The following is a 56,118-nucleotide window of genomic DNA, read 5'->3' as shown; positions in this document are numbered from 1 at the left end:
TGGCCGAGGATCTGCGCGTCCTTCCGGGTCGTGCCGGACTTGCGGCGGCGGTGATGGGGCTTCTGGCGCTGGCCGCAGCCCTTCAGCCCTATTCCGAGGCCGGGGCGCGGTCCACGCTTGTGGCGGGGCTGGCGCTTCAGGCGGCGCTGGCGGTGACGGTGGCGGTGCTGATCCTGCGCAGCCCGCCCGAGGCGCGCAGCGTGACCCCGGTCTTTCATCTGCATTTTGTGGGGTTCATCGTCGGCGGCCTGTCGGCTGATGCGGTGGGCTGGCCGATGCTGGGGGTGGGGCTGATGCTGGCCACCCTGCCGGTCGCGCTGGCGATCTGGGTGGCCTCGCTGGCGCAGATCGTGGCCAAGGTGCCGCCCGCGCCGCTGCGGCCGCTGCTGGCGATCCATCTGGCGCCGGCGGCGCTGCTGGGGATGGTGGCGCAGGGGCTGGGGTTTGCGGTCTTTGCCACGATCTGTGCCGCGATTGGCGGGCTGATCCTTCTGGCGCTGATCGTGTGGGCGCGCTGGCTGCTGGCTGCGGGGTTCAGCCCGCTCTGGGGGGCGCTGACCTTTCCGCTGGCGGCCTATGCCGGGCTGATGCTGGCGCTGTGGCCGATGGCGGGTGCGGTGCTGCTGGCGGCCGCGCTGCTGGCCATTCCGCCGATTGCGGTCAGGATCATGCAGGATTGGGCCAAGGGCGGGCTGGCGGCCAGAACCAACGCCGCGACCGCCTGATCCGAGGGGCAGTGGGGGCCGATTTCCCCCTTGCCTTCGCCTCGGCCCCATGAAACAGGGAACCGCCAAACGATCCCATCCAAGGAACACCCCATGGAGATTCGCGAGGCGCTCACCTTCGACGACGTCCTTCTTGTCCCCGCGGCCAGCAGTGTGCTGCCGTCGGACGCGGACACCTCAACCTTCGTCACGAAGGCGATCCGCATGAACATCCCGCTGCTCTCCTCGGCGATGGATACAGTGACCGAGGGCCGCATGGCGATCGCCATGGCACAGGCCGGCGGCATCGGCGTGATCCACCGCAACCTCGGCATCGAGGAACAGGCGCGCGAGGTCAGCCGCGTGAAGCGGTTCGAAAGCGGCATCGTCTATGCCCCGATCACGCTGCGCGCCGACCAGACGCTGGGCGACGCCAAGGCGCTTCAGGAACGCTACAACGTCACCGGATTCCCGGTGGTGGACGAGACCGGCCGCGTCGTCGGCATCGTCACCAACCGCGACATGCGCTTTGCCGATGATGACAAGACGCCGGTCCGGGTGATGATGACCGCGGACAATCTGGCGATCCTGCAAGAGCCTGCCGACCGCGATACCGCGATCAGCCTGATGAAGGCGCGCCGGATCGAAAAGCTGCTGGTGACCGACGGTCAGGGCAAGCTGACCGGCCTTCTGACGCTGAAGGACACCGAAAAGTCGGTGCTGAACCCCCATGCCTGCAAGGACGAACTGGGCCGGCTGCGCGTCGCCGCCGCCTCGACCGTGGGCGAGGCCGGATTCGAGCGCAGCCGCGCCCTGATCGAGGCCGGCGTCGACATGGTGGTGATCGACACCGCGCATGGCCATTCCGAAGGCGTGGCACGGGCGGTCGAGCGGATCAAGGGCTTCTCGAACGCGGTTCAGGTGGTGGCGGGCAACGTGGCCACGGCCGATGCCACCCGCGCGCTGATTGCGGCCGGCGCCGATGCGGTCAAGGTGGGGATCGGGCCGGGCTCGATCTGCACCACGCGGATCGTGGCGGGCGTGGGTGTGCCGCAGCTGACCGCGATCATGGATTCGGCCCGGGCGGCCGGGGATGTGCCGGTGATCGCCGACGGCGGGATCAAGTATTCCGGCGATTTCGCCAAGGCGATCGCGGCCGGCGCCTCTTGCGCGATGGTGGGTTCGGCCATCGCCGGCACCGACGAGTCCCCCGGCGAGGTGATCCTGTATCAGGGCCGCAGCTTCAAAAGCTATCGCGGCATGGGCAGCCTCGGGGCGATGGCGCGCGGCTCGGCCGACCGCTATTTCCAGAAGGATGCGGCCTCGGACAAGCTGGTGCCGGAAGGGATCGAGGGGCAGGTGCCCTACAAGGGGTCTGTCTCGGCGGTGATCCACCAGATGGTCGGCGGCCTGCGCGCCGCGATGGGCTATACCGGCTGCCGCACGGTGGCCGAGATGCGCGCGAATTGCAACTTCGTGCGGATCACCGGCGCGGGCCTGAAGGAAAGCCATGTCCATGACGTGCAGATCACGCGGGAAAGCCCGAACTACCGCCTCGGCTGACCCCTTATTTTATTGACTGAGATGAGGCCCGGGCGATGCCCGTCCCGGGCCTTCGTCATTGAACAAGACCGGAACTGGACGGAGCATACCAAGAACCGGACACTGCATCAGTTGCCGGACTGATGCAAAAAAGGATAGCAGCGGCTTGTAACTGATGCAGTCAAAACGAGGCCGGCCTCAGGCGGTGAGGAAGTCCGCGTGTGAGAGCGGCGGAGGGACATGCACCGCTCACGAGCGACGGTGCAGGTTCTCCGGGGATCACGAGGCCAGCAGCCGCTCCAGCGCCCGGGCCCCAGCCGCCGCATCGAGGATCTTCAATCGAGCTTCGGTGAATGTCTGCGCGAGGTAGATCACTGTCGTCAGCTCTTCGCCCAACTGGTCATAGACCGGCTTCGGATCAGGTGGAGTCACGCAGCACTCGTCCAGCCATATGCCGTCGTCGTAGCCAATGACGTGCTCGCGCATGTTGCGGATGGCGTCGGCGATCAGGTCGGCGATCGGATCGCCGTCGAGCTCATCAAAAGCCTCTCCGACAGCAAGCCTGATGAGCGTCGGCTTCGGAAGAAATGCGGATCGCTCCGCTCTCCGCCGATCTGATCCTCCATCTCATGCGGCAGCTTGAGATCGGCGCAGTCCGCGGTGAGTCTGCGCTGTCGCAGCACTGCTGCCCTTCGCATTCGCTCTCCATCTCACCTTGGAGCCGTCAGGGAATATGGCAACCTCGACCTCTTGCAGCATGTGCATGATCTCGGCCTTCGCCGCGCCTTCGTCGGCCTCTGCACCTTTCTTCCTGGCGGCCGCAGCGGTCGCATCCGCGATGAGCCGCATGGCTCTTTCGTGGATCTCAGGCGGCATGGCTGCGCGAGGATCCAGGTCCGGCGGCGACCGAGATCGCCCGCCGCGATGACTTCAAATTGTGAAACGGCCTTAGCGCATGACATACGTCATGACGTATGTCATGAAACCAAGCCCCGGCAGGCGGCCCTCGGCGGAGCCTTACTCAGAATGTCACATCAGCCAGATGTGAATCGTTCAAGGCCATCGCCGCCAGTTCCCGGTGATCGTGACGCGCCGGCCGAAATATGCCTGCCGGTCCTGCACTGATGGCGTTGTGCAGGCGCCCGCCCCGGATCCACGTATCCCGGGTGGCCGGCCGAGCGAGGCCTTGGTCGTCGATGTGCTGGTCTCGAAATACGCCGATCACCTGCCCTTGTGCCGTCAGGCCCAGGTCATGGCCGTCAGGGCCTAGACCTTGGTCGCTCCACGCTGGCGGACTGGGGGCCGGTCCGAACGCGTGGTTCCCGTGCCAGTCGCGTCACGTCCGCCGGGCAGGCGGCGACGCCGCGTCCGGATGCAAAAGGTCATGGGCGCGCAGCCGTTGCATCAGCGACATCCCGCATGGAGACGCGTGACCGCCAGTTCCTGCCGATGATTGTGACGGCTTTCCTTGCGACTGCGGATCTTCTCTGCATCCTGCGCCGTCTGACGACGACCCGGATCGTCTGCCGCGCAGGCCGAATTCTGTGAAACGATGCTGGCGCAGCTCAGACAGCCCGACGCCGGCAGCGGACTATCGGCAGAAGCCTATCCCCCGGGGGGGGGGGGCGTTGCCATTGGCGCCAACCGGCCTTTGCAGACCCAGTCAACAAAGTCCGCCCCACAGGATAATTTCGTCGGCACCGCGCGCCCGGCAATCACCGTTGCCGCGAAGGGCGCGCTCAGGCGCCCCAGTGGCGGATCGGGCCGCAATCCATATGCACGAAGTCAGACCGGGAATAGCGCCCGACCCCACCCGAGGCGCAGGCCTCGGCGGCCTTGGCCATCTGACCGACCGAGCGGGATTTCAGCCGAAGGTCGGCGGCCTGACCCTTCAGATGCAGCGAATTGCGCGCCACCCCGCGCGAGCGCGAACTGAGCATGGCGTTGGTCTTGGGGCAGCGATAGCCCGACAGCAGCATGTAAGGTTCGCTGACATCCATCAGCCGGTGCGAGGCCGCCATGATGTCCACCGTCCGCGGGTCCATGCGCATCACGTCATTCGTGCGCCAGTCCCGCATGAAGTGATTGATCTCTTTCAGGGCCTCGGGGATGTATTCCCCTTCGATCCAGTAGATCGTGTCCATCGACTCGCCGGTGCGGCCGGAATGCATGCGGATGCGCCGGATGTCCCCCGCGCCCCGAAGCAGCCCGAAGGCATTCGAATAGGTCGGAGCCGCGATCACGGCTGTTGCGGCGAATGCGCCCAGAAGGCCGCGCCGCGAAATGAGCGTGTTCGTCGAGGTCATGATGAGAGCCTGTCCCGTCGTCTGGTCTTCGACCGCCTGTGTCGGCGGCTTCGTTTGCTACTCGTCCCCAAGTGCCATCTCCTATGCCATAAGGATGTGTGCAACAGAAGTGCCGCATTGGCCGCACGCGGGCAGATTGCGCGCAATCGGCAAAAATTCGCTGAACGAGCGGGGAACTTTCGGCGGCATCGGGAAACTTCGCAGGCGTGACGAAAAAGCGACATCGTGGCGCCGCATCCTGGCAGATCGATTTACAGCGCCCCGCAAATGACGGAAGTTGGGGAATAATGCGCCGCGCTTTCGCCCTCGGGGATCAGATGTCACGCCTTTACCGCCGCAGATCGAGCGTTCGGCTCGCCCTTGGCCTGTCCATGCTGGTGGCGGCGGGGGCAGGGGTGATTCCCGCCCCCGCGCTGGCCGAGCTGACAGCCTATACCCGGTCAGTCGCCGAGGCCGCGGGCCGCAGCGATCTGATCTCGGGCTGGTATCGCGAACGCGGCTATCGCACGCTTTGGACCGGCCCCGGGGACGCGGCCCGGCGCGAGGCGTTCCTGTCCGCGATTACGCAGGCCGCGGCGCATGGCCTGCCGGTTCAGCGTTACGATGCGGCCGCGCTGGCCGCGCGCTTTCGCGCCGCCGCGACCGAAGGCGACCGCGGGCGTCTGGAAGTGGCGATGACGCAGGCGCTGCTGGACTGGGCGCATGATCTGCACAGCGGGGTGCTGGACCCGGCCAAGGTCGATCCGGGTATCAAGCGCGAGGTGCCAAAGCTGGACCCCCGCGCCGTTCTGGCCGCGTTCGAGACCGACCCGGTGCGCTTTCTGAACGGTCTGGCGCCGCGCAATCCGGAATATGCCCGGCTGATGCGCGCCAAGCTGGATCTGGAACGCCGGATCGCCCGTGGCGGCTGGGGCGCCGAGGTGCCGCTGCGCCCGATGAAGGCCGGCGCGTCGGGGCCGGATCTGATCGCGCTGCGCGACCGGCTGGCGGCGATGGGCTATCTTGGCCGCACCGCAACCAATACCTTCGATGACACCGTCCGCGCAGCCTTGCGCGTCTTTCAGCACGACCACGGCCTGACCCCCAGCGGCGTGGCGGACGAGGCCACGATCCGCGCGCTGAATGTCGCCCCGTCCGCGCGGCTTGGCGCGATCCTTGTCGCGATGGAGCGCGAGCGGTGGCTGAACATCGACCGCGGCGAGCGTCACATCTGGGTAAACCTGCCCGAATTCACCGCCCGCATCGTCGAGGGCGGGAATGTCACATTCGAGACCCGCTCGGTCATCGGCAAGGACAGCGCCGACCAGCGCAGCCCCGAATTCTCGGACCAGATGGAATACATGGTGATCAACCCGTCGTGGAACGTGCCACGTTCGATTACCACAAAGGAATATCTGCCGCTGCTGCAACGCAATCCGAATGCGGCGGGGCATCTGAAGCTGATCGACAGCCGCGGGCGGGTGGTCAACCGCGGGGCGGTGAACTTCAACGCCTATAACGCGCGGAACTTTCCGTTCTCGATGCGCCAGCCGCCCTCGGACGGCAATGCGCTGGGGCTGGTGAAGTTCATGTTCCCGAACCCGTGGAACATCTATCTGCATGACACGCCGTCGAAATCCCTGTTCGACCGCGAGGTGCGGGCGTTCTCGCATGGCTGCATCCGGCTAGGCCAACCGTTCGATTTCGCCCATGCGCTGCTGTCGGCGCAAACCGACGATCCGCAGGCGCTGTTTCAGTCGCAACTCGGGACCGGCAAGGAGAGCGTGATCCGGCTGGAGGTGCCGGTGCCGGTGCATCTGGTCTATTTCACCGCATGGGCCGGGCCGATGGGGCGGATGAATTACCGTGCCGACATTTATGGCCGGGATGCCGCGATCTTCGACGCGCTGTCCCGCGCCGGGGTGGTGCCGGGCGCGGTTCAGGGCTAGATCTGGGCCGAGGGGTGGCGCGGGGCCGCCCGCAGCCGTCGGAGCCGACCATGGGCCACACCATCCGCGATATCGCCACGGCGCTTGGGGCCGAGGCCGAGGGCAACCTTGACCTGATCGTGACCCATGCGGCCGAACCGGCCGGCGCGGGGCCCGATGCGCTGGCGCTGGCGATGGACCCGCGCTACGCCGAGGGGCTGGCCCGGGGGGCCGCCCGCGCAGCGATGCTGTGGCAGGGCGCCGACTGGCGCGCGATGGGGCTTCAGGCCGCGATCTTCGCGCCGCGTGGGCGGCTGGCGATGGCGGGGCTGTCGCGGATCTTCGATCCCGGCCCCGAGATCGCGCCGGGCATCCATCCGCTGACCGTGATTGATCCCACGGCCGAACTGGCCGAGGGCGCGGCGGTTGGTCCCTTTGTCACCATCGGCCGTGGCGTGCGCATCGGGCCACGGGCGCGGATCGCCAGCCACGTTTCGATTGCCGAGGGCGCGGTGATCGGTGCCGATGCGCTGATCCTGCAAGGCGCGCGGATCGGCGCGCGGGTGCGGATCGGTGATCGCGTCATCTGCCATCCGGGTGCGGTGATCGGCGCCGACGGTTTCTCATTCGTCACCCCCGAGAAGTCCGGGGTCGAGGAAATCCGCGAAACGCTGGGCGAACGGGCCGAGATCCGTGCGCAAAGCTGGGTGCGTATCCATTCGCTGGGCTCGGTCAGCATCGGCGACGATGTCGAGATCGGCGCCAATTCGACCATCGACCGCGGCACGATCCGCGACACCTCGGTGGGGTCGGGCAGCAAGCTGGATAATCTGGTGCATGTCGGCCACAACGTGCAGGTCGGCCGCGATTGCCTGCTGTGCGGTCAGGTGGGCATTGCCGGCTCGTCCCGGATCGGGGATCGGGTGGTGCTGGGCGGGCAGGTGGGTGTGTCCGACAACATTTTCGTCGGCGACGATGTTGTGGCGGGCGGTGCCACCAAGATCCGCACCAACGCGCCCGCCGGCCGGGTGCTGCTGGGCGACCCGGCGGTGAAGATGGAAACCCAGATCGAGATCCAGAAAGCGATGCGTCGTCTGCCCCGGATGGCCGCCACGGTGGCCGAGCTTCAGAAAGCTGTTTCAAACAAGGGACAGAGTGACTAAATCACCGCCACAAAGTCGGTGGCGCAGGGGGAAGACCATGACGCAGAGCGTTCAAGAACGGGTCATCGCGATCATCGCCGAACAGGCGGTGATCGACCCGTCCGAAGTGGGGATGGACCAGACGCTGGAAGATCTGGGGATCGACAGCCTTGGGCTTGTCGAGTCGATCTTCGCCATCGAGGAAGCCTTTGACATCTCGGTTCCGTTCAACGCCAACGACCCGAAGGAAAGCAGCTTCGACATCTCGTCGGTGGCCTCCATCGTGGCGGCAATTGAAGGTCTGGTGGCCGCGCAGGCGGCTTGAAAACACATGAAAAGAGTTGTCATCACGGGCGCCGGCACGATCAACCCGCTGGCGCACGACGTTGCCGGCACACTTGCGGCCTTCCGCGAAGGGCGCTGCGGCATTTCCGATCTGGATATCCGCGACAAGGACCGGCTGGCGATCCAGATCGGCGGGCAGGTCCATGACTGGAACCCCGAAAGCCACTTCAACCGGCAGCAGATCGTGCTTTACGATCGCTTCACCCAGTTCACCCTTCTGGCCGCGCGCGAGGCGGTGGCGCAATCGGGGCTGAATTTCGCCGGCGATCTTTCCTATGAAAGCGGCGTGATCCTTGGCACGGCCGGCGGCGGGCTGACCACCTCGGATGAGAATTACCGCGCGGTCTATGAGGAAGGGAAAAACCGCGTCCATCCCTTCGTCGTGCCAAAGCTGATGAACAACGCCGCCGCCTCGCATCTGTCGATGGAGTTTCAACTGAAGGGGCCGTCCTTCACCGTGGCCACCGCCTGTGCCAGTTCCAACCATGCCATGGGGCAGGCGTTCCACATGATCCGCTCGGGGCTGACGCGGGCGATGCTGACGGGCGGTTCGGAAGCGATGCTGTGTTTCGGTGGCATCAAGGCATGGGAGGGGCTGCGCGTGATGTCGAAAGACGCCTGCCGGCCGTTCTCGGCCAATCGCAATGGCATGGTGCAGGGCGAGGGCGCGGCCGTCTTCGTGTTCGAGGACTATGACCATGCGCGGGCCCGCGGCGCCGAGATTCTGGCCGAGGTGATCGGCTTTGCCATGACGGCGGATGCGTCCGACATCGTGCTGCCGTCCAAGCACGGCGCGGCGCGGGCGATGGCGGGGGCGTTGCGCGACGCACGGCTGAACCCCGAGGATGTGGGCTATATCAACGCCCATGGCACCGGCACGGCGGCGAACGACAAGACCGAATGTGCCGCGGTGGCGGATGTGTTCGGCCATCATGCCGACCGGCTGATGATCTCGTCCACCAAGTCGATGCATGGTCATCTGATCGGCGGAACCGGCGCGGTCGAGCTTCTGGCCTGCATCATGGCGCTGCGCGAGGGGGTGATCGCCCCCACCATCGGCTATGAGGAACCCGACCCGGAATGTGCGCTGGATGTGGTGCCCAATGTGGCGCGTCAGGCGAAGGTGGATGTGGTGCTGTCGAATGCCTTCGCCTTTGGCGGTCTGAACGCGGTTCTGGCATTGCGGCGGGTCTGACAGAAAAGCGCCGCCCCGGTGGGGGCGGCGCGATGGGGTGCCGGTGGCAGGATCAGTCCTGCGCGGGTTTTGCCTCGTTCGCGGCCTTCACGGCGTCATAGCCCGCGGTAAAGCCCTTCAGAGACACGTCAAGCGCCACTTTCTGATCCGGTGCCACGGCGGGAACGATGGTGATCACCGCCTTGTTGCCCTTCTTGAACGACTCGACTTCCGCGGCGGTGAAGCCCACACGCGCCATGCAGCCAGCCCGGTTGCACATGGTGAACGGGTAGACCTTGGGCTGCGCCGCGTCGATCTTCAGCGACAGATTGGCGGTCAGCAGCGTTTCCAGCGGCGCGATGATCGTGGCGCCAGCGGCGGCCTTCTGGCCGTCGGGCAGCGCGAACATGCTGATTTCGGCGACGGAATTGCCCTCGCCGTCTTTCAGAAGCTGGTACAGCTGGCACGGGTCGGCGCCGTCTTCGGTGCGGACGCACCGCTGTTCCCAGTCGCCGTGGGTGGCGGCCACAAAGACCGTGCCCGGGCCATCGGGCGCCGCTTGCTCTTTGCCCATCGACAGGGCGTCCGCGCCGGCTTCGGCGGCGGGGGCCGCGTCAGGCGCGGGGGTCTCTTGCGCCCAGACGGCCTGTGCAAGGCCAAGCCCAAGGGCCATGACGCAGAGTGTGTTCAGATGCTTGCTCGACATGCGCGATCCTGTCCTCACATGATGTCGGGCGCGCTGTAGCATGGCAGCCCGGTGCTGTCAGGTGCCATTCGTGCAAAGCACGAAGCCGGGCAGGCGATCGGCGCCGGGCAGGGGCCTTGCTGCGGGCAACAGGATCGGCGGGTACCCGACGCAAGGCAAGGATGGTCTGTCCTGTCGGGGCCACCATCGTGCCGGAAAGCGAAAAGGGCCGGCAATGCGGCCCTTTTCTGCGTCAATTTTGCTCCCTGTCGGACTGGCCGACATCTTCTGAACGGACGCTAAGGGCTAAATCAGGGTGCGTCAACCGCGAATCGGCAGGGGGCCAACTGGCGAAAAGACAAGAAAAACCGCGCCTTCGGAAAGGCGCGGCAAGTTCAGTTCCAGCAGGAAGGAACGTCGGGGCAAGGCACGAAACCCCGACAAGGCCCATACTGGCAGGAATGATTTAAGGATGTATTGTTGCCGCGAACGGAACTTGCGCGGGGGGCGTCATGGGCGACAGCATCTTCCTTGGCGGTGGCGGCGAGGGCCATGCCGAGCCGCAGCGGCTGTTGTTGCGAACCGCCAATCGGCACGGGCTGGTGGCGGGCGCGACCGGCACCGGCAAGACCGTGACGCTTCAGGCGCTGGCCGAGGGCTTTTCGGCGGCCGGGGTGCCGGTGTTTCTGGCCGATGTGAAGGGCGATCTGGCCGGCCTTGCGCTGCCGGGCAGCCCCATGTCGAAACTGCATGCGCCGTTCCAGCATCGCGCGGCCACTATCGGGCTGGATCTGCACTATACCGCCTTTCCGGTGACCTTCTGGGACATCTTCGGCGAACAGGGCCATCCGGTGCGCACCACCGTCACCGAGATGGGCCCCCTGCTGATCGCCCGCCTGCTGGACCTGACCGAGCCGCAGGAAGGCGTGCTGAACGTGGCCTTCCGCATGGCCGACGACGAGGGGCTGGCGCTGCTGGATCTGAAGGATCTGCAATCGATGCTGACCTTTGTCGCGGAAAATGCGGCGGCGGTCTCGGCGCGTTACGGGCTGGTGTCGACCGCCTCGGTGGGTGCGATCCAGCGCCGGCTGTTGATGCTCGAAGGCGAGGGCGGCGCCCGGCTCTTTGGGGAACCCGCACTGGATCTGGCCGATCTGATGCGGCTTGCCCCCGACGGGCGAGGGCGGATCGGCATCCTTGCCGCCGACCGGTTGATGCAGGCGCCGCGGCTTTATGCGACTTTCCTGCTATGGCTTTTGTCGGAACTGTTCGAGGAACTGCCCGAGGTGGGCGACCCCGACAAGCCGAAGCTGGTGCTGTTTTTCGACGAGGCGCATCTGCTGTTCGACGATGCCCCCAAGGCGCTGGTGGACCGGATCGAACAGGTGGCCCGGCTGATCCGCTCGAAAGGGGTGGGGGTGTTCTTCGTGACTCAAAGCCCGGGCGATGTGCCGGCCGATATCCTTGGCCAGCTTGGCAACCGGGTGCAGCACGCGCTGCGTGCCTTCACCGCCAAGGATCAGCGCAATCTGCGGCAGGCGGCCGAAACCTACCGGCCGAACCCGCGCTTTGCCACCGAAGCGGCCATCCGCGAGGTCGGCACCGGCGAGGCTGTCACCTCGTTTCTGGATGCCAAGGGCGCGCCGGGCATGGTGGAACGCACGCTGATCCGCCCGCCGTCGTCGCAGCTTGGCCCGATCCCGCCGGCCAGCCGTGCCGCGCTGATCGCCGCATCGGATCTTGCGGGGAAATACGACCGCGCCCTTGACCGCGACAGCGCCTTCGAGCGCCTGTCAGCCCGTGCCGCCCAGGCCGCGCAACAGGCGACCGACGAGCGCGAGTTCCGCTTGGCCCGCCGATATGACGGCACCGCCGCGCGCCCCCCCCGGCCAAGGACCGGCCGGGGCGATTCGGTTGCGGATGCCTTTGCCAAAAGTTTCGCGCGTCAGATCGGATCGCGGGCCGGGCAGGCGCTGGTTCGCGGGGTGCTGGGCGCATTGTCCCGCCGCCGCTAGGGGGCCGCCATCCGTCGTATCAATCCCCGCAAGCGGGCTGGCTTCCGCGACCGCGGCGGATTATATCGTCACCGACCGTCGCCAAGAGGATCGGAAAAGCTGTGCGCGACCTGAAGCTCCCCGACCAGCGCCACCCCGAAAAAGCGCATCGCCCCGACAATGCGCAGCCGAAAAAGCCCGCGTGGATCCGTGTGAAGGCCCCCGGATCAGAGGGCTACCGCGAGACGCGCGACATCATCCGCGGCCAGAAGCTGTCCACCGTCTGCGAGGAAGCCGGCTGCCCCAATGTCGGCGAATGCTGGAGCCTCGGCCACGCCACCATGATGATCATGGGCGAGATCTGCACCCGGGGCTGTTCGTTCTGCAACGTCGCCACCGGCAAGCCCGAGGCCCTTGATGCGTTCGAGCCGGGCCGGGTCGCCCATGCGGTGGCCCAGCTTGGGCTGAAACATGTGGTGGTGACCAGCGTCGACCGTGACGATCTGGACGATGGCGGCGCCGAGCATTTCGCCCAGACCATCCGCGCCATCCGCCACCGCGCACCGGCGACGACCATCGAGGTTCTGGTGCCCGATTTCCTGAAATGCGGCCCGGCCGCGCTGGAAACCGTGGTGGCGGCGAAACCGGATGTGTTCAACCACAACCTGGAAACCGTGCCGGGCCTTTACCCCGAAGTGCGTCCCGGCGCGCGCTATTTCCACTCGCTGCGGTTGCTGCAACGCGCAAAGGAACTCGACCCGTCGCTGTTCACCAAATCGGGCATCATGGTCGGTCTGGGCGAGGATCGTCAGGGCGTCTTGCAGGTCATGGACGACATGCGCGCCGCCGACATCGATTTCCTGACCATCGGCCAGTATCTTCAACCCACGCCCAAACACCACCGCGTCGACCGTTTCGTGACCCCCGAGGAATTTGCCGGCTACGAAAAGGCGGCCTATGGCAAGGGCTTCCTGATGGTTTCGGCCACGCCGCTGACACGGTCTTCCTATCACGCGGGCGACGATTTCGACCGGCTGCGCGCGGCCCGTCTGGCACGGCTGGGCGGTTGACGCCACCTGCTCCCGGGCGCCCCTGTCCTTGAGGGGCGTCGGCCGCAGCCGGTGCATGTCGTTTTGGTAATTCCCCCGCTGCGCCCCGTCCTCATGCCCCTTCGGCGGCAGTGCCGGGGCGGCCACCGGCCCCGCGTCAGGGCGCGGACAATCGCGCGGCAAGGCGCCAGCCGCCGATCCCATGCGTAGGGTCGGGCGAGATGTTCGGCACCATGACGGTGCCGAACGCGCTTGTCCGCCGAAGCCCGCCCGACAGGATCAGGCGATCCTCGCCCACAGCGCCCGGCGCCGCGTGACAGGACGCACAACCCCGCGCCCGGAACACCCGCTTGCCGCGCCCGGCATCGCGCGGCAGACCGGCAAGCGATACGGGACCGCCGCGTTCGGGCAGGCCAAGCCAAACGGCACCCGCCGCGGCAACGGCCAGCCCCGCCAGCAAGAGGCGCACCGGCGCCGACCCTCTCGGCCTTGCTGCCGATAGGTCTCGTGACAGGCGCCGCAGGCAGCCCCCAGATCACGCATTGCACCCTGACCCGCAGCCAGATCGCTGCCCGGCGCCGCCGCCCGCATCGCATCCGCCGCTGTGGTCAACTGCCCGATCTTCGTCGCGAAATCCTTGGGCTTCTCCCAGATCGCGGGCCGCGCCTCGCTGCCCTCGGCCGCGCCTGCGCCCGATCCTTGTCGGAACACCTCGGGGCTCAGCACCGAGGAGAGCGCCAGAAGGTTCGCCTCCGCCCGCGCCGCCGTCGCGGCGTCATAGGGGGGGCCTGCCTGGCCATCGCGCCAAGCTTGCCCCGATCATGCGCCATCAGCGTCATCAGACCCTGCCGGCCCTCGATCATCCGCTCGATCTGGCGGGCATCGGGGGCAGAAACGAGCGGACAAGGGTCAGGACGAGAACGGACATCGGTCGCATCGATACGGTCTCGTGGCTGGGTTGGCTTGGGCAGAAGGCACGCCCGGTCCCGCCCATAAACCTTATCCCCGGACGCCACATTGTCGTGATCCGCGCCGATGCCCTCAGGGCCGGGCGATCCGATGAACCTCCAGCGCCTCGGGCCAGCCCACCGCCCACTCGACCGCGACCAGCACCAGACAGGCCGCGACCACCCCCAGCACCAGTTTCACCCGCGCCACCGACGGCGGCCTGCGCAGCCAGCGCACCATGCGCAACAGCCAGACCGGGTTCATGCCTGTTCCAGAAAGCGCACTTTGCCGATAAAGGGCAGATTGCGGTTCCGTTGCGCGAAATCGATGCCATAGCCCACGACGAACTCGTCGGGGATCTCGAACCCGGTCCAGGTCGCGCGAATGTCCACCTCGCGCCGCGATGGCTTGTCCAGCAGCGCACAGACCTCCAGTCGCTTCGGCTCGCGCGACCGCAAAAGCCGCACGACATGGGACAGCGTAAAGCCGGTATCGACGATATCCTCGACCACCAGCACATCACGCCCCGCAATCTCGCCGCGCAGATCCTTCAGAATGCGCACCTCGCGGCTCGAGGTCATGGCATCGCCATAGGACGATGCCTCCAGGAAATCGACCTCGACCGGCAGATGGATCTCGCGCACCAGATCGGCGATGAACACGAAGGATCCGCGCAACAGCCCGACAACCACCAACTTCTCGCTGTCGGCAAAATGGGCCGTGATCTCGCGCGCCAGAATCTCAACCCGCGCCGCGATCTGCTTGGCCGAGATCATCTGATCTATGACATAAGGTCTCGTCGGCATGGCGCCCCCTTGCATCCTGCCGCCCCTTTATCCAGAAACGCCCGGCAAGTCACGCCCGCAAGGGCCGAGACCCCAAGGACCGAACGCCGCGATGCCCACCCATTCCGAATCCCGCCCGCTGCCCTGGAGCGCCCGGGAAATGTACGATCTGGTCGCCGACGTCGAACGCTATCCCCAGTTCCTGCCGTGGAACAGCGCCGCCCGCATCCGCTCGCGCAAACCCATCCAGGGCGGCGAACTGATGGAGGCCGACCTGGTCATCTCCTTCAAGGTGTTTCGCGAACGCTTCGGCAGCCGGGTGAAACTCTTCCCCGAGGCAAAGCGCATCGAAACCGAATATCTCGACGGCCCGTTCAAATACATGCGCTCGTCCTGGGTGTTCCACGACCGTCCCGGCGGAAGCTGCGAGGTCGATTTCTTCGTCGATTTCGAATTCCGCAATGCGATCCTTCAGGGAATCATCGGCGTGGTCTTCAACGAAGCCATGCACCGCATCGTCCGGGCCTTCGAAAAACGCGCCCTGACCCTTTACGGCCCGCGCTGATCCGGGAACCGGGCCAGCCCACGCATCTTCATTCTGGCTCAAATATCCTCGGGGGGCGCGGGGGGCAGACAGCCCCCCGCTTCCACGCCGGCCCCCCTCGCACTCAAGCCCCCCTTCGCACCACGGATGCAGTCGGGCTCGATCAGCCCTCCAGCCCGCCCGCCAACAGCGCCAGCGCGTGGCGCACCGTGGCCTGCCGCACCTCGGCACGCCCCAGCGCGCCGAACTCCATCGTTTCGGTGAACGTCGGAAGATCCCGCTCGGCCAGCGCGAAACAAACCCGGCCCTCGGGCTTGACCTCGGACCCGCCGGGCCCGGCGATGCCGGTCACCGCCACCGCCAGTGTCGCGCCCGATCGCTCCAGCGCCCCTTCGGCCATCTCGCGCGCGACCTCCTCCGAGACCGCGCCATAATGGCTGATCATCGCCTCGCCCACCCCCAGCATCTCGATCTTGGCGGCGTTGGAATAGGTCACGAACCCGCGGTCGAACATGTCGGACGATCCCGCCACCTCGGTCAGCGCGGCCGAGATCATCCCGCCGGTGCAGCTTTCGGCGGTGGCGATGGTGACCCCCAAAGCGCGGGCGCGCCGAAGGATCTCGTCCGCGGTCACAGTGTCTGCGCTCACATCAGAACTCCATGTGCGATGCCGGCCGCGATCATCGTCGCCACACCGGCGAAAAGACCGGCCAGCAGGTCATCGGCCATCAGCCCGATCCAGTCCTCGCGCCGGTCGGCCCGGCCGATGATCCAGGGCTTCCAGATATCGAACAGCCGGAAGAACAGGAAGGCCGCGACAAAGGCGGGGTAGGGGAAGGTCCAGCTGTCCAGCCCCATCAGCCAGAAGGCGCAGGACGGGAACGCCAGCGCGATCCACTGGCCGGCCACCTCGTCGATGACGAATTCGGGCGGGTCGGCATGCGGGCGCAGCGTCAACTCCTCGCGCACCGCCCACAGGCCCAGACCACAGACCACCAGCGTCGCCGCCAGCAGCAGCGGGAAATGCCCCAGCCCATGCAGCACCAGCCCCGCCGCCACCGCCAAGGCCGAGGCCCATGTCCCCGGCGCGGGCTTCAGCAGTCCCGCGCCGCCGACGATGCAGATCGCGCGCGACAGTTTCATGCCTGAAGCAGCGTGACCGAGGCAAGGCTCGCGATGCCTTCCTCGCGCCCGGTGAAGCCCAGCTTTTCGGATGTGGTGGCCTTGACCGAGATCCGCCCGATCTCGATCCCCATGATCCCGGCCAGCGCCTCACGCATCGCCGCCGCCATCGGGCCGATCTTCGGCCGTTCGCAGATCAGCGTCACATCGCAGTTGGTCAGGACAAATCCGCGCTCGGCCACCCGGCCCATCGCATGGCGCAGGAAAATCTCGGATGCGGCGCCCTTCCACTGCGGGTCCGACGGCGGGAAATGGGTGCCGATATCGCCTTCGGCCAGCGCGCCATAGATCGCGTCGGTCAGCGCATGCATCCCCACATCGGCGTCGGAATGGCCGATCAGCCCGCGGTGATGCGGCACGCGCACCCCGCACAGCCAGACGTGATCGCCCGGCCCGAATGCATGCACGTCAAAGCCATTGCCGGTGCGGATGTCCATTGCAGTCTCCTTGTCATTCAACAGTCTGTCTTTCAACGATCGTGCGGCCCGGGCGAAATCGCCGGGATAGGTCACTTTCAGATTGTCCTCGTCCCCTTCGACGATGACGACCTCAAGACCCGCCGCCCGGGCCACCTCGACATCGTCGGCCGCGCCGCCCGGATGGGCGCGATGCGCGGCAAGGATCGCGTCGAAGTGAAAGGCCTGTGGCGTCTGGGCGCGAAACAGTCCCGTGCGGTCCTGGGTCCCGGCGACCCGGCCCGCCTCGCCGCGCCACAGCGCATCCGTCACCGGCACCGCCGGCGCCGCCCCTGGCCCCTGATCCAGCGCCGCGATCAGCCGCGCGATCAGCGCCTGCGACACGAGCGGCCGCGCCCCGTCATGGATCAGCACCCGCGTCACGTCCGACCCCGCCAGCGATTCCAGCGCATTGCGCACCGATGCATCGCGCGAGGCGCCGCCCTCGACCAGATCCACCGCGCCGCCCAGCGCCGCGGCGCGGTCGCGGTCGTCCGGGTGGATCACCAGCACCACGCGGGCGATTCCGGGCGCCGCGCGGAACGCTGCCAGCGAATGGGCCAGAACGGGCTGGCCCCGCAGATCCTGCCATTGTTTCGGCAGATCTCCGCCGGCCCTTGTGCCGCGTCCGGCGGCAACGATGATTGCGGCTGTGCTCATGGCTCGACATCCTTTTGCCGGAAGCTCTAGGCGAAGGCAGGGCGGGGGGCAATCGCCCCTCCTGTCGCGGGGAGTATCCAAATGGCGGCACATTGAGTAAAGGCGCCCAATAAATAGGCAAAGCATCATTTTCCGGCAGTTCACCCGACAGCGTGAATTGTGTTCCCACCCACGCCCGATTTACCTGAGGGCTGACGCACAAGGATTAGGCAGTTGTCTCTTCGCATCGCACAGCTTCCGGTTGACCCTCCGGTGATCCTTGCTCCGATGGCAGGGATCACCGATCTGCCGTTCCGCCGCCTTGTCGCAAGGTTCGGCGCGGGCCTTGTGGTGTCCGAAATGGTCGCCTGCCGCGAGATGGTCACCGCCGCCCCCGAGGCCCGCGCCCGCGCCGAGATCGGCGCCACCGAAGCTGCGACCGCGGTGCAGATCGCGGGCTCGGACCCGCATTGGATGGCCGAGGCCGCCCGCATGGTCGAGGCGCAGGGCGCACGGATCATCGACATCAACATGGGCTGCCCGTCGAAACGGGTGACGAACGGCTGGTCGGGATCGGCCTTGATGCGCGAACCCGACCGCGCGCTGCGCCTGATCGAGGCGGTGGTGGCGGCGGTCAAGGTGCCGGTCACGCTGAAAACCCGGTTGGGCTGGGACGAAACCCTGATGAACGCCGCCGACATTGCCCGGCAGGCCGAACAGGCGGGCGTCGCGCTGATCACCATCCACGGCCGCACCCGCTGCCAGTTCTATGCCGGCGCCGCCGACTGGCACGCCATCCGCGCCGTGACGCAGGCGGTCGACATCCCGGTGGTGGCCAATGGCGACATCACCTCGCCCGCCCGCGCGCGGGCGGCGCTGGCCGCGTCCGGCGCGGTGGGCGTCATGGTGGGGCGGGGGGCGCAGGGCCGGCCCTGGCTTCTGGCGCAGATCGCGGCCGATCTGGGCGGCCTGCCCGCACCGGATGTGCCGCAGGGCGAGGCTCTCGCCGATCTGGTCATCGGCCATTACGAGGACATCCTGTCCTTCTACGGCGCTGATCTTGGCCTGCGCGTCGCGCGCAAGCATTTGAACTGGTATCTCGAAGCCGCGGGCCTTGCCGCGCATCGCAGCCCCGTCGTCACCGGCACCAGCCCGGCCGCGGTCATCGCTGCCCTGCGGCGCGCCTTTGGCGAACAGGAAAGGGTCGCCGCATGAGTTTCCGCCAACCCTATCCCGTGCCGGGGGTGATCTGGGCCAGCCTGCCCCTGCCTGCGGTGCTGATCGATCCCGCGGGCCGGATCATCGAATCGAACCCCGCCGCCGAGACCTTCCTGAACGCTTCGTCGAAAAGCCTGATGGGCCAGCCCGCGTTTGACCGCCTGCACATCGACGCGCCGGTGGACGAGGCCATCGCCCGCGCCCGCACCAACCAGTCACCGATCTTCATCAACGATGTCGATGTGACCTCGGGCGAGCGTCCTCCGGTGCAATGCAACATCCAGCTTGCGCCGCTGAACGACAATCCCGGCATCGTCATGCTGCTGATCGCCCCGCGCGAGATCGCCGACCGGCTGGGCCGCGCCTCGGCCGCGAAATCGGCGGCGAAATCCGCGATCGGCATGGCCGAGATGCTGGCGCATGAGATCAAGAACCCGCTGGCGGGCATTTCCGGCGCCGCGCAGCTTCTGGCGATGAACCTGTCGCCCGAGGATCGCGAACTGGCCGATCTGATTGTCGAGGAAACCCGCCGCATCGTGAAACTGCTGGAACAGGTCGAACAGTTCGGCAACCTGCGTCCGCCGGAACGGCGCGCGGTGAACATCCACGATGCGCTGGACCGGGCGCGCAAATCGGCCGCGGTGGGTTTTGCCGCCAAGATGCGCATCACCGAGGAATACGACCCCTCGTTGCCGGCGACCCACGCCGATCCCGATCAGTTGATGCAGGTGTTCCTGAACCTGATCAAGAACGCATCGGAAGCTGCGGGGTCAAAGGGCGGGCACATCCGGCTGCGCACCTTCTACGACATCTCTCTGCGGCTGCGGCGCAATGACGGCACCGGCAGCGCGCTGCCGTTGCAGGTCGAGATCGTCGACGATGGCCCCGGCATCAACCCCGACATCGCCAAGGCAATCTTCGAGCCCTTCGTGTCGGGCCGCGAGAACGGCACCGGCCTTGGTCTGGCGCTGGTCAACAAGATCATTTCAGACCATGGCGGATGGATCTCCGTCGATTCCGTGCCCGGACGGACCGTGTTCCGGGTTTCGCTGCCGGTGGCGCCCCGGGAAGCGGCGTCGAACGACATGGAGGTGAAGTGATGGACGGCACGGTTCTGGTGGCGGACGACGATCGCACGATCCGCACGGTGCTGACGCAGGCGCTGACGCGGGCCGGCTGCAAGGTGCATGCGACCTCCAGCCTGATGACGCTGATGCGCTGGGTCGAAGAGGGCAAGGGCGATCTGGTGATCTCGGATGTCATCATGCCCGATGGCAACGGGCTCGAGGCGCTGCCGCGGATTTCCAAGCTGCGGCCGGGTCTGCCGGTGATCGTGATCTCGGCGCAGAACACCATCATGACCGCGATTCAGGCCGCCGAGGCCGAAGCCTATGACTATCTGCCCAAACCCTTCGATCTGCCCGATCTGATGAAACGATCGGCCCGCGCGCTGGATCTGAAGCGCCGCGCGCCGGTCAAGGCCGCGGCCCCGCGCGAGGCGGGGGACGATCTGCCGCTGGTGGGGCGCACGCAGGCGATGCAGGCGCTGTATCGGCTGGTGGCGCGGGTGATGAACACCGATCTGCCCGTGCTGGTCACTGGCGAATCCGGCACCGGCAAGTCTTTGATCGCCCGGGCGATCCACGATTTTTCCGACCGCCGCACGCTGCCCTTCGTTGTCGCGCAGGCGGCGGATCTGCAATGGGTGGAAGGCCCGGCCTCGTTGCTGGCGCGGGCCAAGGGCGGCAGTCTGGTGTTTGACGAGGTGGCCGACTACGACGAGGAAACTCAGGCCCGCATCGTGCGGATGCTGGACATGATGGGCGACAACGCGCCCCGGATCATGTCGACCAGTCAGGTCGATCTGGCCTCGCGGCTGGAGCAGGGCAGTTTCCGGCAGGATCTGTTCTATCGGCTGGGCGGCGTCACGCTGCATGTGCCGTCGTTGCGTGAACGGGTGGATGACATTCCGCTTCTGGCGGACCATTTCCTTGCGCGTGGCGAGCGTGATCTGGGCGCGACGCGGCGGCTGTCGAACGAGGCGCGCGATCTGGTGCGCGCCTACAGCTGGCCCGGCAATGTGCGGCAACTGGAAAACACCCTGCGGCGGCTGATGGTCACCTCGGCCGAGGCCGACATCACCCGCGCCGAAGTCGAGGCCGTGCTTGGCAACCAGCCCGCGATGGAGCCGCTGAAAGGCGGCGGCGAGGGCGAGAAGCTGTCCTCGTCGGTGGCGCGGCACCTGCGGCGCTACTTTGACCTGCATGGCGGCGCGCTGCCGCCCCCCGGCGTCTATCAGCGCATCCTGCGCGAGGTCGAGGCGCCGCTGATCGAGATCGCGCTGGATGCCACCGCCGGCAATCAGGCCAAATGTGCCGATCTTCTAGGCATCAACCGCAATACCTTGCGCAAGAAGATCACCGACCTCGATATTCGCGTGACACGCCGCCGCAAGCTGATGTAAAACAGCAACAGGCGGCGTTGCTTCGCGGGCACTTTCTGCGGCGTGGCGCCTTGAACCGGGAAGGGCGGACAAACCGCCCCCCGATGAGGCGGGACGGCGATCCGTGCGGACGACAGTGGCTGCGCGCAGCAACACCTGGATCAGGCTGGCGCGGCTGCGCCGGCAGCGTCGGTTTCAGAACGTCATGGCGTTCGGGCTGGTGGTTCTGGCACCGCTGCTGACGGCGGCGACCTTCCTTGCGCTGGGTCCGATGGATCAGGGGGCAAGCTCGCCTCTGCTGCGGTTCGTGCTGCTGGCGGATCTGGTCTATGTGCTGGTGGTGGCGGCGCTGGTGCTGGCGCGCATCGGGCGGATGATGTCGGACCGGCGCAGCCAGTCGGCGGGTTCGCGGCTGCATCTGCGGCTGGTGCGCACCTTTGCGGTGCTGGCGCTGATCCCGACGGTTCTGGTTGCGGTCTTTGCCATGCTGACGGTGAACGTGGGCCTTGAAGGCTGGTTCTCGGACCGGGTGCGGCAGGTGGTGGGGGCTTCGCTGGAAGCGGCCGAGGCCTATCAGGAAGAACACCGCCGCGACCTGCTGGAAGATGCCGAGGCGCTGGCGGCCTATCTGAACGTGGCCAAGCAATCGACCTTTTTCCTGCGCGACGATCAGTTGCGGCCGCTGCTGACCCAGGGGCAGGAACGCATCCAGCGCGGCTTGCGCGAAGCCTTCCTGATCGACGGCGGCGGCGAGTTGCGCACCCGGGGCGAGCGCAGCTACCTGTTCGATTTCGAAAAGCCCTCGGCCGATCAGATCGCCCGTGCCCGTGCGGGCGAGTCGGTGCTGATCCAGGATTGGGCCAACAACGAATTCCGCGCGCTGGTGCATCTGGACGCCTATCCCGACCGCTTTCTTTATGTCTCGCGCACGGTCGACGGCTCGATCCTGGCGCTGCTGGACGACACCCGCGAAACGGTCGCGCTCTATCATCAGCTTGAGGCCGAGCGCGGCCGGATGCTGTTCGAATTCGGGCTGCTGTATCTGGGCTTTGCGCTGATCCTGATCCTGGCCGCCGTCTGGCTGGGGTTCTGGTTTGCCGAACGCCTGTCGCGCCCTGTCGGCCGGCTGGCGGGGGCGGCGCAGCGGGTGGGCGGCGGCGATCTGGATGTGCAGGTGCCCGAAGAGGAAGGCGACGACGAAATCGCCATGCTGGGCCGGCTGTTCAACCAGATGACCCGGCAACTGAAAGGGCAGCGCGATGCGCTGATGGACAACAATCGCCAGACCGAGCTGCGCCGCCGTCTGTTCGATTCGGTGCTGTCGTCGGTGACGGCGGGGGTGATCGGTCTGGATGCGGTGGGACAGGTCGATTTCGTCAACCGCGCGGCCGAGAGGCTGCTGGAACTGCCCGAAAGCGGCAACATGCCGCTGGCCTCGGCGGTGCCCGAATTTGCCGCCCTGTTCGAGAGGCTCAGGGATGGTGGCGCGCCCGCCGTTCAGGAGGAAATCCGGTTGATCCGCAAGGGGCGGCTCGAAAGCCTTCTGGTCCGGATGAGCCCGCGTCGCAGCGAAAGCGGCCGGCTGGAAGGCTATGTCGTGGCCTTTGACGATGTGACCGACCTGGTCTCGGCGCAGCGGATGGCGGCCTGGGGCGATGTGGCCCGCCGCATCGCGCATGAGATCAAGAACCCGCTGACGCCGATCCAGCTTTCGGCCGAACGCATCAAGCGCAAGTTCCGCCCGCTGGTGGGCGAACAGGCCGGCGATCTGGACCAGTATGCCGATGTCATCATCCGTCAGACGAACGACCTGCGCCGGATCGTGGACGAGTTTTCCAAGTTCGCCCGGATGCCCGAACCCGACCGCCGCGAGACCGATCTGGTCAAGCTGACGCGCGACGCGGTTGTGTTGCAAGAGGCCGGCCAGCCCGGCGTGCGCATTGTGGCCGATCTGCCCGCCGCGCCCTGGCCGGTCGATGTGGATGCCACGATGATCGGTCAGGCGCTGACCAATCTGATCAAGAACGCAGGCGAGGCGATCGAGGCCCGCGCGCCCACCGCGCCCTCGGGCTGGCAACCGGAAATCCGCGTCAGCCTTGCCACCGACGACGAACAGGCGCTGATCCGCATCGCTGACAATGGCACCGGCCTTCCCCAGGACCGGACCCGGCTGTTCGAGCCTTACGTCACGACGCGCGAAAAGGGCACCGGCCTTGGCCTGCCCATCGTGAAGAAGATCATCGAGGAACATGGCGGCAGCCTGACCCTGACCGACGCCGAGCCTTTTGCGGCCGACGGGCACCGCGGCGCCCTGGCCGAGATCCGTCTGCCGCGCCTTCTGCGCCAGCGTGCGCGTGCCAGAACTGACGAGATGACACAGGTGGAACCATGAGCAGCATCCTGATCGTCGACGACGAAAAAGACATTCGCGAACTGATCGGAGACATCCTGCGCGACGAAGGCTTTTCGGTCCGCCTTGCCGCCAATTCCGACGATTGCATGGCCGCGATCAACGCCGAGCCGCCGGCGCTGATGATCCTGGATATCTGGCTGAAGGATAGCCGGATGGACGGGATCGACATCCTGAAACGGACAAAGCGCGACAACCCCGACGTGCCGGTGGTCATCATCTCGGGCCATGGCAATATCGAGATCGCGGTGGCCGCGATCAAGCAGGGCGCCTATGACTTCATCGAAAAGCCGTTCAATATCGATCAGTTGATGGTGGTGGTCAGTCGCGCGATGGAAACCTCGCGGCTGCGGCGTGAAAACAGCGACCTGCGCCGGCGCGACGTGACGGCCTCGGAAATGCTGGGCGGCTCGACCGCGTTCCGGCTCTTGAAGGCGCAGCTTGACAAGGTCACCAAGTCGAACGGCCGGGTGATGCTGTCGGGCCCCGCCGGATCGGGCAAGGAAATGGCCGCGCGCTTCATCCATGCCAATTCCAACCGGGCGGGGGCGCCGTTCATCACCGTTTCCTCTGCCACGATCGAGCCGGACCGGATGGAGGAAGTCCTGTTCGGCCGCGAAACCCCCGAGCGCGGCCTGGAACAGGGTTTGCTGGAACAGGCACATGGCGGCATCGTCTATTTCGACGAAGTGGCCGACATGCCGTTGGGAACCCAGTCCAAGATCCTGCGCGTGCTGGTCGAACAGCAGTTCACCCGGCTGGGCGGTGGCGACAAGGTGCGGGTCGATCTTCGGGTGATCTCGTCCACCACCCGCGACCTGCGCGCCGAGATCGCCGCCGGCCGCTTCCGGCAGGAACTGTACGACCGGCTGAACGTGGTCCCGATCGAGGTGCCGGCGCTGTCGGACCGGCGCGAGGATATCCCGATGCTGGCGCGCCATTTCATCGAGATGTTCCACCGCAGCCAGGGCCTGCCGCTGCGCGACCTGACCGAGGACGCCGAGGCGATGTTGCAGACCATGCCCTGGCCCGGCAACGTGCGCCAGTTGCGCAATGTGATCGAACGGGTGCTGATCCTGGGCGACGGCTCGGGGCCGATCGAGGCGCGCGAACTGCCCGGAACCGAAGCGCCGGGCGAAGAAGGGCGTCTGGTGCTGGGCGGCGCGCTGGCGACGCTGCCCCTGCGCGAAGCGCGCGAGCTGTTCGAACGCGAATATCTGCTGACCCAGATCAACCGCTTCGGCGGCAACATCAGCCGGACCGCGGCCTTTGTCGGCATGGAACGCTCGGCCTTGCACCGCAAACTGAAATCGCTGGGTGTGGTGTCGAATGGCAAGGGCGGCGGGCGGCTGTCGCGCACGGACGACGAGTTTGACGACGAAGATGAGGCCGTCGGCGCGCCAGATTGACCACGGCGGGCCGTTCTGCCAAGCAAGGCGGACCTGAAACCTCGGAGGCCGGGCCATGAAGGTGATCATCTGCGGCAGCGGCCAGGTCGGCTGGCAGATCGCGCGTCACCTGTCGGGCGAGAAGAACGACGTGACGGTGGTGGACAACAATGCCGATCTGGTGCGCCGGGCGACCGACACGCTGGATGTGCAGGGTGTGGTGGGTTTTGCCTCTTACCCGGACGTGCTGGAAAAGGCCGGCGCGCGCGATGCCGACATGATCATCGCCGCCACCTATTCCGACGAGGTGAACATGGTCACCTGTCAGGTGGCCCATTCGATCTTTGGCATCACCCGAAAGATTGCCCGCCTGCGGGCGCAAAGTTATCTGGATGCGATCTATTCCGACCTTTACCGCCGCGATCATCTGCCGATCGACGTGGTGATCTCGCCCGAGAAAGAGGTGGCCGAGGCCGCGCTGCAACGGCTTGCCGCGCCCTCGACCTTCGATACCGAAAGTTTCATGGACGGCAAGGCGCAGCTTCTGGGTATCGCGCTGGACGACGAATGCCCGGTGCTGAACACGCCGCTTCGGCAGTTGAACGAGCTGTTCACCAGCCTGCGCGCCATCGTGGTGGGCGTGCGCCGCGAAGGGCGGCTGTTCGTGCCAGAGCCGGGCGACCAGCTTTTCGCCGGCGACGAGGTCTATGTCTTCGTCCATTCCGAGGATGTGACACGCGCGCTGGACATCTTCGGCAAGGCCAGCCGCAAGCAGGAACGGGTGATCGTGGTGGGCGGCGGCAATGTGGGCCTTGCCGTGGCCAAGGCGCTGGAAAGCCGCGCCGACCGGGTGCGGGTCAAGGTGATCGAGCGCAACCGCGCCAAGGCCGAGGCCGCCGCCGACGGGCTGGAACGCACCATCGTGCTGAACGGCGACGGTCTGGACATGGATCTGCTGATGGAGGCCAACATCGACCGCACCGACGCGGTGCTGGCGGTGACGGATGACGACAAGACCAACATGCTGGTGGCGATCCGGGCCAAGCAGGCGGGCTGTCCCATGGCCATCGTTCTGGTCAACGACCCCACGCTGATCCCGCTGATGCAGGCCCTGGACATCGACGCCTATATCAACCCGCGCGCCACCACCGTTTCGTCGATCCTGCGCCATGTCCGGCAGGGCCGGGTGCGGGCGATCTATTCGGTGGGCGACGCCGAGGCCGAGGTGATCGAGGCGCAGGTGTTGTCGACCTCGCCGCTTGCCGGGCGCCATATCCGCGACATCGAGTTTCCCGAAGGCGTGCTGGTCGGCGCGGTGATGAAGGGCGACCGGGTGCTGAAACCCACTGGCGACCTGCGGGTGGATGATGGCGATGTGATCGCGCTGTTCTGTATGGCCGCGGACGTGCCGGAGGTGCAACGCCTTCTGCAAGTCTCGATCGACTTCTTCTGACATGGGCTGGCTGCGCCCGGTTCCGCTGATCGTCGTGCTGATGGCGCTGGCTGCGCTGGCGATGTATGTGCCCGCCGCCCATGCGCTGGCGCTGCGCCAGCACGAGGTGGCCCGGGCCTTCTTCTACAGCGGCACCATCCTTCTGATCCTGAACGCGATGATCGCCATCGCCACCGCGAACCGTCCCCCCACCCGAGAGGCGCGCGGCCATCTGGGCACCCTTGTGGGCGCCTATCTGATCCTGCCGCCGATGCTGGCGCTGCCGTTCACCATCGCGGTGCCCGACACCAGTTTCACCAACGCCTGGTTCGAGATGCTGTCCTCGTTCACCACCACGGGGGCCACGCTTTACGACACGCCGGGGCGGCTGCCGCCTTCGGTGCATCTGTGGCGGGCGCTGGTGGGATGGCTGGGCGGCTTTTTCGTGCTGACAGCGGCCATGGCGGTGCTGGCGCCGCTGACGCTGGGCGGGATGGAGGTCTTGTCGGGTCACGCCCCGGGGCGTGAGCGGGTGACGCAGATCACCCGCACCGCCGATCCGTCGGAACGGCTGCTGCGCCAGTCGCTGGCGCTGTTTCCCGCCTATGCCGGGCTGACGATCCTGCTGTGGCTGCTGCTGTCGCTGGCCGGTGAAAGTGGGCTGGTGGGGCTGGTTCATGCCATGGGCACCATGTCGACCAGCGGGATTTCCCCGGTCGAGGGGCTGACATCGGGCACCGCCGGCATCCCCGGAGAGGTCATCATCTTCCTGTTCCTGTTCTTTGCCGTCTCGCGCCGGCTGTTGCCCGGCACCGCGATGGTGGACCGCGATACCCCCATTCACCGCGACCCCGAGGTGATGATGGCGTTCTTCTTCCTGCTGGGGGTGCCGGTCGTGCTGTTCCTGCGGCACTGGATCGGCGCCATCGAGACCGAAGAAGTCCAGAACCTTGCCGCCGCCGCCCGCGCGATGTGGGGCGGATTGTTCACAACGCTGTCGTTCCTGACCACCACGGGCTACGAATCGCAGACCTGGGCGGCCTCGCGGTCGTGGTCGGGGCTGGGCACGCCGGGCCTGATCCTCCTGGGGCTGGCCATCGTCGGCGGCGGCGTCGCCACCACCGCGGGCGGGGTCAAGCTTTTGCGCGTCTATGCGCTTTACCGCCACGCCGAGCGCGAGTTGGAACGCATCGTCCATCCCAGTTCCATCGGCGGGCAGGGCCGGGTGGCCCGGCAGTTGCGCCGCGAAGGCGCCTATGTCTCGTGGATCTTCTTCATGCTGTTTGCGCTGTCGATTGCGGTCGTGACTGGCGCGCTCAGCGTTGCGGGCCTGCCGTTCGAACCCGCGATGGTGCTGACCATCGCCTCGCTGACCACCACCGGCCAGCTTGCCGACCTTGCCGCCAGCACGCCGATCCGCTGGTCGGGCCTGGGCGATGCAGCCAAGATCATCGCCGGCGTGGCGATGGTCGTGGGCCGGATGGAGACGCTGGCAATCCTTGCGCTTCTGGCCCCCGCCACCTGGCGCCGCTAAGCAGAAATGCGGCACTCGGGATCTGTCGATGGGGCAGGCCCTTGTTGGGGCTGGAATCTCGGGAAATACCTATTCATATTGATTCCAACCGTCGGATTGCAGCCGGGGGGAACGAGGACAGACGGACGCGTCTCAATTATAAAGGCAAATAACGGATGGCTGCCGATAAACAGAACTTGCAGGATGCCTTTCTCAATCACGTCAGAAAGGCGAAGGTTCCGGTAACGATTTTCCTGATCAACGGTGTGAAACTTCAGGGTGTGATCACCTGGTTCGACAATTTCTGTGTGCTGCTGCGCCGGGATGGCCAGTCGCAGCTTGTTTACAAGCACGCGATCTCGACCATCATGCCCGGGCAACCGATCAACCTTTACGAGGGCGACGACTGATTTGACCGATCCCGAGGAAGGGGAGGAGGAACCCCGCCACGAGGGGAACGGAAGCGGCGACGGGGGATCGACCCGCGCGCAGCCGATGCGCGCCTATGTGCTGCACCCCGACATCCGCACCGATCGTTCGCGCCGTCTGCCGGAACACCGGCTGGCCGAGGCGGTGGCGCTGGCCGCGGCCCTGCCCGAGATGGAGATTCTCGGGTCGGAAATCGTTCGGCTGCCGCGCGCCCAGCCCGGCCTGCTGTTCGGAACCGGCAAGGTCGAAGAGCTGAAACAGAAGCTGCACGCGCTGGATGTGGGGCTGGTGCTGGTTGATGGCCCGGTGTCGCCGGTGCAGCAGCGCAATCTGGAAAAGGAATGGGGCGTCAAGCTTCTGGACCGGACCGGGCTGATCCTTGAGATCTTCGCCGATCGCGCCCGCACCCGCGAGGGGGTGTTGCAGGTCGAACTGGCGGCGCTGTCCTATCAGCGCACGCGGCTGGTGCGGGCCTGGACCCACCTTGAACGCCAGCGCGGCGGCTTTGGCTTTGTCGGCGGCCCCGGCGAAACCCAGATCGAGGCCGACCGGCGCGCCATCGACGAGCAGGTGATCCGCATCCGCCGCCAGCTTGAAAAGGTGGTGAAAACCCGCGAGTTGCACCGCGCGTCCCGGCGCAAGGTGCCGTTTCCGATCGTGGCGCTGGTGGGCTATACCAACGCCGGCAAATCCACCCTGTTCAACCGCGCGACCGGGGCCGAGGTGCTGGCCAAGGACATGCTGTTTGCCACACTCGATCCCACGATGCGGGGGGTGACGCTGCCGTCGGGGCGCAAGATCATCCTGTCGGACACGGTGGGCTTCATCTCGGATCTGCCGACGCAACTGGTGGCGGCGTTCCGCGCCACGCTGGAAGAGGTTCTGGAAGCCGATCTGATCCTGCATGTCCGCGACATCGCACATCCCGAAACCGCCGAGCAGGCCGCCGATGTGGCCGAGATCCTGCAAAGCCTTGGCGTCAAGGGCGGGACGCCCCAGTTCGAGATCTGGAACAAGCTTGATCTGGTCGAGTCCCCCGCGCATGAGGCGCTGATGGCGCAGGCCGCGCGGTCGGATCATGTCTTCGCCCTGTCGGCGCTGACCGGCGAAGGGCTGGACCGGCTGCTGGATGCGGTCTCGGCCACCTTCGACGAGGAAAAGACCGAGCGCACGCTGACGCTGGGCTATGCCGATGGCCGGCGGCGGGCGTGGCTGCATCAGGAGGGCGTGGTCACATCCGAGGATCAGACCGACGAGGGCTATCGCCTGTCCGTCCGCTGGACCGCCCGGCAGGAAAAGCGATACCGCGATCTGTAACGGCGGGCTGCGGGATCGGGTTTCGATCGCGCGCGTTCACGACCCCGGCAGATTTGGGGCGCCGTGCGCGCGGGATCGAGAGGAACTCGGGCACGGGTCGAACGCATCTCCTTTGGGGCGGCGCGCACGCGGGGTCGAGTCCTGATCGAGACACCGCAGGCGTCAGGCCCCATGAAGGGTCATTCCGGCGCCGCCGCATGGCGTGGTCAGTGGCCCCCCGGCCCACAGCCTTTGCAAAATGCCGTCCGATGGCCGCCGCTTGCCGCGGTCGGCTTAGCGCGGTTCCAGCCGGGTGATCCCCACCGCCGCGGCGCGGGCCAGCGCAGGGTCGAGCGACATCGGGATATATTCGCCCCGGCGCCACAACTCGCCCAGATTGTCGTAAAAGCGCGACAGCGGGTGGCCCGACTGGCCGGTCGAGGTGATGAACACAGAGGAATCGGGATCGGCAAAATCATAGACCCCGCGATAGACGGCGCCGGCCACGTTCTCGTAGGGCTCGGCTCCGCTGCCGCGCGTCAGGCCGCGCATCAGCGTCTGATCGCCGCCCGAAGTGGACTGGCGGATGTTCACGAAATAGCGCAGCACCGCCGCGCGGCCCAGCGTCTGATGGTCGTGGGTGGCCTGATGCGCATCGCCCCAGCGCCAGCTTTCGATATTGGCACCGCGGCTTTCGGTCAGGTCGATCAGCGCATCGTCCAGCGCCATCCGGGCGATGTCGGTGCAGGTCTCGATCGCGGCCGACTGGATGATGTCGCACCAGACCGCGGCGCCGTTGGTGTCGCGGTAGACGCGCTCGATGAAGTCGGGCTGCACATGGGCGAAGTCGTCGGCCAACGGGCCCAACTCGTCCCGGATCAGCCGGTCCTGCAACGCGCGCACCCATGCCATGTAGATCAGCGGCTCTGGCAGATGTTCGTTCATCTCGCCGTTCCATTCGGCAAGGATGGTCAGCGCCCGCTGACGCAGCCGTTCGGGCGTGCCTTCGGGGGCGGCCTCGCCGGTGAACCACAGATCGGCCGCAACCAGCGGTAGAAGATTGCGCGCCGTGGGGCTTACGGTGTCAAGCTGCGCCTCGATAAAGCTTTCGCGGGTGTGGACCTCGCGGGTTTTCATCAGCGCCAGCCAGCGCTGGATGCGCTGGGTGTCGCCCCAATCATGCGACACATGCCGCGGAAAGGGCCGGTCCAGCGTCTTGTTGTTGGTGTTGCCCAGGATGCCGCTTTCGGGGTTCACCACCCGCAGGTTGTCGTCATAGGGAAAGACGCCCTGCCAGCGGTTTTCGGCCAGCCATCCCGGCGTGGGCATCCGGCCCTGCGACTGATGCGCCGGATCGCGCCGGGGCATGGCGCCCACGGTTTGCAGCGCGATCCCGCTGAGGTCGGCCAGCATCAGGTTCTGCGCCGGGGCCACGAACAGCCGGCCGGCCTCGATCGCCTGCGCAATATCCTGCGCCCGCATCAGCCGCATCGCCGCCGAGATCGAGGTGTCGGCCGCCGAAAGCGCCGTCCAGGACAATGAGGCGACATGACCGGGCGGTGTCACCGCGGCCAGATCGTAATGCGATCCGGGCAGCACCGGGCCGTTGTCGGTCCAGCGCAGCGTCACGGTCAGCGGCTGGCCATCCTTCACCGTGATGATCGAGCGGCGGGTCTCGAACCGCTTCCAGCCGTCGGGGGTGCGGTATTCCTCGCGGTTGTCGGGGTTCACTTCCTCGATATGGATGTCCTGATCGTCCATATAGGCCGAGGTCAGCCCCCATCCCAGCCGGTTCGACCGCCCCAGAAGCACCGCCGGAACCCCCGGCAGCGTGGCGCCGATCACGCCGCCGGTGGAAAGCTGAAGCCGGGCAAGGTAGAAGGTCGTCGGCGCGGCAAAGGCCAGATGCGGGTCATTGGCCAGCAACGATCCGCCCGCCGCCGAGCGCCCCGGCACCGCCGCCCAGGCGTTCGAGGCGCCGCCGCGGGCCTTCGGATGGAACGGTGACAGCGGATCTTCGGCCAACGCGGCCCGGCGCAGCGCGGGCAGCGGCCCCGGCACAAGGCTGGCATAATCGGGCAGCGCCGTCACGCCCCCACCCGGGGCATCGGCCAGAATGTCGGCCACCCGCGCATCGGGCAACAGCAGCGAGACCCGTGCCCGCAGCACCTCGGATTGCAGATGCGTGGACAGCTGCAACGCCATCAGCTTGACCAGCGCGATGCTGTCGGCCGGGCGCCAGACCGCGATCTCGTTCGAGAACAGGAAGAATTCGGGTGCGCCGCGGCCGCGGGCCTCGGCGTTCACCTGCTCGATCCAGGCATTCACGCCGCGGGAATAGGCATCGAGCGCGTCCAGCGTTTCGGCGTCCTGCGCTTCGACCGATTGCTGGGCCAGATTGTACAGGTCATAGCGGCGCATCAGCTCGTCGATCTTCAGCGTGCGTTCGCCGAACACCTCGGACAGGCGGCCCTGCGCCGTCCGCCGCAGCGTCACCATCTGCCACAGCCGATCCTGCGCATGGGCGAAACCCAGCGCGAAGAACACGTCCCGGTCGGATTTTCCAAAGATATGCGGGACGTTGGCATCGTTTCGCACGATCTCGACCGGGCCTTCGATGCCGTCCAGCCGAAAGCTTTCGTCATAATCGGGCAGCGAGCGCGACAGGAAGTAATAGCCGATCAGCGCCGCGCCCAGCGCCAGCACCACCATCCCGGTGAAGATGCGCAACAGCCAGCGGAACACGACGATCATGGGGGCCTGTCCTTGACGCGAGAGGTCGGATGGTTCCTAGTCGATCCGTTTCGCCACGGCAATCGGGAGGAAGAACATGGCCAAGCTTGCGTTTCTGGGACTGGGGGTCATGGGCTTCCCGATGGCGGGCCATCTGGCCGCGAAGGGGCATCAGGTGACGGTTTACAACCGCACGCCCGCCAAGGCCGAGGCCTGGGTTGCGCAGCATGGCGGCGGGGCCGCGCCCACGCCCGCCGCCGCTGCCAAGGGGGCCGATTTCGTCATGGCCTGCGTCGGCAATGACGACGACCTGCGCGCGGTCTGTCTGGGCGAGGCAGGGGCCTTTGCCGGCATGGCGCCGGGTGCGATTTTCGTCGATCACACCACGGTTTCGGCGCAGGTCACGCGGCAGATGGCCGCCGAGGCCGAGGCCCGCGGGCTTGGTTTTGTCGATGCGCCGGTGTCCGGCGGGCAGGCAGGGGCCGAGAATGGCCAGCTTTCGATCATGTGCGGCGGTGCGCCCGCCCATTACGACGCGGCCGAGCCGGTGATGGCGGCCTATGCGCGGATCTGCAAACGGCTGGGCGACAGCGGCGCCGGCCAGATTGCCAAGATGATGAACCAGATCTGCATTGCCAGTCTGGTGCAGGGGCTGGCCGAGGCGCTGGCCTTTGGCGAAAAGGCCGGGATGGACGGCCGCGCCGTGGTCGAGGTCATCAGTCAGGGTGCCGCGGGAAGCTGGCAGATGGCCAACCGCCACGCCACCATGCTGGATGACCGTTTCGACTTCGGCTTTGCGGTCGACTGGATGCGCAAGGATCTGGGGATCTGCCTGGCCACCGCCGATCAGGTGGGGGCAAGCCTGCCCGTCACCGCGCTGATCGATCAGTTCTACAAGGACATTCAGCAGATGGGCGGCGGACGGTGGGATACATCCTCGCTGATCAAGCGGCTGCCGCGTTAAGGACCATCCTCGCCCTGCCGGTCAATCGGCAAGGCGAGGGCCCGACAGCCCCGCGGCGCATGGGATACGTCGCCTGTCCGCCAGATGTCGGCGGCGGCCCGCTCTTGCGTCGTGCTGGGGATGGTGCGCGAACGCCCGCCCGCCACCTTGCCCCGCTTTCAGGGGATGATGCGCGAATATTTCACGCCGCCCAGTGTGGCGCCCGCGATCAGGCCGGACTGACCAAAGACCAGCGCCACGACGGGCTGGATCTCGGTGGTTTCCTTGCCAAGGCTGGCGCCCTGATCGGGGGTGGCATAGCGCACATCCGCCCCCACCGCCCAGCCAGTGCCGCTGCGGAACTCGGCCAGCGCGGGTTCGGTCATGAAGAACAGCGCATGGGCATATTGTTGCGCGCCGATCTGAAAGCCGATGGTGGCGCGGGTGGCGGAATAATAGTCCACCGTGATGTCGTTGATACGCAGTGCGCCCCGGCCATAGGCGCCACCGATGCCAAAGCCGGCTTCGGTCACCAGCGGCATGTAAAGCACACCGCGGGCATCGCGCGCCAGATCGCGCGTGCCGGGATAGCGGTTGAACAGATAGTCCCGCGTCGCATCCACCCGCGCGTCGATCACCGCGGCATTGTTGTTGCCCACGCCATTGGCGCAACCCGCAGCCAGCAGGATACCGCTGCCCGCAGCGCCCAGAAACGCCCGTCTTGAAAAGTCAGCCATGAAACCCTCTTGTCCGCCTCAAGCCCTTCGGTCAGGGATCTGCGTCCCCTGACAACAGGATATAGCTGTTTCTTCGCGCTTTGTCAGCCGGGCTGGCAAGCGGCGGCGGCCTGCCGCTTACCCCCGGCCCCCCGTCAGGCGATCTCGCGCAGCAGCCGTGCGGCTTCCGGAGCGAAATAGGTCAGGATGCCGTCGCAGCCCGCGCGCTTGAAGCACAGCAGGCTTTCCATCATCGCGGCCTCGCCCTTGATCCAGCCGCGTTCGGCCGCGCCCTTGATCATCGCATATTCGCCCGACACCTGATAGGCATAGGTCGGCACGCCAAAGGTGTCCTTCACCCGGCGGCAGATATCCAGATAGGGCATGCCGGGCTTGACCATCACCATGTCGGCGCCCTCGCGCAGGTCGCGCTCGATCAGGCGCAGTGCCTCGTCGCTGTTGCCGGGGTCCATCTGATAGGTCTTCTTGTCGCCCTTCAACGCACCCGAGGCCCCCACCGCATCGCGGAACGGCCCATAGAACGCCGAGGCGTATTTGGCCGAATAGCTCAGGATCGCCACGTCCTTGTGGCCCGCGGCCTCCAGCGCCGTGCGCATCGCGCCGACCCGGCCATCCATCATGTCCGAGGGCCCAAGAATGTCGGCGCCACAGTCCGCCTGCACCAGCGCCATCTTCACCAGCGCCTCGACGGTTTCATCGTTCAGGATGATCCCATCGCGCACAAGGCCATCATGCCCGTTCGAATTGTAGGGATCGAGCGCCACATCCGTCATCACCGCGACGTCGGGCACCGCGGCCTTGATCGCCCGGATCGCCCGGTTGGCCAGGTTGTCGGGGTTCCAGGCTTCCTCGCAACCTTCGGTCTTCAGCGAGGGGTCGGTATAGGGAAACAGGCAGATCGCCGGAATGCCGAGGCCCGCCGCCTCTTCCGCCGCCTTCACGATCAGATCGACCGAGCGCCGCACCACGCCCGGCATGGAGTGGATCGGCTCTTCGACATTCACGCCGTCGCGCACGAACAGCGGCCAGATCAGATCGCCGGTCGTCAGTGTGTTTTCCTGCGTCAGGCGGCGCAGTGCGTCGGTGCGGCGGATGCGGCGGAAACGGGCGTGGGGGTAGGCGGCTTGGATCGGGCGCATGGCAGTCCTCGGGGGCGCAGGCGTGGCCTGCCTGCGCGGCTTGATGGAATTTTTTCTGCCTGCCATGGAAAGGCCGGCTTCTCAAGGGTAGGAATGCCGCAAGCGCATCGCGCCAAAGTGAGGGTCGCCCGTGGATCTTGCCGCCACCGTCTCGGAAGTGATCGATCTTCGGTCGTTCTCGAACCTCTGGTTCTGGATCGCCGTCGCAGTGATGTGGTCCACCGCCAGCCATTGGGTGCTGGGCGTGCCGTGGGATCTGGTGCAGCGCGCCCGCCACGGCAATGGCACGGCCGCGGCGCATGTCCATCAGCTTGCCCGCATCCATTGCGACCGGCTGCTGCATATCGGCCGCAATGCCGGCGTCTGGCTGGTCGGACTGGTCTCGGGCGCGGTGACGACGCTTGCCCTGCTGGCGTTGCTCTATGAAAACGAGTTTGCACAGGCGCTGTTGTGCCTGTTTCTTCCGATGACGATGGTGGGCGGGCTTAGTCTGCATACCGCCAGCCGGATCGATGCGGGCGGGGTCGAGGGGCCGGCGCTTTACCGGCTGCTGGCATCGCATCGGCGCTGGGTGCAGATGCTGGGTGTGATCTCGATCTTCGTCACCGCGGTCTGGGGGATGTATCAGAACGTCCGCATCGGCGTGATCTGAGCATTGACGCCGCGCCCCGCGCTGATAGGTGAACCTGATGCAGAGCAATACCCGGATCCTCCTCGGCGGTGCGCCCGAGGGCTTTGACGCCCGCCTTGTCGCGAAGGAACTCGACCGCGGGGCGCCGGTCGTCCATGTCGCGCGCGATGACAAGCGACTGGAAGCGATGCGCGCCGCGCTGGCGGTGATGGCGCCGCAGGCGGTGGTGCTGGAATTTCCGGCATGGGACTGCCTGCCTTACGATCGCGTGTCGCCCAATCCCGAGATTTCGGCCCGGCGGATGGCCACGCTGGCCGCGCTGGCCCATGGGATTCCGGGACGCTTCGTGCTGTTGACCACGCTGAACGCAGCCAGCCAGAGACTCCCATCGCGCGAGGTTTTGCGCGCCGCGTCATTCTCGGCGCGGGTGGGGGATCGGGTGGATGAAGGGCGGCTGCGAACCTACTTGTCCCGAATGGGTTTTTCGCTGACCGACACGGTGACGGAACCCGGCGATTATGCGATCCGGGGCGGGATTGTGGATATCTATCCGTCAGGCGTGGCGGGGCCGGTGCGGCTGGATTTCTTTGGCGACGTGCTGGATGGTGCGCGCCGGTTCGATCCCGACAGCCAGCGCACGGTGGAAAAGCTGGATCTGGTAGAGCTTGCCCCGGTGTCCGAAGTGATGCTGGACGAAGCCGCGATCACCCGGTTCCGCCAGAACTATCGCATCGAGTTCGGCGCCGCCGGCACCGACGATCCGCTGTATGAGGCGGTCAGTGCCGGCCGCAAGCATCAGGGGATGGAACACTGGCTGCCCTTCTTCCATGCGCGGCTGGAAACCCTGTTCGACTATCTGCCCGACGCTTCGGTGATGCTGGACGATCAGGTGACGCCGGCGCGGATCGCGCGCTGGGAAGGCATCGCCGATCAGTATGACGCGCGCCGCGAGGCGATGGCGGCCAAGGGGCGGATCGATACGGTTTACAAGCCGTCCGCGCCCGATCTGCTGTATCTGGACGACGCGGCATGGGATGCAGCGACCAAGGGGCATCGCGTGATCCAGCTTTCGCCCCTGCCGCAATCGCCCGGACCGGGGGTTCTGGATGCGGGCGGCCGGATCGGGCGCAGTTTCGCCCCAGAACGTCAGCAGGAAAACATAAGCCTTTTCGGTGTCTTGGTGGATCATATTCGCGCATTGCGCGAAGATCGTCAGGTGGTGATCGCCAGTTGGTCCGATGGCGCAAGAGAGCGCCTGAAAGGCCTTCTGGAAGATGCCGGGCTGCAAGGTGCAACCTTGGTGCGCGACCTCCGCGACGTTCCCGAGGGCCGCGGCGGCACGCATCTGATGGTCTGGGCGCTGGAGCAGGGTTTCACCGCGCCGGGTCTTGCGGTGATCTCGGAACAGGACGTGCTGGGCGACCGGCTGATCTCGAAGCCGAAAAAACGCAGGAAAGCCGAGAACTTCCTGCGCGAACATGACACGCTGACGCCGGGCGATCTGGTGGTTCACGTCGAACATGGCGTCGGCCGCTACATGGGGCTTGAGACGCTGCGCGTCCCGCAGCCGCCCTCGAACAAGCCGGGGCCGCCGCACGACTACCTGCACCTTGTCTATGCCGAAGAGGCCAAACTTTACCTGCCGGTCGAGAACATCGAGCTTCTCAGCCGCTATGGTCACGAAGAGGGGTTGCTTGACAAGCTGGGCGGCGGCGCGTGGCAGGCCAAGAAGGCCCGCCTGAAAGAGCGTATCCGCGAAATCGCCGAGCGTCTGATGCGCATCGCGGCCGAACGCCACCTGCGCCACGCCCCCATTCTGGAAGCGCCGCATTCGCTTTGGGAGGCATTTGCCGCCCGCTTTCCCTATCAGGAAACCGACGACCAGCTGGCCGCCATCGCAGATGTGGTGGCGGATCTGGAATCGGGCAGCCCGATGGACCGTCTGGTGGTGGGCGACGTGGGCTTCGGCAAGACCGAAGTCGCGATGCGCGCGGCCTTTGTCGCGGCGCTGGCGGGGATGCAGGTCGCGGTGATCTGCCCGACGACGCTGCTTGCCCGTCAGCATTTCCGCAGCTTTTCCGAACGCTTCCGCGGCTTTCCTATGAAAGTGCATCAACTGTCGCGCTTCGTGTCTGCCAAACAGGCCGCCGAGACGCGGGCGGGGCTGGCCGATGGCACGGTGGATATCTGCATCGGCACCCACGCGCTGCTGGCCAAGGGGGTGAAGCTGAAGAACCTCGGCCTGCTGATCATTGACGAGGAACAGCATTTCGGTGTTTCGCACAAGGAACGGCTGAAAGAGATGCGGTCCGAGGTGCATGTGCTGACCCTGACCGCGACACCGATTCCGCGGACGCTGCAACTGTCGCTGACGGGTGTGCGCGATCTGTCGATCATCGCGACGCCGCCGGTCGATCGCCTTGCCATCCGCACCTATGTGTCCGAATTCGACACCGTCACGATCCGCGAGGCGCTGCTGCGCGAACGCTATCGCGGCGGGCAGAGTTTCTTTGTGGTGCCGCGCCTGACCGACCTGCCCGAAATCGAGGCATTCCTGCGCGACCATGTCCCCGAAATCAGCTGTGTCGTGGCGCATGGCCAGCTTGCCGCGGGCGATCTGGATGAGCGGATGAATGCCTTTTATGACGGCAAGTTCGACGTGCTTCTTGCCACGACCATCGTGGAGTCGGGGCTGGATATTCCAACCGCGAACACCATGATCGTGCATCGCGCCGACATGTTCGGACTAAGCCAGCTTTACCAGATCCGCGGCCGGGTGGGCCGGGCCAAGACGCGCGCCTATTGCTACCTGACCACCAAGCCGCGGTCGCCGCTGACGCCGCAGGCGATAAAGCGGCTGCGTCTTCTGGCCAGCCTCGACAGCCTTGGGGCGGGCTTCAATCTGGCGAGCCACGACCTTGATCTGCGCGGCGCCGGCAACCTTCTGGGCGAGGAACAATCCGGCCATATCAAGGAAGTGGGCTATGAACTTTACCAGCAGATGCTGGAAGAAACGATCCAGAAGATCCGCTCGGGCGAGTTGCAGGGCCTGACCGAACAGGACGAACACTGGGCGCCGCAGATCAATCTGGGCGTGCCGGTGCTGATCCCAGAGGAATTCGTGCCGGATCTGGATGTCCGGCTGGGGCTGTATCGCCGGCTGTCGGGGCTGACCACCAAGGTCGAGCTGGAAGGGTTTGCCGCCGAGCTGATCGACCGCTTTGGGCCTTTGCCCAAAGAGGTCAATACCTTGCTGCTTGTTGTTCGCATCAAGGCGATGTGCAAGCGGGCAGGGATCTCGCGGCTGGAGACCGGCCCGCGCGGTGCGACGGTGCAGTTCCACAACGACCGCTTTGCCAATCCGGCGGGACTGGTCGATTTCATCAAGGCGCAGGGCGATACCGCGCGGGTGAAGGACAACAAGATCGTGCTGGCGCGCGACTGGAAGACTGAATCCGACCGCATCAAGGGGGCCTTTGCCATCGCCCGCGATCTGGCCGAAAAGGTGGTTCGCCCGGACAAGACCAAGGCGTAACGCCACCCCCGCCAGCCGGGCGGGGGCGGTCGTTTCAGTGCCGGGGCAGCGTCCGGATCAAGAGGAAGCCCGCGCCGGTGAAACAGGCCACGCCCAGCATCAGCGGCTGGGGCGTGCCGTCAAAGGCCAGCCCCAGCGGCACCGCCAGCCCGACCGAAACCACCGTCGCGACCGACCCGATGACCGAGGCCGCCATGCCCGCGATATGGCCGACCGGCTCCATCGCCAGTGCGTTCAGGTTGCCAAGTGTCAGGCCCGCGGTGAAAAACACCCCCGTGGTCCAGAGCACATAGGCGGGAAAGGCCAGTGCCTCGGACCACAGGCCCTGCGCCGCGGCGGCCCACATGGTCAGCGACACCACCACCTGCGCCCCCAGCGCCAGCGTCACCAGAAACCGCATCCCCAGCCGCATCACCAGCGCCGCGTTCACAAGACTTGCCGTGCCCGCCATCAGCGCGATCAGCGCAAACCACATCGGGAAGCTGTCGCCCCGGTTCCACGTCACGTCAAAGATCTGCTGGGTCGAGGACAGCGTGGCAAACAGCGCCCCGAACACCAGCGTCTGCACCCCGATGGCGGTCACGATCACCCGATGCGACAGCACTTCGCGCAGAGCCCCGGTCAGGCGGGCGGCCGAAACCTCGCGCCGCGCGGCAGGCGGCAGCGTTTCAGGCTGGCGCAGGCCCAGCCACAGCATCGACAGCGCCGAAAAGCCCAGAAACGACAGGAAGATCCCGCGCCAGCCCAGCCCGTCGATGACGACACTGCCCAGCAGCGGCGCAAAGGCCGGAACCAGCGTGAAGATCAACATGGCAAAGCTCATGATCCGCGCCATCTCGCGGCCTTTGTAAAGGTCGCGCACCAGCGCCAGCGACACCACCCGCGGCGCCGCCGCCCCCAGCCCGCCCGCAAGACGCGCCAGCAGCATCAGGCCCAGCGTGGGTGCAGCCCATGCCGCCAGCGCCGCCGCGCAGTAAAGCACCGCGCCGCCAAGGATCACCCGCTTGCGCCCGAAGCGGTCCGACAGCGGGCCGGCGACGAAGGTGCCCAAGCCCATGCCAAGGATAAAGCTGCTCAGGATCAGCTGTGCCCGGTTCGGTGCATCGGGCGACAGTTCGGCCGCGATCTCGGGCAGGGCGGGCAGCATCGAATCGATGGAAAACGCCACTGTCGCAAACAGCATCGCGATCATGCCGACGAATTCGGGCCGCGACAGCCGCGCCTCGGGTGGAAGGCTGGGGATGTCGGTCATGGGTGCGGCCCGGACAGCGCGGCGATCTCGTCGATCACCTGCTGCCACAACTCGACCGGCTGCGCGCCGGGCATCACATGGCGGCGATCGACCAGAAAGATCGGCACGGCCCGCACGCCCTTGGCGCGGGCATCGGCGGCGCGGGCGGCGATGTCGTCGCGGTCGGCATCCGTCGCCAGCAGCCGTGCGACCGCCGCCCGGTCCATGCCCACCTGCGCCGCCAGATCGGCCAGAACCGACCTGTCTCCGATGTCCAGCCCCTCGCGGAAATAGGCGCGGAACAGCGCCGCCACCATCGGGGTCTGGCGGCCCTCGATCCCGGCCCAATGGATCAGGCGGTGCGCGTCCAGCGTGTTCGGCATGCGTTCGATGCGGTCGAAGGCGATGTCCAGCCCGGCGGCCTCGGCGGCGGTCTGGACCTGCATGAAGGCCGCCACCGCCTCGGCCTGACTGCCGAACTTTGCTTCCAGATAGGCGCGCAGGTCCATGCCTTCGCGGGGCAAGTCGGGATCAAGCTGGAACGGATGCCATTCGATCACGAACGGATGGTCGGGCCGGGTTTCCAGCGCACGGTCAAGCAGGGCCTTGGCGATGTAACACCACGGGCAGATCGGTTCAGCGAAGATGTCGAGACGGATCAAGCGGCCGCTCCTTTCGTGGTGATGCGCGGGAAGGCCCTTCGGTGGCTGCTGCGACCAAGGGACGCCCTGTGCTACGCCCGGGCGGGGACCGATGCAAGGCGCGGGCCGTCACGGGCTCTTGATCTTTTCCACCCGTCGGCTATGTGCGAATGAACGTTCATTCGCCCCGTCAGGATGGCCATGTCAGACCCCGCCCTTGCCCCCGTGCAGCGCAGCGACGAGATCCTTGACCTGATCCGCGGCACCTTTGCCGAAAAGGGCTTTGACGGCGCCTCGATGCAGGATCTTGCCCGGGCTGCGGGCATGAGCGTCGGCAACTTCTACCGCTATTTCCCCTCGAAGGCCGCCATCGTCGAGGCGATCGTGATGCGCGATCTGGCCAGCGTCGAGCGTGACTTTGCGCTGGTGGTCTCATCGCCCGATCCGATGGGCCGCCTGCGCGAAATCCTGCGCTACCGGATCGACGTGCAACTGTGTCAGGAGGATTCGCCCCTTTGGGCCGAGATCACCGCCATGGCCCACCGCAACCCCGAGATCGGTCAGATCTGCGCCGGGATGGAGGCGCAGATCGTCCGCGCTCTGGTGCGGATATTCGCGCGCGTGACCGCGCTGGCCGAGGCCGAGGCGCAGGCGCGTTTTGCCGGTCATGCAGGCTTTGTGGTGATGCTTGCGAAGGCCTGGGCACTGGATGCACCCCACAAAAGGGCAGGCGCGGCGGATCTGAAACCGCTGCTGCTGCGTACCATCGACGCGACGCTTGACGAGGTCGCGGATTTCAAGGCGAAGGGCTGAGCCATGGCGCGTTTTCTTCTGTCTGTCATGCTGCTGGGGATGCTGCCCATGGCCGTGCCCGCGCAAGAGGCGCCGGTGGCCCCGCAGCAGGCGCTGCCGGCGATTACCGTGTCCACCGTGGTGCGGCTGCCGATGCGCGACCGGGTGATCGCCTCGGGGCTGGTGGGCGCGGTCGAGATGGTTCAGGTCCAGCCGCTGATCGAAGGCCAGCCGATCGAGGCGCTTCTGGCCGATGTGGGCGATGCCGTGGCCCAGGGGCAGGTGCTGGCACGGCTGTCGCTGTCGACGCTGGAATTGCAGAAAAGCCAGTTCACCGCGTCGCTTGCTTCGGCGCGGGCGACCATCGCGCAGGCCGAGGCGCAGGTTCTTGAGGCGCAGGCCTCGGGCGACGAGGCGCAAAGGGTGGCGCGGCGCACCGCGCAGTTGCGGGCGCAGGGCGCCGCCTCGCAGGCCGCGGCCGATACCGCGCAGGCCGCGTCGGTCTCGGCCAATGCCCGCGTGGTGGTGGCGCGTCAGACGCTGGAAGCCGCGCGGGCGCAGGTGGCACTGGCCGAAGCGCAACTGGCCAATGTTGAATTGCAGTTGCAGCGCACCAATGTCGTGGCGCCGGTGGCCGGCGAGATCGTGGCGCGCAATGCGCAGGTGGGGGCCATCGCCTCGGCGCAGGGCGAGCCGATGTTCACCCTGCTGCGCGATGGCGCGCTGGAACTGTTCGTGGACGTGGCCGAACAGGATCTGATCCGCCTGCGCGCCGGTCAGCCGGCGGTGATCAGCACGCTGGGCACCACCGATCCCCTGCGCGGCACGGTGCGGCTGGTCGAACCCGCAATCGATACGGCCACCCGGCTCGGTCGCGCCCGCATTGCCATTGAAAGCACCCAGGACGTGCGCAGCGGCATGTTCGCCGAAGCCGAGATCCTGGTTGCCGAACGCGAAACGCTGGCGGTGCCGGTGACGGCGGTCGGGTCCGGCCCCGAAGGCCCCACGGTGATGCGGGTCCGTCAGGGCGGCACGGTGGAACGTGCGCCGGTCAGGACCGGCATCCGCGACGGCGGCATGGTCGAAATCACCGAGGGCCTGTTCTCGGGCGATCTGGTGGTGACCAAGGCTGCGGCCTTTGTGCGGCCCGGCGACCGGATCAACCCGGTTCCGTCCGACGCGACCAACTGAAGGGACGCGCGATGAACTTCTCTGCCTGGTCGATCCGCAATCCGGTTGCCCCGATTCTCGGGTTCTTCATGCTTCTGGTGCTGGGTTGGCAGTCGTTCCTGACGCTGCCGATCACGCGCTTTCCCAACATTGACGTGCCGCTTGTGGCGGTTGTCGTCGGCCAGTCCGGCGCCGCCCCCGCCGAAATGGAGACCCAGGTCACCAAGGAAATCGAGGATGCGGTGGCCGGCGTCACCGGGGTGAAGAACGTCACCTCGACCGTGGTCGACGGGCGCTCGACCACGGTGGTCGAGTTCCGGATGGAAGTGCCGACCGACAAGGCGGTGCAGGACACCAAGGACGCCATCGACCAGATCCGCGGCGACCTGCCCGGCGATATCGAAGCCCCCATCGTCAGCCGCATCGACATCGAGGGGCAGGCGATCATGTCGTTTGCCGTCTCGTCGCCCGACATGACCATCGAGGAACTGTCGTGGTTTGTCGATGACACCATCACCCGCGCGCTTCAGGGCAAGCCGGGCATCGGCCGGGTCGATCGCTATGGCGGCGCCGAACGCGAGATCCGGGTGGACCTCGATCCGGTCCGGCTGGCAAGCTACGGCATCACCGCGCCGCAGGTGAACGCGCAGATCCGCGCCACCAACGCCAACCTTGGATCGGGCCGGTCCAATCTGGGCACGGGCGAGCAGGCGATCCGCACGCTGGGCGATGCCGCGACCGTGGAACGGCTGGCCACCACCTCCATCGCGCTGCCCTCGGGGCGGCATGTGCGGCTGTCGGATCTGGGCGAGGTGGTCGACAGCTATGAAGAACCGCGCTCGTTTTCGCGGTTGAATGGCGATCCGGTGGTCAGTTTCGCGGTCTACCGCGCCAAGGGTGCCAGCGAGGTTTCCGTCTTCGAGACGGTGAACGCGGTTCTGGCCGAGATCGCCGCCGACCATCCCGAGGTGCGCACCGAACTGGTCGATGACACGGTTTTCTATACCTTTGGCAACTACGAGGCCGCGCTGCATACGCTGCTGGAAGGCGCGCTGCTGGCCACGCTGGTGGTGCTGGCGTTCCTGAAGAACTGGCGCGCGACCTTCATCGCGGCACTGGCGCTGCCCCTGTCGGCGGTGCCGACCTTCTGGCTGATGGATCTTCTGGGGTTTTCGCTGAACCTTGTCAGCTTTCTGGCGATCACGCTGGCCACCGGCATCCTTGTCGATGACGCCATCGTGGAAATCGAGAACATCGCCCGCCACATCCGCATGGGCAAGACGCCCTACCGCGCCGCCATCGACGCGGCGGATGAGATCGGCATGGCGGTGATCGCGACCTCGCTGACCATTGTCGCGGTCTTTGTGCCGGTGTCGTTCATGCCGGGGATTCCGGGGCAGTATTTCGAACAGTTCGGCCTGACGGTGGCCATTTCGGTGCTGTTCTCGCTGCTGGTGGCGCGGCTGATCACGCCGATGATGGCGGCCTATCTGATGCGGTCCAAGGATGCAGATGAGGCATCCCATGACGACGGGCGGGTGATGCGGGCCTATCTGGCGGTGGTGCGCCAGACGCTGCGCTTTCGCTATCTGACGCTGCTGGCGGCCATCGGCGTGCTGGCGGTGTCGTTGTTTTTCATGATGCGCATCCCCGGCAGTTTCATGCCGGCCGAAGATGTCAGCCGCATCCCGCTGAGTGTGGAACTGGCGCCGGGCTCGTCTCTGGCCGACACCGACCGCACGACGCAGGCGATGGTTGCGCTGATCCGCAACGTCGAGGGCGTAAGGGATGTGTTCATCCTTGGCGGCGCCTCGCCCGCCGGTGACCGCGACATCCGCCGCGCCAGCGTGACCATCCTGCTCGACAAGCTTGATCACCGGTTGATCTACCGTATCGCAAGCCTGTCGCAGCGCCTGCCGCTGGTGGGCCCCCTGCTGCCCGCGATGGAGCCCGCAGGCCGGGTGCGTCCGCAGGCCGAGATCGAGGCCGAGGTGTTCCGCAAGCTGGCCGCCATTCCCGACGCGCGGGCCTTCAAGCTGAACGACCGCGGGCAGCGTGACCTGAGTTTTTCGATCCTGTCCTCGAACGAGGCCGATCTGAACCTTGCGGTGGCGCGGCTGGAATCGGCGTTGCGCGGCGATCCGCTCTTGGCCGATGTCGCGTCGGAAGGGGCGCTGCCGCGTCCCGAATTGCAGATCACCCCCCGCGCCGACGAGGCCGCCCGGCTGGGTGTCAGCACCCGCCAGATCGCGGAACTGGTGCGCGTGGCGACCATCGGCGACATCGACGCGGCCTTGGCGAAACTGTCGATCGACAACCGGCTGGTGCCGGTCCGGGTGCAGCTGGCGGAAATCGCCCGGGCCGATCTGGCCCGGATCGCCGCGCTGAAGGTGACCACCGCTTCGGGCGGGCAGGTGCCGCTGGCGGCGGTGGCCGATATTGCGATCGCCGAAGGCCCCAGCGTGATCGACCGGCTGAACCGCGAGCGCAAGGCCACCATCGGCGCCAACCTGCCCTTGGGCGTGCCACTGGGCCTTGCCTCGGCCCGGTTCAAGGAAATCACCGCCAGCGTCGAACTGCCCCCCAGCGTCCGCACCCAAGAGGCCGGCGACGCCGAGGTGCAGCAGGAACTGATGACCAGTTTCGGCAATGCGATGATCCTTGGGCTGATGCTGGTCTTGTCGGTGCTGATCCTGCTGTTCCGCTCGGTGCTGCAACCGTTCACCATCCTGTTCTCGTTGCCCTTGGCCATCGGCGGGGTGGCGGGGGCGCTGATCCTGACCGGGTCCGCGGTTTCGATGCCGGTGCTGATCGGCATTCTGATGCTGATGGGAATCGTCACCAAGAACGCGATCCTTCTGGTGGATTTCGCGGTCGAGATGCGGGCGCGCGGCATGGATCGGTTCACCGCGATCATGGAGGCCGGTCACAAGCGGGCACGGCCGATCGTGATGACCTCGATCGCGATGTCGGCGGGGATGCTGCCCTCGGCGCTGGGGGTGGGCGAGGGCGGGCCGTTCCGCGCGCCGATGGCCACGGCGGTGATCGGCGGGATCATCGTCTCGACGGTCCTCAGCCTTGTGATCGTGCCGTCGTTCTTCCTGATCATGGACGATGTTTCGCGGCTTCTGGGGCGGATCTTCCGTGGCATCGCCACCGCCCGCGAGGCAGAGCCCGACGCGCCGACCCCCGAGGCGCTGGCCGAACGGCTGTCCGCGCGCGAGGCAGACATTGCCGCGCTGGAAACCCGCATCGCCGATCTGGAAAAGGCCCCGCCATCGCGGATCTTTGTCGCGCAGTAGTGCGGGCAGGGCATTGCGCCACGGTCAGGCGATGCCGGGCGCGCAGGGACAGCCTGCGCGGGCAAGGCCCCCCTGCGGCCCGCGAGATCCCGTCGTGGATCGCCAGCGAAGGGGGCCTTGGGCCGCCTGCCTCAGTAGCCCGATCCGCCCACCCAGTTGCCGACGCGGTTCGCGCCGCCCGTGATGTCCTGCCCCACGCCTGCGACCGTGTTGCATCCCTGAAGCGCGGCCATGAGGGCCGCCAGAACCACCAGCTTTTTCATACTGCCTGCTCGCTCTTGTCTCAGTCCTGATACCACCAGACGTCCGGCTGGAACCCCGGCCAGTCGCCATAGATCGGCAGTTTTTGCGGATAGCGCAGACGGCGGTCATGCGCCAGTCGCGAAACGGCCGAATACCAGATCGGGATCACATAGCGCCCCGCGGTCAGGACACGGTCCAGCGCCCGCACGCTGGCGCGGAACTCGTCAGGGTCGGTGGCGGTCAGCATGTGGCGGATGATCGCCTCGGCGGCGGGGCTGTCCATCCCCATCAGGTTGCGTGACCCCGGCTCGTCCCGGCCCTCGGCCGACCAATACAGCACCTGCTCGTTGCCGGGCGACAGCGACAGCGAGCGGACGAAATGGGTCATGTCGAAATCCTGCCCGTCCACCCGCTGCTTGTATTGCGCAGGGTCAACCGTGGTGATGCGCGCCGCAATTCCCAGCCGTGCCAGCGCCTGCCGGTAGATCGTGGCGGCCGACAGCATGGTGTCGGCGCCCTGCGGCAACAGGATCTCGAAGGCGAAGGGTTGGCCCGCGGCATTGCGCAAGGTGCCGTCCTGCGCCTGCCAGCCGGCTTCCGCCAGCAACCGGGTGGCCGCGCGCAGACCCTTGCGGTTGGCCTCGGACCCGTCCGAGACGGGCAGGGCGTAGCCCTCCAGCGCCCCCGGCGGCAGGTCGGCCGCAAAGGGGGCCAGCAGGGCGCGCTCGCGCCCTTCGGCGGGGGTGCCGGGCACCATCCCCAGCGCCGAGTTCGAGAAATACGACACGATGCGCGGCTCGGTTCCGCCGGTCAGCGTCCGGTTCACCAGTTCGAAGTTGAAAGCCTGAATCATCGCCTCGCGCACGCGCCAGTCGGCAAAGACCGGGCGGCGGGTGTTCATCACCAGCCCCTCGATCCCCGAGGGGCGGCCATGGGGGATCTCGGACCGGACGACCTCGCCCGACCGCACGGCGGGAAAGTCGTAGTTCACCGCCCATTTCGCGGCGTTGCCCTCGCGGAAGCTGGACAGCGCGCCCGATTTGAACGCTTCGAACGCCACGCCGCCATCGCCGAAATATTCCACCACGATCCCGTCCAGATTGTGCAGGCCGCGGTTGAACGGCAGATCCTTGCCCCACCAGTCGGGATTGCGGCGATACCGGATGACGCGGCCGGGCTCGAAGCTGTCGACGACATAGGGGCCGGAGCCCACCGGCACCTCGACCCCCGAGGCGGCAAAATCGCGGCCCTGCCACTGGGCCTTTTGCAGGATCGGGCGCAGCCCGAGGATCAGCGGCAGTTCGCGGTCTTCGGTGTTGAAGGTGAAGCGGACCGTGCGCGGGCCGGTCGCTTCGGCGCGGGCGATCTTCTTCCACGCCACCCAGTAGCGCGGCATCCCCTTTGTGCCCAGCACCTCGAAGGACCACAGCACGTCCTCGACCGTGACCGGCGCACCGTCCGAGAATCGTGCCCCTTCGCGCAGGGTGAATTCCACCCAGGTCCGCGCCGGATCGGTCTCGATCGATTCGGCCAGCAGGCCGTAAAGGCTGAACGGCTCGTCCAGCGATCGGCCCATCAGCGTCTCGATGGTCAGGGGGGCAAGTGTGGCGGGCGCGCGGCCCTTCACGATGAACGGATTAAGCGAATCGAAGCCCCCGGTTTCGCCAAGAACGATCCGGCCGCCCTTGGGCGCATCGGGATTGGCATATGGCAGAAACACAAAATCCGGTGGCAACGCCGGTTCGCCATACATAGCTATGCCGTGCCGCGGGGTGGCTGCGACCAGACTCGGCACCACGACCAACGCCAGTGCCAGACCGAGTCGGCGCAGCGGGGACCGGATTTCCTGTATCATTCGGGCAACAACTCCTGGGAAGCCGGTCATCGGATCGCCTGATTTAGACGCGCTTGGTAAGCATTTCAAACTTTTACCTTGGACAGCGTCGAGGATGGCGGTATAAGTGACTTACTGCTCGATAGGTTTCTTGCCTGTATGAAACCTGCCTCAACGACTTGACGCCGGCAAAGCGCCGGCGTCTTTTTTATTCGCGCTTCGCGAATGACACGCCCCCCGACCCCTGCCGCCTTCGTGCCGTCTCGCCATCGGGCGCGCGGGACGCTAGGTCTTGGACGCAGCAGGAACGAGGAGAGGCAAGACCATGACGCTGAAAGGCAAGAGGGCTATCGTCACCGGATCGAACTCTGGCATCGGGCTCGGCTGCGCCGAGGAACTGGCCCGTGCCGGTGCCGATGTGGTGATCAACTCTTTCACCGACCGCGATGAGGATCATGCGTTGGCCGCGCGGCTTGCGGCCGAACATGGCGTGGCCGTGCGCTACATCCCCGCCGACATGTCGAAGGCCGAGGATTGCCGCGCGCTGATCGAGACCGCCGGCGGCTGCGACATTCTGGTGAACAACGCCGGCATCCAGCATGTCGCCGCGATCGAGGAGTTTCCGATCGCCAAATGGGATGCGATCATCGCGATCAACCTGTCTTCGGCGTTCCATACCACGGCGGCCGCGCTGCCGGGGATGCGGGCGAAGGGCTGGGGGCGGATCGTCAACATCGCCTCGGCGCATGGGCTGACCGCCAGCCCCTACAAATCGGCCTATGTCGCGGCCAAGCACGGCATCGTGGGATTTACCAAGGTGACGGCGCTGGAAACTGCGGGCAAGGGCATCACCTGCAACGCGATCTGTCCGGGCTATGTCCTGACGCCGCTGGTCGAGGCGCAGATCCCCGACCAGATGAAGGCGCATGACATGGATCGCGAAACCGTGATCCGCGAAGTGATGCTGCAACGCCAGCCCTCGCGCCAGTTCGCCACCACGGCGCAGATCGGCGGCACGGTGGTCTTTCTGTGTTCGGGGGCGGCCGAGCAGATCACCGGCACCACGATTTCCGTCGATGGTGGCTGGACCGCGCTGTAACCGACCGCCCGCGCGCAATGTCAGCGCAGGACATGGGGCTTTGGCGGGGCATCCCCCGCCACGGCCGCCGGCATCCGCGGCGGCGGGACGACCAGACCCGCCGAGATGATCAGTTTCGCGCCTTCCTCGATGGACATGTCCATCAGGATCACATCACGCGACGGAACATACAGCAGAAAGCCCGAGGTCGGGTTGGGCGTGGTCGGCAGGAACACCGACAGGATCTCGTCCGGGCCCAGCTTGTCGGCGATCTCGCCCTTGGCGCGGGTTGAAACGAACCCCAGCGCCCAGATCCCCGGCCGCGGATACTGGATCATGCAGACCTTTTCAAAGTTGGTCTCGCTTTGGGCAAAGACGGTCTCGGCGATCTGCTTCAACCCGTTGTAGATCGAGCGCACGACCGGCATCCGGTCCACCACCCGCTCGCCGATGCGGATCAGCGAACGGCCGATCATCCCCTTGGCGATCCAGCCCACCAGAATGGTGAAGGCCAGAAACAGCACCACACCAAGGCCGCGGACGTTCCAGATCGTGTCCTCGCCCAAATAGTGGCGCAGCACCGAATCCGGCTGATAGGGCGCGGGCACAAGGGGCAGCACCCAGCCGTCGATCCAGCCCACCACGGACCAGATCAGCCAGATCGTCAGGCCGATGGGCAGGATCACCACAAGCCCGGTCAGGAACGAGGCGCGCAAGCCCGCGAACAGGTGGCCGCGGCGTCGGTGGTGAGGAGGCGGGATGTCAGTCATGTCGTGGGGCCCGGGCGTTGCAAGGATGGCCAAGCATTGCCGCGCCCTGCGGCGGAACGCCAGCCATGCCCGCGTCCTTCCACGAAAATGTCACCGTTTTGCGATGGCCGCGGCGATCCTTGCGGCAAGGCGCGCATTTGACAGCACCAGTGCGCTGTTGGCCTGAAGCGATCGGCCCTCGGTCAGATCGAAGATCAGGTCCAGAAGAAACGGCGTCACGGATTTCGCTGCCACGCCCTGCGCCTCGGCGGTCTGGATGGCGCGGGTGACGATGGCTTCGACCTCGTCGGCGGGGATCTGCGCCTCGGCCGGGATCGGGTTCACCACCAGTTGCCCCCCCGGCAGGCCCAGCCGCGCCCGCATCAGATGGGCGGCCGCGATCTCTTCGGGGGTATCCAGACGCAGCGGCGCCTTCAGCCCCGAACGGCGCGACCAGAAGGCCGGGATCTCGTCCTGACCGACCGCGATCACTGGCACGCCCAGCGTTTCCAGCACCTCGAAGGTCTTGGGAAGGTCAAGGATCGCCTTGGCGCCGGCGGAAACCACGGTGACGGCGGTCTGTGCCAGTTCCTGAAGGTCGGCCGAGATGTCGAAACTTTGTTCGGCGCCGCGATGCACGCCGCCAATGCCCCCGGTGGCAAAGGTCGCGATGCCGGCCAGCCGCGCCGCGATCATGGTGGCCGCGACCGTGGTCGAGCCGATGGCTCCGCTGGCAAGGCACACAGCCAGATCCGCGCGCGACAGTTTCATCACCTCTTCGGCGCGCGCCAGCCGTTCCAGTTCGCCATCCTCAAGCCCGACCCGGATCTGGCCGCCCATCACCGCGATGGTGGCGGGCACCGCCCCTTCAGAACGCACCGCCGCCTCGACCGCGCGGGCGGTGCTCACGTTTTGCGGATAGGGCATCCCATGGGTGATGATGGTGGATTCAAGCGCGACCACAGGCCGGCCTTCGGCCAGCGCGTCGGCCACTTCGGGATGCAGGGCGAGGGGGGCGGTGGTCATGGTCTTCTTCCGGCTTTCCTGAGACATCGGCGGCGCGGGCCGCGGCTGACATGGACAAGCCGCCACCGCGAAAGTGTCGGGCAGGCCCATGATGCTAGATGACGCCTTGGCCGGCGCAGGGCAAGCGATGGCTGGCATTTGAACCGAATCCCGCCGACAGCCGCGAGGCCCTTGCAATCCGTTCGGCGGGGCTATAAAGGCGGCGCACTTCACAGGCGAAGCCTTGGGCCTTCGGGAGAGACATCCCCGACGGTCCTCCGGTTGGGGTGCATACCCTGAGCGGCTTCGCCGAGGCGCAAACCGGAAAGGACATGGACATGGCGCTCCCCGAGTTTTCCATGCGTCAGCTGCTTGAAGCTGGCGTTCACTACGGCCACCAGACCGCTCGCTGGAACCCGAAGATGGCAGAGTTCATCTACGGTGACCGCAACGGCATCCACATCGTCGACCTGACCCAGACCGTCCCGATGCTGGACCAGGCGCTGAAGGTCGTGCGCGACACCGTGGCCAAAGGCGGCCGCATCCTGTTCGTCGGCACCAAGCGTCAGGCCCAGAAGCCGATCGCGGACGCCGCCGAGAAATGCGCCCAGCACTACATGAACCACCGCTGGCTGGGCGGCACGCTGACCAACTGGAAGACCGTCTCGCAGTCGATCCAGCGCCTGAAGAATCTGGACGAACTGCTCGCCCATGGCGCCGAAGGCCTGACCAAGAAAGAACGTCTGAACATGGAACGCGAACAGCAGAAGCTTCAGGCTTCGCTGGGCGGCATCCGTGAAATGGGCGGCACCCCGGACCTGATCTTCATCATCGACGTGGGCAAGGAAGACCTCGCCATCCTCGAAGCGCAGAAGCTGGGCATTCCGGTGGTGGCTGTGGTCGACACCAACTGCTCGCCGAAGGGCGTGGACTATGTGATCCCGGGCAACGACGACGCCGCCCGTGCGATCGCGCTTTATTGCGACCTCGTCTCGCGTGCGGCGCTGGACGGCATGAGCGCCCAGATGGGTGCGGCCGGCATCGACCTCGGCGCGCTGGACGTGGCCCCCGAGGAAGAAACCCTCGGCGCCTGAACGGCGCCCGTCGCAATCCCGTTACCGGACGGGGGTAACTCCCCCGCCCGGGCTTTGGCAATTCAGTGAGGAGAGCCGCAATGGCAATCACCGCCCAGATGGTGAAGGAACTGCGCGAATCCACCGGCGCAGGCATGATGGACGCCAAGAAGGCGCTGACCGAAACCGATGGCAACATGGACGCCGCCGTTGACTGGCTGCGCACCAAGGGTCTGGCGAAAGCCGCCAAGAAGGCCGGCCGCACCGCGGCCGAGGGCCTTGTGGGCGTCTGCGTCGAAGGTGGCGTCGGCGTCGCGGTCGAGGTGAACTCGGAAACCGACTTCGTGGCCAAGAACGCCGATTTCCAGAGCATGGTGATGTCCTTCACCAAGGTCGCGCTGTCGGTCGATGACGTGGACGCGCTGAAGGCCGCCGATCTGGCCGGCAAGTCGGTCGAAACCACGCTGCAAGAGACGATCGCCGTGATCGGCGAAAACATGACCCTGCGCCGGATGGCCAAGATCTCGGGCGATTCGGTTGCGGCCTATGTCCACAACGCGGCCACCGACGGTCTGGGCAAGATCGGCGTTCTGGTTGCCGTGAAAGGCACCGACAACGGCATCGCCAAGCAGATCGCCATGCATATCGCCGCGACCGCGCCGATGGCCCTGTCGGAAGCCGATCTTGACCCCGCCGTGGTCGAACGCGAGCGCACCGTCCAGACCCAGAAGGCGCTGGAAGAGAACGCCGCCTCGGCCAAGCCGAAGCCCGATGCGGTGATCGAGAACAACATCATCCCCGGCCGGATGAAGAAGTTCCTTGAAGAGAACACTCTGCTTGGCCAGAAGTTCGTCATCAACCCCGACCTGACCGTGGCCGAAGCCGCGAAACAGGCCGGCGTCGAGATCACGGGCTTCATCCGCATGGCCGTGGGCGAAGGCATCGAGAAAGAGAAAGAGGATTTCGCGGCCGAGGTCGCCAAGACCCTCGCGGGCTGATCCGTCCGACATCCTTTGCAACGGCGCGACCTTTCGGGGACGCGCCGTTTTCTTTTCCGCAAGGGCGCGATCGGGGCATCGTTGACAGGGTTGCGCCATTTGCCCCGCGCGGTGCCCGGTCCGCAGGCATGGTTCGGGTCAACCATCCCGTGTTGCTGGCATTTTTCGCGCCGCATCTGGCAGGTGTCGCACGCCTGATCTAGCATTTCGCAAAACAGCGGGGGCAGGGCGCATGGGTGGGCGGACGGCGGATGTGGTGGTGATCGGCGGGGCGGTCATGGGGGCGTCGGCCGCCTTCTGGCTGACCCGGATGCAGCCCGGCCTGCGTGTCGTGGTGGTCGAACGCGACACCAGCTTTGCGCGGGCGTCCACGGCGCTGTCGGTGGCTTCGATCCGGATGCAGTTCACCACGCCGGTCAATGTCGCCATCTCGCGCTTTGGCATCGGCTTCATCCGCGATTTCCGCGCCAGCCTTGGGCTGGATGTCGGGATCGGCTCTTTGGGATTCACCGAAAACGGCTATCTGTTCCTGACCGGCAGCGAAGACGGCGCCGCGATCCTGTCTGAAGTTGCGCAGATGCAGCGCGCCTTGGGGGCCGCAACGGAAATCCTGTCGCCGGCGGCCTTGAAACAGCGGTTTCCGTGGCTTGAGACCTCGGATCTCGTGGCGGGCTCATTCGGGCCGCGCGACGAGGGGTGGTTTGATAATATGGGCCTTCTCAATGGCTTGCGTGCCGCAGCGAAGGCGCAGGGGGCCGAATTTCTGCGCGATACGGTGACCGGACTGGCGGTCGAAGCGGGCAGGGTGCGCGCGGTGCAACTGGCCTCGGGCGAGAGGATTGCCTGTGGGGCGGCGATCAATGCCGCCGGCACCCGCGCGGCCGAGATCATGGCCATGGCGGGCCTGCCGTTGCCGGTCGAGCCGCGCAAGCGCACGGTGTTCGTGATCGATGCGCCGAATGCCCGCCACCCCGATGCGCCGCTGCTGGTGGACCGAGGCTTCTACCTGCGCCCCGAACGTGGCAGCCACTGGATCACCGCGACCGTTCCCGAGACCGATGGCCCCTGTGATCCCAATGACTTCGAGCCCGATCTTCACCTGTTCGAAGACGTGATCTGGGAACAGCTTTACGCCCGTGCCCCGGGCTTTGACGCGGTCAAGGTCGTGCGCCACTGGGTGGGGCATTACGCCTATAACACGTTGGATCAGAACGCGATTCTCGGGCCGCATCCTGACATGCCCAACCTGTTTCTGATGAACGGGTTTTCCGGCCATGGGCTGCAACAGGCGCCTGCGGTCGGGCGCGGGATTGCCGAGCATCTGTTGAGCGGCGGCTGGCAAAGCCTTGATCTGTCAGATCTTTCTGTCACGCGCGTCTTGAGGGGGCAGCCGTTCCGCGAACGCGCGGTGGTCTGATCCCGTTTATCAGGATGCTGGCGAAACCCCTTGTTGTAAAAGGGGTTTCGTCGATGCATCCAGACTTATTTCGCGGCGAACTGGTGGGCAAGCGCGGCCTCGGCCGCGGTGCGGATCGCGCGGATATTCGCGCCGTAGGGCGCGGGATTGTCCACCGAGCCACCCTTGAACACGGCCGAGCCCGCCACCAGCACGTCGGCGCCCGCCGCCACGACCAAGGGCGCGGTCTCGGGCGTCACGCCGCCGTCGATCTCGATATGGATCGGGCGGTCGCCGATCATCGCCCGCAGCGCGCGGACCTTGTCCACTTGGCTTTCAATGAATTTCTGCCCGCCGAAGCCGGGGTTCACGGTCATCACGCAGACCAGATCCAGCAGATCCAGCAGATGTTCAACCGCGCCGATCGGCGTGCCGGGGTTCAGCGCAAGGCCAGCCTTGCGGCCGGTTCCGCGGATCGCCTGAAGCGTGCGATGGACATGGGGGCCGGCTTCGAGATGGGCGGTGATGACATCGGCGCCGGCGGCGGCAAAGGCTTCGATATAGGGATCGACCGGGGCGATCATCAGATGGACATCCATCACGCCCTTGATATGCGGCCGGATCGCGGCGCAGGTCGCGGGGCCGAAGGTCAGGTTCGGCACGAAATGTCCGTCCATCACATCGACATGGACCCAGTCGCAGCCCTGGGCCTCGATGGCGCGGCATTCGGCGCCGAAATTGGCGAAATCGGCGGAAAGGATCGACGGGGCGATCTTGATGCGGCGGTCGAAGGTCATGGTTCGTGCTCCTTGGGTTGAATTTGGATTAGCCCAAGGACCGAAGCGGCATCAAGGCGGTCTTAAGTCTCATGGATTAAATTACATAATACTGATTATGCGACACATGCCGCAGTCACCGGTAGTTTGACGGAGATTGTTCTTTAAATGCAAAGGGCTCTGGGATTCCATGCCCTTCCGTGCAGAGGTGTGTCGATTGCCTTACGTTCCAGTTGCCACAGAGCGGTATTTTCATCGCGTCCAGCGGTTCGTTCTTGGCGACGGCGAGCGCTTCGCAACGGTCGTCGACGAGGCTGGTGCTCCGGCCTACTATCCGACCGCCCTGGCGCTGTCGCGATGGTCGCGCTCCATTTCGGCGGACACCATGGCGGCCGAGGCTGCGGACCTCGTCCATCTCGGGCTTTGGGCGCACCGCGAGCACATCGACCTGAATGCGCGCATGGAGGCCGGCGCTTATCTCAATGTCGAGGTGTTCTATGGGGAACGGGAACAGACCGACGCCGGAGTTTCGGCGTGAAGCGGTGCGGCTTGCGCTGAGCAGCGGCCTGACGCGTCGGGAGA

At 66.4% G+C, this 56,118-nt stretch carries 50 protein-coding genes and 2 pseudogenes (1 of these 52 only partly in view); 31 read left to right on the top strand and 21 right to left on the bottom strand.

What is annotated here, in order from left to right; genetic code table 11:
• Together CRO07_RS14410 and guaB are read left to right on the top strand one after the other, a co-directional pair.
• Positions 1-725 carry the 3' portion of a TDT family transporter gene (locus CRO07_RS14410; protein WP_097031368.1) on the top strand. The gene continues 250 nt to the left of window position 1, outside the view, so only the last 725 of its 975 coding nucleotides appear in the window; its start codon lies off the left edge, out of view; the stop codon is at positions 723-725.
• Positions 726-818: 93 nt separating this feature from the next.
• The gene (gene guaB, locus CRO07_RS14405) at positions 819-2,267 is read left to right on the top strand and encodes an IMP dehydrogenase (RefSeq protein ID WP_097031367.1); all 1,449 of its coding nucleotides are present in this window, start codon (positions 819-821) and stop codon (positions 2,265-2,267) included.
• 258 nt (positions 2,268-2,525) lie between these two features.
• Here guaB and CRO07_RS14400 read toward each other — a convergent pair whose 3' ends face one another.
• Entirely contained in the window at positions 2,526-2,732 is a 207-nt protein-coding gene (locus CRO07_RS14400; protein WP_097031366.1) for a hypothetical protein, read from the bottom strand.
• Between the two features lie 141 nt (positions 2,733-2,873).
• Positions 2,874-3,095 carry a hypothetical protein gene (locus CRO07_RS18745; RefSeq protein WP_176504585.1) on the bottom strand — a complete coding sequence of 74 codons (222 nt, stop codon included), beginning with the start codon at positions 3,093-3,095 and terminating at the stop codon, positions 2,874-2,876.
• A gap of 220 nt (positions 3,096-3,315) precedes the next feature.
• Here CRO07_RS18745 and CRO07_RS14390 point away from each other — a divergent pair.
• Both CRO07_RS14390 and CRO07_RS19360 read left to right on the top strand, forming a co-directional pair.
• A pseudogene (locus CRO07_RS14390) lies at positions 3,316-3,545 on the top strand (IS66 family transposase); the annotation flags it as partial.
• A 120-nt stretch (positions 3,546-3,665) separates the two neighbouring features.
• Complete coding sequence (locus tag CRO07_RS19360; protein ID WP_268876259.1) at positions 3,666-3,794, top strand: hypothetical protein; 129 nt, start codon at positions 3,666-3,668, stop codon at positions 3,792-3,794.
• Between the two features lie 191 nt (positions 3,795-3,985).
• Here the strand turns inward: CRO07_RS19360 and CRO07_RS14385 are convergent, their stop codons facing one another.
• Complete coding sequence (locus tag CRO07_RS14385; RefSeq protein WP_097031364.1) at positions 3,986-4,552, bottom strand: YcbK family protein; 567 nt, start codon at positions 4,550-4,552, stop codon at positions 3,986-3,988.
• Positions 4,553-4,869: 317 nt separating this feature from the next.
• Here CRO07_RS14385 and CRO07_RS14380 point away from each other — a divergent pair, with 317 nt between their 5' ends.
• The 4 genes from CRO07_RS14380 to CRO07_RS14365 are packed head-to-tail and all read left to right on the top strand — an operon-like array spanning position 4,870 to position 9,141.
• Complete coding sequence (locus CRO07_RS14380; protein ID WP_097031394.1) at positions 4,870-6,480, top strand: L,D-transpeptidase family protein; 1,611 nt, start codon at positions 4,870-4,872, stop codon at positions 6,478-6,480.
• 50 nt (positions 6,481-6,530) lie between these two features.
• Positions 6,531-7,622 (top strand): UDP-3-O-(3-hydroxymyristoyl)glucosamine N-acyltransferase, encoded by a 1,092-nt coding sequence (gene lpxD, locus CRO07_RS14375; protein WP_097031363.1) that lies wholly within the window; start codon positions 6,531-6,533, stop codon positions 7,620-7,622.
• A gap of 37 nt (positions 7,623-7,659) precedes the next feature.
• Complete coding sequence (locus CRO07_RS14370; protein ID WP_097031362.1) at positions 7,660-7,926, top strand: acyl carrier protein; 267 nt, start codon at positions 7,660-7,662, stop codon at positions 7,924-7,926.
• A 6-nt stretch (positions 7,927-7,932) separates the two neighbouring features.
• A complete protein-coding gene (locus CRO07_RS14365; protein ID WP_097031361.1) occupies positions 7,933-9,141 on the top strand; it encodes a beta-ketoacyl-[acyl-carrier-protein] synthase family protein in 1,209 nt (402 codons plus the stop codon).
• 52 nt (positions 9,142-9,193) lie between these two features.
• Here CRO07_RS14365 and CRO07_RS14360 read toward each other — a convergent pair whose 3' ends face one another.
• Positions 9,194-9,826: an invasion associated locus B family protein gene (locus CRO07_RS14360; protein WP_097031360.1), complete on the bottom strand. Its 633-nt coding sequence runs from the start codon at positions 9,824-9,826 to the stop codon at positions 9,194-9,196.
• Positions 9,827-10,317: 491 nt separating this feature from the next.
• On the opposite strand from CRO07_RS14360, the gene CRO07_RS14355 reads away from it, so the two are divergent.
• Positions 10,318-11,820, top strand: a complete 1,503-nt coding sequence (locus tag CRO07_RS14355) for a helicase HerA-like domain-containing protein (RefSeq protein WP_097031359.1) — start codon at positions 10,318-10,320, stop codon at positions 11,818-11,820.
• 101 nt (positions 11,821-11,921) lie between these two features.
• Positions 11,922-12,869, top strand: coding sequence for a lipoyl synthase (gene lipA / locus CRO07_RS14350; RefSeq protein WP_097031358.1), 948 nt, complete (start codon positions 11,922-11,924; stop codon positions 12,867-12,869).
• A gap of 136 nt (positions 12,870-13,005) precedes the next feature.
• Here lipA and CRO07_RS18740 read toward each other — a convergent pair whose 3' ends face one another.
• From CRO07_RS18740 to hpt, 4 genes and pseudogenes are all read right to left on the bottom strand, one after another.
• The gene (locus CRO07_RS18740; RefSeq protein WP_176504582.1) at positions 13,006-13,317 is read right to left on the bottom strand and encodes a hypothetical protein; all 312 of its coding nucleotides are present in this window, start codon (positions 13,315-13,317) and stop codon (positions 13,006-13,008) included.
• 86 nt (positions 13,318-13,403) lie between these two features.
• Positions 13,404-13,574: pseudogene (locus CRO07_RS19135) on the bottom strand (cytochrome c); the annotation flags it as partial.
• Positions 13,575-13,889: 315 nt separating this feature from the next.
• The gene (locus CRO07_RS18735; protein WP_176504583.1) at positions 13,890-14,060 is read right to left on the bottom strand and encodes a hypothetical protein; all 171 of its coding nucleotides are present in this window, start codon (positions 14,058-14,060) and stop codon (positions 13,890-13,892) included.
• Positions 14,057-14,602 (bottom strand): hypoxanthine phosphoribosyltransferase, encoded by a 546-nt coding sequence (hpt, locus tag CRO07_RS14340; protein ID WP_097031357.1) that lies wholly within the window; start codon positions 14,600-14,602, stop codon positions 14,057-14,059. Before hpt ends, CRO07_RS18735 begins: the two co-directional genes overlap by 4 nt.
• A 91-nt stretch (positions 14,603-14,693) precedes the next feature.
• On the opposite strand from hpt, the gene CRO07_RS14335 reads away from it, so the two are divergent.
• Positions 14,694-15,146 (top strand): type II toxin-antitoxin system RatA family toxin, encoded by a 453-nt coding sequence (locus tag CRO07_RS14335; protein WP_097031356.1) that lies wholly within the window; start codon positions 14,694-14,696, stop codon positions 15,144-15,146.
• A 142-nt stretch (positions 15,147-15,288) separates the two neighbouring features.
• Here CRO07_RS14335 and CRO07_RS14330 read toward each other — a convergent pair whose 3' ends face one another.
• From CRO07_RS14330 to CRO07_RS14320, 3 genes are read right to left on the bottom strand one after another with little or no spacing between them, the layout of a single operon-like run.
• Complete coding sequence (locus CRO07_RS14330) at positions 15,289-15,759, bottom strand: CinA family protein (protein ID WP_097031393.1); 471 nt, start codon at positions 15,757-15,759, stop codon at positions 15,289-15,291.
• 11 nt (positions 15,760-15,770) lie between these two features.
• Positions 15,771-16,268, bottom strand: coding sequence for a phosphatidylglycerophosphatase A family protein (locus tag CRO07_RS14325; RefSeq protein ID WP_097031355.1), 498 nt, complete (start codon positions 16,266-16,268; stop codon positions 15,771-15,773).
• The gene (locus CRO07_RS14320; protein ID WP_097031354.1) at positions 16,265-17,422 is read right to left on the bottom strand and encodes a bifunctional 2-C-methyl-D-erythritol 4-phosphate cytidylyltransferase/2-C-methyl-D-erythritol 2,4-cyclodiphosphate synthase; all 1,158 of its coding nucleotides are present in this window, start codon (positions 17,420-17,422) and stop codon (positions 16,265-16,267) included. Before CRO07_RS14320 ends, CRO07_RS14325 begins: the two co-directional genes overlap by 4 nt.
• A gap of 213 nt (positions 17,423-17,635) precedes the next feature.
• Between CRO07_RS14320 and dusB the strand changes: the two genes are divergently transcribed.
• The 9 genes from dusB (at position 17,636) to hflX (ending at position 29,551) form a co-directional block, all read left to right on the top strand.
• On the top strand, positions 17,636-18,616 hold the full coding sequence (dusB, locus tag CRO07_RS14315) for a tRNA dihydrouridine synthase DusB (protein WP_097031353.1): 981 nt from the start codon (positions 17,636-17,638) through the stop codon (positions 18,614-18,616).
• Positions 18,613-19,719: a two-component system sensor histidine kinase NtrB gene (locus CRO07_RS14310; protein WP_097031352.1), complete on the top strand. Its 1,107-nt coding sequence runs from the start codon at positions 18,613-18,615 to the stop codon at positions 19,717-19,719. Before dusB ends, CRO07_RS14310 begins: the two co-directional genes overlap by 4 nt.
• Positions 19,719-21,083 carry a response regulator gene (locus tag CRO07_RS14305; RefSeq protein WP_097031351.1) on the top strand — a complete coding sequence of 455 codons (1,365 nt, stop codon included), beginning with the start codon at positions 19,719-19,721 and terminating at the stop codon, positions 21,081-21,083. The genes CRO07_RS14310 and CRO07_RS14305 overlap by 1 nt, the downstream gene beginning before the upstream one ends.
• 103 nt (positions 21,084-21,186) lie before the next feature.
• On the top strand, positions 21,187-23,454 hold the full coding sequence (locus CRO07_RS14300) for a sensor histidine kinase NtrY-like (protein ID WP_097031350.1): 2,268 nt from the start codon (positions 21,187-21,189) through the stop codon (positions 23,452-23,454).
• Complete coding sequence (gene ntrX / locus CRO07_RS14295) at positions 23,451-24,881, top strand: nitrogen assimilation response regulator NtrX (protein ID WP_097031349.1); 1,431 nt, start codon at positions 23,451-23,453, stop codon at positions 24,879-24,881. Before CRO07_RS14300 ends, ntrX begins: the two co-directional genes overlap by 4 nt.
• Positions 24,882-24,936: 55 nt before the next feature.
• On the top strand, positions 24,937-26,313 hold the full coding sequence (trkA, locus tag CRO07_RS14290) for a Trk system potassium transporter TrkA (RefSeq protein WP_097031348.1): 1,377 nt from the start codon (positions 24,937-24,939) through the stop codon (positions 26,311-26,313).
• 1 nt (position 26,314) lies between these two features.
• The gene (locus CRO07_RS14285) at positions 26,315-27,826 is read left to right on the top strand and encodes a potassium transporter TrkG (protein WP_097031347.1); all 1,512 of its coding nucleotides are present in this window, start codon (positions 26,315-26,317) and stop codon (positions 27,824-27,826) included.
• Positions 27,827-27,981: 155 nt separating this feature from the next.
• Positions 27,982-28,215, top strand: coding sequence for an RNA chaperone Hfq (gene hfq / locus CRO07_RS14280; protein ID WP_002719962.1), 234 nt, complete (start codon positions 27,982-27,984; stop codon positions 28,213-28,215).
• Position 28,216: 1 nt separating this feature from the next.
• Positions 28,217-29,551 (top strand): GTPase HflX, encoded by a 1,335-nt coding sequence (hflX, locus tag CRO07_RS14275; RefSeq protein ID WP_097031346.1) that lies wholly within the window; start codon positions 28,217-28,219, stop codon positions 29,549-29,551.
• 273 nt (positions 29,552-29,824) lie between these two features.
• On the opposite strand, the gene CRO07_RS14270 is transcribed toward hflX, so the two are convergent.
• On the bottom strand, positions 29,825-32,284 hold the full coding sequence (locus CRO07_RS14270; RefSeq protein WP_097031345.1) for a penicillin acylase family protein: 2,460 nt from the start codon (positions 32,282-32,284) through the stop codon (positions 29,825-29,827).
• 76 nt (positions 32,285-32,360) lie between these two features.
• Here CRO07_RS14270 and CRO07_RS14265 point away from each other — a divergent pair, with 76 nt between their 5' ends.
• On the top strand, positions 32,361-33,227 hold the full coding sequence (locus CRO07_RS14265; RefSeq protein ID WP_097031344.1) for an NAD(P)-dependent oxidoreductase: 867 nt from the start codon (positions 32,361-32,363) through the stop codon (positions 33,225-33,227).
• 158 nt (positions 33,228-33,385) lie between these two features.
• Here the strand turns inward: CRO07_RS14265 and CRO07_RS14260 are convergent, their stop codons facing one another.
• Together CRO07_RS14260 and hemB are read right to left on the bottom strand one after the other, a co-directional pair.
• A complete protein-coding gene (locus CRO07_RS14260) occupies positions 33,386-33,943 on the bottom strand; it encodes a lipid-binding SYLF domain-containing protein (protein ID WP_097031343.1) in 558 nt (185 codons plus the stop codon).
• A gap of 134 nt (positions 33,944-34,077) precedes the next feature.
• Entirely contained in the window at positions 34,078-35,082 is a 1,005-nt protein-coding gene (gene hemB / locus CRO07_RS14255; protein ID WP_097031342.1) for a porphobilinogen synthase, read from the bottom strand.
• A gap of 130 nt (positions 35,083-35,212) precedes the next feature.
• Here hemB and CRO07_RS14250 point away from each other — a divergent pair, with 130 nt between their 5' ends.
• Positions 35,213-35,734: a component of SufBCD complex gene (locus tag CRO07_RS14250; protein ID WP_097031341.1), complete on the top strand. Its 522-nt coding sequence runs from the start codon at positions 35,213-35,215 to the stop codon at positions 35,732-35,734.
• Positions 35,735-35,771: 37 nt separating this feature from the next.
• Entirely contained in the window at positions 35,772-39,248 is a 3,477-nt protein-coding gene (gene mfd / locus CRO07_RS14245; protein ID WP_097031340.1) for a transcription-repair coupling factor, read from the top strand.
• Positions 39,249-39,282: 34 nt separating this feature from the next.
• On the opposite strand, the gene CRO07_RS14240 is transcribed toward mfd, so the two are convergent.
• Together CRO07_RS14240 and CRO07_RS14235 are read right to left on the bottom strand one after the other, a co-directional pair.
• Positions 39,283-40,500, bottom strand: coding sequence for an MFS transporter (locus tag CRO07_RS14240; protein ID WP_097031339.1), 1,218 nt, complete (start codon positions 40,498-40,500; stop codon positions 39,283-39,285).
• Positions 40,497-41,141: a DsbA family oxidoreductase gene (locus CRO07_RS14235; RefSeq protein WP_097031338.1), complete on the bottom strand. Its 645-nt coding sequence runs from the start codon at positions 41,139-41,141 to the stop codon at positions 40,497-40,499. The genes CRO07_RS14240 and CRO07_RS14235 overlap by 4 nt, the downstream gene beginning before the upstream one ends.
• 180 nt (positions 41,142-41,321) lie before the next feature.
• On the opposite strand from CRO07_RS14235, the gene CRO07_RS14230 reads away from it, so the two are divergent.
• Genes CRO07_RS14230 through CRO07_RS14220 form a run of 3 tightly spaced genes read left to right on the top strand, consistent with a single transcriptional unit; the run spans position 41,322 to position 46,384 of the window.
• Complete coding sequence (locus CRO07_RS14230) at positions 41,322-41,933, top strand: TetR/AcrR family transcriptional regulator (RefSeq protein ID WP_097031392.1); 612 nt, start codon at positions 41,322-41,324, stop codon at positions 41,931-41,933.
• Positions 41,934-41,936: 3 nt separating this feature from the next.
• The gene (locus CRO07_RS14225) at positions 41,937-43,103 is read left to right on the top strand and encodes an efflux RND transporter periplasmic adaptor subunit (protein WP_097031337.1); all 1,167 of its coding nucleotides are present in this window, start codon (positions 41,937-41,939) and stop codon (positions 43,101-43,103) included.
• A gap of 11 nt (positions 43,104-43,114) precedes the next feature.
• Complete coding sequence (locus CRO07_RS14220; protein WP_097031336.1) at positions 43,115-46,384, top strand: efflux RND transporter permease subunit; 3,270 nt, start codon at positions 43,115-43,117, stop codon at positions 46,382-46,384.
• A 131-nt stretch (positions 46,385-46,515) separates the two neighbouring features.
• On the opposite strand, the gene CRO07_RS14215 is transcribed toward CRO07_RS14220, so the two are convergent.
• Positions 46,516-46,647 (bottom strand): entericidin, encoded by a 132-nt coding sequence (locus tag CRO07_RS14215; RefSeq protein WP_097031335.1) that lies wholly within the window; start codon positions 46,645-46,647, stop codon positions 46,516-46,518.
• A gap of 20 nt (positions 46,648-46,667) precedes the next feature.
• Complete coding sequence (locus CRO07_RS14210) at positions 46,668-48,482, bottom strand: extracellular solute-binding protein (protein WP_097031334.1); 1,815 nt, start codon at positions 48,480-48,482, stop codon at positions 46,668-46,670.
• 304 nt (positions 48,483-48,786) lie between these two features.
• On the opposite strand from CRO07_RS14210, the gene CRO07_RS14205 reads away from it, so the two are divergent.
• A complete protein-coding gene (locus CRO07_RS14205) occupies positions 48,787-49,560 on the top strand; it encodes a 3-hydroxybutyrate dehydrogenase (protein ID WP_097031333.1) in 774 nt (257 codons plus the stop codon).
• A gap of 20 nt (positions 49,561-49,580) precedes the next feature.
• On the opposite strand, the gene CRO07_RS14200 is transcribed toward CRO07_RS14205, so the two are convergent.
• Together CRO07_RS14200 and CRO07_RS14195 are read right to left on the bottom strand one after the other, a co-directional pair.
• A complete protein-coding gene (locus tag CRO07_RS14200; RefSeq protein ID WP_097031391.1) occupies positions 49,581-50,309 on the bottom strand; it encodes a DUF502 domain-containing protein in 729 nt (242 codons plus the stop codon).
• A gap of 90 nt (positions 50,310-50,399) precedes the next feature.
• Complete coding sequence (locus CRO07_RS14195) at positions 50,400-51,314, bottom strand: pseudouridine-5'-phosphate glycosidase (protein WP_097031390.1); 915 nt, start codon at positions 51,312-51,314, stop codon at positions 50,400-50,402.
• A 311-nt stretch (positions 51,315-51,625) separates the two neighbouring features.
• Between CRO07_RS14195 and rpsB the strand changes: the two genes are divergently transcribed.
• From rpsB to CRO07_RS14180, 3 genes are all read left to right on the top strand, one after another.
• Positions 51,626-52,387: a 30S ribosomal protein S2 gene (rpsB, locus tag CRO07_RS14190; RefSeq protein WP_097031332.1), complete on the top strand. Its 762-nt coding sequence runs from the start codon at positions 51,626-51,628 to the stop codon at positions 52,385-52,387.
• A gap of 80 nt (positions 52,388-52,467) precedes the next feature.
• Positions 52,468-53,364, top strand: a complete 897-nt coding sequence (tsf, locus tag CRO07_RS14185; RefSeq protein ID WP_097031331.1) for a translation elongation factor Ts — start codon at positions 52,468-52,470, stop codon at positions 53,362-53,364.
• Positions 53,365-53,596: 232 nt separating this feature from the next.
• Positions 53,597-54,781, top strand: coding sequence for an NAD(P)/FAD-dependent oxidoreductase (locus CRO07_RS14180; RefSeq protein WP_097031330.1), 1,185 nt, complete (start codon positions 53,597-53,599; stop codon positions 54,779-54,781).
• Between the two features lie 65 nt (positions 54,782-54,846).
• On the opposite strand, the gene rpe is transcribed toward CRO07_RS14180, so the two are convergent.
• Complete coding sequence (gene rpe, locus CRO07_RS14175) at positions 54,847-55,557, bottom strand: ribulose-phosphate 3-epimerase (RefSeq protein ID WP_097031329.1); 711 nt, start codon at positions 55,555-55,557, stop codon at positions 54,847-54,849.
• Positions 55,558-55,753: 196 nt separating this feature from the next.
• Between rpe and CRO07_RS14170 the strand changes: the two genes are divergently transcribed.
• Positions 55,754-56,074, top strand: a complete 321-nt coding sequence (locus CRO07_RS14170) for a hypothetical protein (protein ID WP_141400073.1) — start codon at positions 55,754-55,756, stop codon at positions 56,072-56,074.
• The last annotated feature ends 44 nt before the right edge of the window (positions 56,075-56,118 follow it).

It is taken from the genome of Cereibacter ovatus (assembly GCF_900207575.1).
In the GTDB taxonomy this organism is placed as follows: domain Bacteria; phylum Pseudomonadota; class Alphaproteobacteria; order Rhodobacterales; family Rhodobacteraceae; genus Cereibacter_A; species Cereibacter_A ovatus.
The sequence above is the reverse complement of the archived record's forward strand: the minus strand, read 5'-3'. Positions and strand labels throughout refer to the sequence as shown.

Bases quoted from the DNA above. Each gene is read 5' to 3' on its own strand.
- guaB (WP_097031367.1), top strand. From the start codon at position 819: ATGGAGATTCGCGAGGCGCTCACCTTCGACGACGTCCTTCTTGTCCCC.
- CRO07_RS14400 (WP_097031366.1), bottom strand. From the start codon at position 2,732: ATGCGCGAGCACGTCATTGGCTACGACGACGGCATATGGCTGGACGAG.
- CRO07_RS18745 (WP_176504585.1), bottom strand. From the start codon at position 3,095: ATGCGGCTCATCGCGGATGCGACCGCTGCGGCCGCCAGGAAGAAAGGT.
- CRO07_RS19360 (WP_268876259.1), top strand. From the start codon at position 3,666: ATGGAGACGCGTGACCGCCAGTTCCTGCCGATGATTGTGACGGCTTTC.
- CRO07_RS14385 (WP_097031364.1), bottom strand. From the start codon at position 4,552: ATGACCTCGACGAACACGCTCATTTCGCGGCGCGGCCTTCTGGGCGCA.
- CRO07_RS14380 (WP_097031394.1), top strand. From the start codon at position 4,870: ATGTCACGCCTTTACCGCCGCAGATCGAGCGTTCGGCTCGCCCTTGGC.
- lpxD (WP_097031363.1), top strand. From the start codon at position 6,531: ATGGGCCACACCATCCGCGATATCGCCACGGCGCTTGGGGCCGAGGCC.
- CRO07_RS14370 (WP_097031362.1), top strand. From the start codon at position 7,660: ATGACGCAGAGCGTTCAAGAACGGGTCATCGCGATCATCGCCGAACAG.
- CRO07_RS14365 (WP_097031361.1), top strand. From the start codon at position 7,933: ATGAAAAGAGTTGTCATCACGGGCGCCGGCACGATCAACCCGCTGGCG.
- CRO07_RS14360 (WP_097031360.1), bottom strand. From the start codon at position 9,826: ATGTCGAGCAAGCATCTGAACACACTCTGCGTCATGGCCCTTGGGCTT.
- CRO07_RS14355 (WP_097031359.1), top strand. From the start codon at position 10,318: ATGGGCGACAGCATCTTCCTTGGCGGTGGCGGCGAGGGCCATGCCGAG.
- CRO07_RS18735 (WP_176504583.1), bottom strand. From the start codon at position 14,060: ATGAACCCGGTCTGGCTGTTGCGCATGGTGCGCTGGCTGCGCAGGCCG.
- hpt (WP_097031357.1), bottom strand. From the start codon at position 14,602: ATGCCGACGAGACCTTATGTCATAGATCAGATGATCTCGGCCAAGCAG.
- CRO07_RS14335 (WP_097031356.1), top strand. From the start codon at position 14,694: ATGCCCACCCATTCCGAATCCCGCCCGCTGCCCTGGAGCGCCCGGGAA.
- CRO07_RS14325 (WP_097031355.1), bottom strand. From the start codon at position 16,268: ATGAAACTGTCGCGCGCGATCTGCATCGTCGGCGGCGCGGGACTGCTG.
- CRO07_RS14320 (WP_097031354.1), bottom strand. From the start codon at position 17,422: ATGAGCACAGCCGCAATCATCGTTGCCGCCGGACGCGGCACAAGGGCC.
- CRO07_RS14310 (WP_097031352.1), top strand. From the start codon at position 18,613: ATGAGTTTCCGCCAACCCTATCCCGTGCCGGGGGTGATCTGGGCCAGC.
- CRO07_RS14305 (WP_097031351.1), top strand. From the start codon at position 19,719: ATGGACGGCACGGTTCTGGTGGCGGACGACGATCGCACGATCCGCACG.
- ntrX (WP_097031349.1), top strand. From the start codon at position 23,451: ATGAGCAGCATCCTGATCGTCGACGACGAAAAAGACATTCGCGAACTG.
- trkA (WP_097031348.1), top strand. From the start codon at position 24,937: ATGAAGGTGATCATCTGCGGCAGCGGCCAGGTCGGCTGGCAGATCGCG.
- CRO07_RS14285 (WP_097031347.1), top strand. From the start codon at position 26,315: ATGGGCTGGCTGCGCCCGGTTCCGCTGATCGTCGTGCTGATGGCGCTG.
- hfq (WP_002719962.1), top strand. From the start codon at position 27,982: ATGGCTGCCGATAAACAGAACTTGCAGGATGCCTTTCTCAATCACGTC.
- CRO07_RS14270 (WP_097031345.1), bottom strand. From the start codon at position 32,284: ATGATCGTCGTGTTCCGCTGGCTGTTGCGCATCTTCACCGGGATGGTG.
- CRO07_RS14265 (WP_097031344.1), top strand. From the start codon at position 32,361: ATGGCCAAGCTTGCGTTTCTGGGACTGGGGGTCATGGGCTTCCCGATG.
- CRO07_RS14260 (WP_097031343.1), bottom strand. From the start codon at position 33,943: ATGGCTGACTTTTCAAGACGGGCGTTTCTGGGCGCTGCGGGCAGCGGT.
- hemB (WP_097031342.1), bottom strand. From the start codon at position 35,082: ATGCGCCCGATCCAAGCCGCCTACCCCCACGCCCGTTTCCGCCGCATC.
- mfd (WP_097031340.1), top strand. From the start codon at position 35,772: ATGCAGAGCAATACCCGGATCCTCCTCGGCGGTGCGCCCGAGGGCTTT.
- CRO07_RS14240 (WP_097031339.1), bottom strand. From the start codon at position 40,500: ATGACCGACATCCCCAGCCTTCCACCCGAGGCGCGGCTGTCGCGGCCC.
- CRO07_RS14230 (WP_097031392.1), top strand. From the start codon at position 41,322: ATGTCAGACCCCGCCCTTGCCCCCGTGCAGCGCAGCGACGAGATCCTT.
- CRO07_RS14225 (WP_097031337.1), top strand. From the start codon at position 41,937: ATGGCGCGTTTTCTTCTGTCTGTCATGCTGCTGGGGATGCTGCCCATG.
- CRO07_RS14220 (WP_097031336.1), top strand. From the start codon at position 43,115: ATGAACTTCTCTGCCTGGTCGATCCGCAATCCGGTTGCCCCGATTCTC.
- CRO07_RS14215 (WP_097031335.1), bottom strand. From the start codon at position 46,647: ATGAAAAAGCTGGTGGTTCTGGCGGCCCTCATGGCCGCGCTTCAGGGA.
- CRO07_RS14210 (WP_097031334.1), bottom strand. From the start codon at position 48,482: ATGATACAGGAAATCCGGTCCCCGCTGCGCCGACTCGGTCTGGCACTG.
- CRO07_RS14205 (WP_097031333.1), top strand. From the start codon at position 48,787: ATGACGCTGAAAGGCAAGAGGGCTATCGTCACCGGATCGAACTCTGGC.
- CRO07_RS14200 (WP_097031391.1), bottom strand. From the start codon at position 50,309: ATGACTGACATCCCGCCTCCTCACCACCGACGCCGCGGCCACCTGTTC.
- CRO07_RS14195 (WP_097031390.1), bottom strand. From the start codon at position 51,314: ATGACCACCGCCCCCCTCGCCCTGCATCCCGAAGTGGCCGACGCGCTG.
- rpsB (WP_097031332.1), top strand. From the start codon at position 51,626: ATGGACATGGCGCTCCCCGAGTTTTCCATGCGTCAGCTGCTTGAAGCT.
- tsf (WP_097031331.1), top strand. From the start codon at position 52,468: ATGGCAATCACCGCCCAGATGGTGAAGGAACTGCGCGAATCCACCGGC.
- CRO07_RS14180 (WP_097031330.1), top strand. From the start codon at position 53,597: ATGGGTGGGCGGACGGCGGATGTGGTGGTGATCGGCGGGGCGGTCATG.
- rpe (WP_097031329.1), bottom strand. From the start codon at position 55,557: ATGACCTTCGACCGCCGCATCAAGATCGCCCCGTCGATCCTTTCCGCC.